Annotated in this window: 52 protein-coding genes and 1 pseudogene (2 of these 53 running past the window's edge); 38 read left to right on the forward strand and 15 right to left on the reverse strand. The window is 72.9% G+C overall.

The window, feature by feature from the left end:
* Positions 1-1,973, reverse strand: partial view of a transketolase gene (gene tkt, locus AC6I72_RS24160; RefSeq protein WP_498003283.1) — the 5' portion only. It extends 115 nt beyond the left edge of the window; 1,973 of the gene's 2,088 nt are visible here — the first part of the coding sequence; the start codon lies at positions 1,971-1,973; its stop codon lies off the left edge, out of view.
* A 432-nt stretch (positions 1,974-2,405) separates the two neighbouring features.
* Between tkt and AC6I72_RS24165 the strand changes: the two genes are divergently transcribed.
* The 3 genes from AC6I72_RS24165 (at position 2,406) to AC6I72_RS24175 (ending at position 5,010) form a co-directional block, all read left to right on the forward strand.
* A complete protein-coding gene (locus tag AC6I72_RS24165; RefSeq protein WP_498003284.1) occupies positions 2,406-3,392 on the forward strand; it encodes a heme o synthase in 987 nt (328 codons plus the stop codon).
* Positions 3,393-3,485: 93 nt separating this feature from the next.
* Positions 3,486-3,818: a hypothetical protein gene (locus AC6I72_RS24170; protein WP_498003285.1), complete on the forward strand. Its 333-nt coding sequence runs from the start codon at positions 3,486-3,488 to the stop codon at positions 3,816-3,818.
* A gap of 85 nt (positions 3,819-3,903) precedes the next feature.
* Complete coding sequence (locus tag AC6I72_RS24175; protein ID WP_498003286.1) at positions 3,904-5,010, forward strand: amidohydrolase family protein; 1,107 nt, start codon at positions 3,904-3,906, stop codon at positions 5,008-5,010.
* A 119-nt stretch (positions 5,011-5,129) separates the two neighbouring features.
* Here the strand turns inward: AC6I72_RS24175 and AC6I72_RS24180 are convergent, their stop codons facing one another.
* From AC6I72_RS24180 to AC6I72_RS24195, 4 genes are all read right to left on the reverse strand, one after another.
* Complete coding sequence (locus AC6I72_RS24180) at positions 5,130-6,143, reverse strand: COX15/CtaA family protein (protein WP_498003287.1); 1,014 nt, start codon at positions 6,141-6,143, stop codon at positions 5,130-5,132.
* A 69-nt stretch (positions 6,144-6,212) separates the two neighbouring features.
* Positions 6,213-6,929 carry an ABC transporter permease gene (locus tag AC6I72_RS24185; RefSeq protein ID WP_498004802.1) on the reverse strand — a complete coding sequence of 239 codons (717 nt, stop codon included), beginning with the start codon at positions 6,927-6,929 and terminating at the stop codon, positions 6,213-6,215.
* 157 nt (positions 6,930-7,086) lie between these two features.
* On the reverse strand, positions 7,087-8,010 hold the full coding sequence (locus AC6I72_RS24190) for an ABC transporter ATP-binding protein (protein ID WP_498003288.1): 924 nt from the start codon (positions 8,008-8,010) through the stop codon (positions 7,087-7,089).
* 31 nt (positions 8,011-8,041) lie between these two features.
* Complete coding sequence (locus AC6I72_RS24195) at positions 8,042-8,854, reverse strand: AAC(3) family N-acetyltransferase (protein ID WP_498003289.1); 813 nt, start codon at positions 8,852-8,854, stop codon at positions 8,042-8,044.
* Positions 8,855-9,014: 160 nt separating this feature from the next.
* On the opposite strand from AC6I72_RS24195, the gene AC6I72_RS24200 reads away from it, so the two are divergent.
* The 11 genes from AC6I72_RS24200 (at position 9,015) to dapD (ending at position 17,613) form a co-directional block, all read left to right on the forward strand.
* The gene (locus tag AC6I72_RS24200; protein WP_498003290.1) at positions 9,015-9,755 is read left to right on the forward strand and encodes a helix-turn-helix transcriptional regulator; all 741 of its coding nucleotides are present in this window, start codon (positions 9,015-9,017) and stop codon (positions 9,753-9,755) included.
* Complete coding sequence (gene sufB, locus AC6I72_RS24205; protein WP_498003291.1) at positions 9,752-11,173, forward strand: Fe-S cluster assembly protein SufB; 1,422 nt, start codon at positions 9,752-9,754, stop codon at positions 11,171-11,173. The genes AC6I72_RS24200 and sufB overlap by 4 nt, the downstream gene beginning before the upstream one ends.
* A gap of 59 nt (positions 11,174-11,232) precedes the next feature.
* Positions 11,233-12,456, forward strand: coding sequence for a Fe-S cluster assembly protein SufD (gene sufD / locus AC6I72_RS24210; RefSeq protein ID WP_498003292.1), 1,224 nt, complete (start codon positions 11,233-11,235; stop codon positions 12,454-12,456).
* Positions 12,453-12,776 (forward strand): non-heme iron oxygenase ferredoxin subunit, encoded by a 324-nt coding sequence (locus tag AC6I72_RS24215; protein WP_037860798.1) that lies wholly within the window; start codon positions 12,453-12,455, stop codon positions 12,774-12,776. The genes sufD and AC6I72_RS24215 overlap by 4 nt, the downstream gene beginning before the upstream one ends.
* 7 nt (positions 12,777-12,783) lie before the next feature.
* Positions 12,784-13,548 (forward strand): Fe-S cluster assembly ATPase SufC, encoded by a 765-nt coding sequence (sufC, locus tag AC6I72_RS24220; protein WP_498003293.1) that lies wholly within the window; start codon positions 12,784-12,786, stop codon positions 13,546-13,548.
* A complete protein-coding gene (locus tag AC6I72_RS24225) occupies positions 13,545-14,801 on the forward strand; it encodes a cysteine desulfurase (RefSeq protein ID WP_498003294.1) in 1,257 nt (418 codons plus the stop codon). Before sufC ends, AC6I72_RS24225 begins: the two co-directional genes overlap by 4 nt.
* A gap of 11 nt (positions 14,802-14,812) precedes the next feature.
* Positions 14,813-15,280, forward strand: a complete 468-nt coding sequence (gene sufU, locus AC6I72_RS24230) for a Fe-S cluster assembly sulfur transfer protein SufU (RefSeq protein ID WP_037860801.1) — start codon at positions 14,813-14,815, stop codon at positions 15,278-15,280.
* On the forward strand, positions 15,277-15,609 hold the full coding sequence (locus tag AC6I72_RS24235; protein ID WP_010039749.1) for a metal-sulfur cluster assembly factor: 333 nt from the start codon (positions 15,277-15,279) through the stop codon (positions 15,607-15,609). Before sufU ends, AC6I72_RS24235 begins: the two co-directional genes overlap by 4 nt.
* 98 nt (positions 15,610-15,707) lie before the next feature.
* Positions 15,708-16,028 (forward strand): DMT family transporter, encoded by a 321-nt coding sequence (locus AC6I72_RS24240; RefSeq protein WP_498003295.1) that lies wholly within the window; start codon positions 15,708-15,710, stop codon positions 16,026-16,028.
* Complete coding sequence (locus AC6I72_RS24245; protein WP_498003296.1) at positions 16,028-16,582, forward strand: TetR/AcrR family transcriptional regulator; 555 nt, start codon at positions 16,028-16,030, stop codon at positions 16,580-16,582. The genes AC6I72_RS24240 and AC6I72_RS24245 overlap by 1 nt, the downstream gene beginning before the upstream one ends.
* 44 nt (positions 16,583-16,626) lie before the next feature.
* Positions 16,627-17,613: a 2,3,4,5-tetrahydropyridine-2,6-dicarboxylate N-succinyltransferase gene (dapD, locus tag AC6I72_RS24250; protein ID WP_498003297.1), complete on the forward strand. Its 987-nt coding sequence runs from the start codon at positions 16,627-16,629 to the stop codon at positions 17,611-17,613.
* 280 nt (positions 17,614-17,893) lie between these two features.
* On the opposite strand, the gene dapA is transcribed toward dapD, so the two are convergent.
* Positions 17,894-18,823, reverse strand: a complete 930-nt coding sequence (dapA, locus tag AC6I72_RS24255; protein WP_498003298.1) for a 4-hydroxy-tetrahydrodipicolinate synthase — start codon at positions 18,821-18,823, stop codon at positions 17,894-17,896.
* 157 nt (positions 18,824-18,980) lie between these two features.
* Between dapA and AC6I72_RS24260 the strand changes: the two genes are divergently transcribed.
* The 5 genes from AC6I72_RS24260 (at position 18,981) to AC6I72_RS24280 (ending at position 21,938) form a co-directional block, all read left to right on the forward strand.
* The gene (locus AC6I72_RS24260; RefSeq protein ID WP_498003299.1) at positions 18,981-19,130 is read left to right on the forward strand and encodes a hypothetical protein; all 150 of its coding nucleotides are present in this window, start codon (positions 18,981-18,983) and stop codon (positions 19,128-19,130) included.
* Positions 19,127-19,861 (forward strand): hypothetical protein, encoded by a 735-nt coding sequence (locus AC6I72_RS24265; protein WP_498003300.1) that lies wholly within the window; start codon positions 19,127-19,129, stop codon positions 19,859-19,861. The genes AC6I72_RS24260 and AC6I72_RS24265 overlap by 4 nt, the downstream gene beginning before the upstream one ends.
* A gap of 53 nt (positions 19,862-19,914) precedes the next feature.
* Complete coding sequence (locus AC6I72_RS24270; protein ID WP_498003301.1) at positions 19,915-20,367, forward strand: phage holin family protein; 453 nt, start codon at positions 19,915-19,917, stop codon at positions 20,365-20,367.
* Positions 20,364-20,777 carry a DUF3618 domain-containing protein gene (locus tag AC6I72_RS24275; RefSeq protein WP_498003302.1) on the forward strand — a complete coding sequence of 138 codons (414 nt, stop codon included), beginning with the start codon at positions 20,364-20,366 and terminating at the stop codon, positions 20,775-20,777. Before AC6I72_RS24270 ends, AC6I72_RS24275 begins: the two co-directional genes overlap by 4 nt.
* A 444-nt stretch (positions 20,778-21,221) precedes the next feature.
* Positions 21,222-21,938: an antibiotic biosynthesis monooxygenase gene (locus AC6I72_RS24280; RefSeq protein WP_498003303.1), complete on the forward strand. Its 717-nt coding sequence runs from the start codon at positions 21,222-21,224 to the stop codon at positions 21,936-21,938.
* Positions 21,939-21,992: 54 nt separating this feature from the next.
* Here the strand turns inward: AC6I72_RS24280 and AC6I72_RS24285 are convergent, their stop codons facing one another.
* A complete protein-coding gene (locus AC6I72_RS24285; RefSeq protein ID WP_498003304.1) occupies positions 21,993-23,828 on the reverse strand; it encodes a DUF8508 domain-containing protein in 1,836 nt (611 codons plus the stop codon).
* Between the two features lie 305 nt (positions 23,829-24,133).
* Between AC6I72_RS24285 and AC6I72_RS24290 the strand changes: the two genes are divergently transcribed.
* The 3 genes from AC6I72_RS24290 (at position 24,134) to AC6I72_RS24300 (ending at position 28,498) form a co-directional block, all read left to right on the forward strand.
* Positions 24,134-25,603, forward strand: a complete 1,470-nt coding sequence (locus AC6I72_RS24290) for a hypothetical protein (RefSeq protein WP_498003305.1) — start codon at positions 24,134-24,136, stop codon at positions 25,601-25,603.
* A 614-nt stretch (positions 25,604-26,217) separates the two neighbouring features.
* On the forward strand, positions 26,218-27,801 hold the full coding sequence (locus tag AC6I72_RS24295; RefSeq protein WP_498003306.1) for a TROVE domain-containing protein: 1,584 nt from the start codon (positions 26,218-26,220) through the stop codon (positions 27,799-27,801).
* Between the two features lie 118 nt (positions 27,802-27,919).
* The gene (locus AC6I72_RS24300; protein ID WP_498003307.1) at positions 27,920-28,498 is read left to right on the forward strand and encodes a TetR/AcrR family transcriptional regulator; all 579 of its coding nucleotides are present in this window, start codon (positions 27,920-27,922) and stop codon (positions 28,496-28,498) included.
* A gap of 323 nt (positions 28,499-28,821) precedes the next feature.
* Here AC6I72_RS24300 and AC6I72_RS24305 read toward each other — a convergent pair whose 3' ends face one another.
* The 7 genes from AC6I72_RS24305 to AC6I72_RS24335 all read right to left on the reverse strand — a co-directional run bounded on the left by AC6I72_RS24305 (position 28,822) and on the right by AC6I72_RS24335 (position 36,530).
* Positions 28,822-30,051, reverse strand: coding sequence for a TerD family protein (locus tag AC6I72_RS24305; protein WP_498004803.1), 1,230 nt, complete (start codon positions 30,049-30,051; stop codon positions 28,822-28,824).
* Between the two features lie 205 nt (positions 30,052-30,256).
* Positions 30,257-31,246: a zinc-dependent alcohol dehydrogenase family protein gene (locus tag AC6I72_RS24310; RefSeq protein WP_498003308.1), complete on the reverse strand. Its 990-nt coding sequence runs from the start codon at positions 31,244-31,246 to the stop codon at positions 30,257-30,259.
* A complete protein-coding gene (locus AC6I72_RS24315) occupies positions 31,243-32,067 on the reverse strand; it encodes a carbohydrate ABC transporter permease (RefSeq protein WP_498003309.1) in 825 nt (274 codons plus the stop codon). The genes AC6I72_RS24310 and AC6I72_RS24315 overlap by 4 nt, the downstream gene beginning before the upstream one ends.
* Entirely contained in the window at positions 32,064-33,002 is a 939-nt protein-coding gene (locus AC6I72_RS24320; protein ID WP_037860823.1) for a carbohydrate ABC transporter permease, read from the reverse strand. Before AC6I72_RS24320 ends, AC6I72_RS24315 begins: the two co-directional genes overlap by 4 nt.
* Complete coding sequence (locus AC6I72_RS24325) at positions 32,999-34,372, reverse strand: ABC transporter substrate-binding protein (protein ID WP_498003310.1); 1,374 nt, start codon at positions 34,370-34,372, stop codon at positions 32,999-33,001. The genes AC6I72_RS24320 and AC6I72_RS24325 overlap by 4 nt, the downstream gene beginning before the upstream one ends.
* Positions 34,373-34,524: 152 nt before the next feature.
* Positions 34,525-35,295, reverse strand: coding sequence for a DeoR/GlpR family DNA-binding transcription regulator (locus AC6I72_RS24330; protein WP_498004804.1), 771 nt, complete (start codon positions 35,293-35,295; stop codon positions 34,525-34,527).
* Positions 35,296-35,720: 425 nt separating this feature from the next.
* A complete protein-coding gene (locus AC6I72_RS24335) occupies positions 35,721-36,530 on the reverse strand; it encodes an NAD-dependent epimerase/dehydratase family protein (RefSeq protein ID WP_498003311.1) in 810 nt (269 codons plus the stop codon).
* 295 nt (positions 36,531-36,825) lie between these two features.
* On the opposite strand from AC6I72_RS24335, the gene AC6I72_RS24340 reads away from it, so the two are divergent.
* Together AC6I72_RS24340 and AC6I72_RS24345 are read left to right on the forward strand one after the other, a co-directional pair.
* Positions 36,826-37,767, forward strand: coding sequence for a 5-dehydro-4-deoxyglucarate dehydratase (locus tag AC6I72_RS24340; RefSeq protein WP_498003312.1), 942 nt, complete (start codon positions 36,826-36,828; stop codon positions 37,765-37,767).
* Positions 37,764-38,927 carry a hypothetical protein gene (locus AC6I72_RS24345; RefSeq protein WP_498003313.1) on the forward strand — a complete coding sequence of 388 codons (1,164 nt, stop codon included), beginning with the start codon at positions 37,764-37,766 and terminating at the stop codon, positions 38,925-38,927. The genes AC6I72_RS24340 and AC6I72_RS24345 overlap by 4 nt, the downstream gene beginning before the upstream one ends.
* 49 nt (positions 38,928-38,976) lie before the next feature.
* Here AC6I72_RS24345 and AC6I72_RS24350 read toward each other — a convergent pair whose 3' ends face one another.
* Complete coding sequence (locus AC6I72_RS24350) at positions 38,977-40,257, reverse strand: MFS transporter (RefSeq protein WP_498003314.1); 1,281 nt, start codon at positions 40,255-40,257, stop codon at positions 38,977-38,979.
* Positions 40,258-40,627: 370 nt separating this feature from the next.
* Between AC6I72_RS24350 and AC6I72_RS24355 the strand changes: the two genes are divergently transcribed.
* From AC6I72_RS24355 to AC6I72_RS24420, 14 genes and pseudogenes are all read left to right on the forward strand, one after another.
* Positions 40,628-41,224 (forward strand): TIGR03086 family metal-binding protein, encoded by a 597-nt coding sequence (locus AC6I72_RS24355; protein WP_498003315.1) that lies wholly within the window; start codon positions 40,628-40,630, stop codon positions 41,222-41,224.
* A gap of 603 nt (positions 41,225-41,827) precedes the next feature.
* The gene (locus tag AC6I72_RS24360; protein ID WP_498003316.1) at positions 41,828-42,511 is read left to right on the forward strand and encodes a GntR family transcriptional regulator; all 684 of its coding nucleotides are present in this window, start codon (positions 41,828-41,830) and stop codon (positions 42,509-42,511) included.
* Complete coding sequence (locus AC6I72_RS24365; protein WP_498003317.1) at positions 42,508-43,419, forward strand: dihydrodipicolinate synthase family protein; 912 nt, start codon at positions 42,508-42,510, stop codon at positions 43,417-43,419. Before AC6I72_RS24360 ends, AC6I72_RS24365 begins: the two co-directional genes overlap by 4 nt.
* Positions 43,416-45,149 (forward strand): L-arabinonate dehydratase, encoded by a 1,734-nt coding sequence (gene araD / locus AC6I72_RS24370; protein WP_498003318.1) that lies wholly within the window; start codon positions 43,416-43,418, stop codon positions 45,147-45,149. Before AC6I72_RS24365 ends, araD begins: the two co-directional genes overlap by 4 nt.
* Positions 45,150-45,252: 103 nt before the next feature.
* A pseudogene (locus AC6I72_RS24375) lies at positions 45,253-46,189 on the forward strand (carbohydrate ABC transporter permease).
* The gene (locus AC6I72_RS24380) at positions 46,186-47,070 is read left to right on the forward strand and encodes a carbohydrate ABC transporter permease (protein ID WP_498003319.1); all 885 of its coding nucleotides are present in this window, start codon (positions 46,186-46,188) and stop codon (positions 47,068-47,070) included. The pseudogene AC6I72_RS24375 and the gene AC6I72_RS24380 overlap by 4 nt, the downstream one beginning before the upstream one ends.
* Positions 47,067-48,236 (forward strand): Gfo/Idh/MocA family protein, encoded by a 1,170-nt coding sequence (locus AC6I72_RS24385; RefSeq protein WP_498003320.1) that lies wholly within the window; start codon positions 47,067-47,069, stop codon positions 48,234-48,236. Before AC6I72_RS24380 ends, AC6I72_RS24385 begins: the two co-directional genes overlap by 4 nt.
* Entirely contained in the window at positions 48,233-49,078 is an 846-nt protein-coding gene (locus AC6I72_RS24390) for a DUF6807 domain-containing protein (RefSeq protein ID WP_498003321.1), read from the forward strand. The genes AC6I72_RS24385 and AC6I72_RS24390 overlap by 4 nt, the downstream gene beginning before the upstream one ends.
* On the forward strand, positions 49,075-50,607 hold the full coding sequence (locus AC6I72_RS24395; protein WP_498003322.1) for a glycoside hydrolase family 43 protein: 1,533 nt from the start codon (positions 49,075-49,077) through the stop codon (positions 50,605-50,607). Before AC6I72_RS24390 ends, AC6I72_RS24395 begins: the two co-directional genes overlap by 4 nt.
* A 140-nt stretch (positions 50,608-50,747) precedes the next feature.
* Positions 50,748-52,091, forward strand: coding sequence for an ABC transporter substrate-binding protein (locus tag AC6I72_RS24400; protein WP_498004805.1), 1,344 nt, complete (start codon positions 50,748-50,750; stop codon positions 52,089-52,091).
* A gap of 8 nt (positions 52,092-52,099) precedes the next feature.
* Positions 52,100-52,930: a rhamnogalacturonan acetylesterase gene (locus tag AC6I72_RS24405; RefSeq protein ID WP_498004806.1), complete on the forward strand. Its 831-nt coding sequence runs from the start codon at positions 52,100-52,102 to the stop codon at positions 52,928-52,930.
* A 101-nt stretch (positions 52,931-53,031) separates the two neighbouring features.
* Complete coding sequence (locus AC6I72_RS24410; RefSeq protein WP_498004807.1) at positions 53,032-54,327, forward strand: pectate lyase family protein; 1,296 nt, start codon at positions 53,032-53,034, stop codon at positions 54,325-54,327.
* An 87-nt stretch (positions 54,328-54,414) separates the two neighbouring features.
* Positions 54,415-55,548, forward strand: a complete 1,134-nt coding sequence (locus AC6I72_RS24415; protein ID WP_498003323.1) for a pectinesterase family protein — start codon at positions 54,415-54,417, stop codon at positions 55,546-55,548.
* Positions 55,549-55,659: 111 nt separating this feature from the next.
* Positions 55,660-56,211: the 5' portion of an HAD family acid phosphatase gene (locus AC6I72_RS24420; RefSeq protein ID WP_498003324.1), read on the forward strand. The gene runs 249 nt beyond the window's last position; the window shows 552 of its 801 coding nt (coding positions 1-552); its start codon is at positions 55,660-55,662; the stop codon falls past the right edge of the window.

Below are 56,211 nucleotides of genomic sequence, written 5' to 3' on the forward strand. Positions count from 1 at the left end.
GAAACAATGCGTCCGGCGTCCCCGACGTACTTGTGCCAGGTCAGGGCGACACCGGCCTCGACCGCGACGCGGGCGCGCACGGCCGGGGGCAGCACGCTGTCCCGGTACCCCTGGTCCTGCTCCTCGAACCACTCGACGCACGGCATGGACACCACGCGGGTGGGAACGCCGTCGGCCTGGAGCTGCTCACGCGCCTCCACGGCCACGTGCACCTCGGAGCCGGTGGCGATCAGGATGACCTGCGGCTCGCCGCCCTCGGCCTCGAACAGGACGTAGCCGCCGCGGACGGTGTCGTCGTTGGGCTCGTACGTCGGCACGCCCTGGCGGGTCAGCGCGAGGCCGTGCGGGGCGCCCTTGCCGAACTCCTTGGTCCAGCGGCGCTGGATCTCGGTCCAGGCGATGGCGGTCTCGTTGGCGTCGGCGGGGCGGACCACGTTCAGGCCGGGGATGGCGCGCAGCGAGGCCAGGTGCTCGACGGGCTGGTGGGTGGGGCCGTCCTCGCCCAGGCCGATGGAGTCGTGCGTCCACACGTACGTCACCGGCAGGTGCATCAGCGCGGACAGGCGCACCGCGTTGCGCATGTAGTCGGAGAAGACCAGGAAGGTGCCGCCGTACGCGCGGGTGTTGCCGTGCAGCGTGATGCCGTTCAGCTCGGCGCCCATCGAGTGCTCGCGGATGCCGAAGTGGATCGTGCGGCCGTAGGGGCTCGCCTCCGGCAGCGGGTTGCCCTCGGGCAGGAACGACGACGTCTTGTCGATCGTGGTGTTGTTCGAGCCGGCCAGGTCGGCGGAGCCGCCCCACAGCTCGGGCAGCACCTCGCCGAGCGCCTGGAGCACCTTGCCGGAGGCCGCGCGGGTGGCCACGCTCTTGCCCGCCTCGAAGACCGGGATCTTCTCGGCCCAGCCGGCCGGCAGCTCGGCGGCGGCGATGCGGTCGAACTCGGCGGCCCGCTCCGCGTTCGCCTCACGCCAGGCCTGGAAGGACTTCTCCCAGGTGGCCTTCGCCTGCCGGCCGCGCTCCAGCGCCTGGCGGGTGTGGCCGATGACCTCGTCGGAGACGTCGAAGTGCTTGTCGGGGTCGAAGCCGAGGACGCGCTTGGTGGCCGCGACCTCGTCCTCGCCCAGCGCCGAGCCGTGCGCGGCCTCGGTGTTCTGCGCGTGCGGGGCCGGCCAGGCGATGATCGAGCGCATCGCGATGAAGGACGGCCGGTCGGTGACCGCCTTGGCCTCCTGGATCGCCGCGTAGATGGCCTGCGGGTCCAGGTCGCCGTCGGCCTTGGGCTCCACGCGCTGCACGTGCCAGCCGTAGGCCTCGTACCGCTTGACGGTGTCCTCGGAGACGGCCGTCTCGGTGTCGCCCTCGATCGAGATGTGGTTGTCGTCCCACAGCAGGATCAGGTTGCCGAGCTTCTGGTGGCCGGCCATCGAGGACGCCTCGGCGGAGATGCCCTCCTGGAGGCAGCCGTCACCGGCGATGCAGTAGACGAAGTGGTCGAAGGGGGACTGGCCGGCGGGGGCCTCAGGGTCGAACAGGCCGCGCTCGTAGCGGGACGCCATCGCCATGCCCACGGCGTTGGCCACGCCCTGGCCCAGCGGACCGGTCGTCGTCTCCACACCGGCCGTGTGCCCGTACTCCGGGTGGCCCGGGGTCTTGGAGCCCCAGGTGCGGAAGGACTCCAGGTCCTCCAGCTCCAGGCCGAACCCGGCCAGGTACAGCTGGGTGTAGAGGGTCAGGGAGGAATGACCGGCGGACAGCACGAAGCGGTCGCGGCCCACCCACTGCGGGTCGGCGGGGTCGTGCCGCATCACCTTCTGGAACAGGGTGTAGGCGGCAGGAGCCAGGCTCATCGCCGTACCCGGATGGCCGTTTCCGACCTTCTGTACGGCATCGGCGGCCAGGACGCGCGCGGTGTCCACCGCACGCTGGTCCAACTCGGTCCACTCGAGGTCTGCGGTGGTCGGCTTGGTGCTCACCCTGGTTCAGGGCTCCTCTCCACATGTCGGATGCCGGTGCGCGTGTCCGGGCACCGGCTGCCGGCGTTCTGGCGCCGGCCGGCCGCTGTTGAGCCTACCCCCGTAAAGACGTGCGTTTTTTCGAGTCATTCAAGACTGCCGGGACTCCGGGAAATCCGCCTCCCGACGGCTCCTTCCCTTATTCGGCAAGTGAATACGGGGGCGCTCATCCGATCGCTCATTCGAGCCGTCGCGCGCCCGTCGGAAACCCATTCCGGATGCCCGCGCCGGCCGGCCCGCGCGAGCACCGCCCGGCGGCCGCCGGGCGGGCGGCGCCAACACGACCCACCCCCGCGAATGTCCGGGTCTGGGCAACGTCTACAGTGGCGTGGTACGCGCGAGTCTTTACCCCCTGTTCACAGGGACGGGGCTCGCTGGGAGTCTCTGTCAGGGGTGTGCGTGACGGCCGTCGAATCCCGTCCTGGGGGTCCCTCCCAGGCCCTTAAGGCCCTGGGGGAGGGAGTACTCGGTGCAGGTCAGAGCCCGAGCAACCGGTCGTTCGGGGCCCGTGCCAAGGCGTTCGTGGCACTGACCAAGCCGCGGATCATCGAGCTGCTGCTCATCACCACCGTTCCGGTGATGTTCCTGGCGCAGCAGGGTGTGCCCAACCTGAAACTGGTGCTGCTCACCTGCGTCGGCGGCTACCTCTCCGCGGGCGGCGCCAACGCGCTCAACATGTACATCGACCGTGACATCGACGCGCTCATGGACCGCACCTCGCAGCGCCCGCTGGTCACCGGGATGGTCAGCCCGCGCGAGTGCCTCGCCTTCGGCATCACCCTGGCGGTGGTCTCGACGCTGCTGTTCGGTCTCACCGTCAACTGGCTGTCGGCGTGGCTGTCGCTCGGAGCGCTCCTCTTCTACGTCGTCGTCTACACGATGCTCCTCAAACGGCGCACGTCGCAGAACATCGTGTGGGGCGGCATCGCCGGCTGCCTGCCGGTGCTCATCGGCTGGTCCTCCGTCACGAACTCCATGTCGTGGGCGCCGGTCATCCTCTTCCTCGTCATGTTCTTCTGGACGCCGCCGCACTACTGGCCGCTGTCCATGAAGGTCAAGGAGGACTACGCGCGCGTGGGCGTGCCGATGCTCCCGGTGATCGCCTCCAACAAGGTGGTCGCCCGGCAGATCGTCATCTACAGCTGGGTGATGGTCGTCGTCTCGCTGCTGCTGACCCCGCTCGGCTACACGGGCTGGTTCTACACGGTGGTCGCCCTCCTGGCCGGCGGCTTCTGGCTGTGGGAGGCGCACGGGCTGCAGAACCGCGCCAAGGCCGAGGTGACCGGCGCGAAGCTGAAGGAGATGCGCCTGTTCCACTGGTCGATCACCTACGTGTCGATCCTCTTCGTCGCGGTGGCGGTGGACCCCTTCCTGCGCTGACATCCCCTGACGTCCGCTACGGGCGGGGCGCGTGGTCAAGGCCACGTACCCCGCCCGTCGCCGTTCCCTCTACCCGTCGGTAGCATCCTGGCCATGGCAGACACGCAGCAGGTTGACCCCAAGGCCGAGCGCAAGGCGGCCCGCCTCGCCCAGCGGATCGGCTCCTTCGCCAAGGCGCACGGCGGGGCCGAGGGACAGGTCGCGTACATCGGGCAGCGCGGCGCCCGGATCGTCCTCGTCGGCGAGGACGGCGCCTGGGGCGACATCGTGGCCCCCACCTACGCCATCGCCGAGCAGGCCGTGCGCGAGTCCGGGATCACCGTCCACGAGACCTTCGACGGCGAGTTCGCCGCCAAGGTGCGCACGGGCCCGTACGAGTGGAAGCGGATGGCCGGCATCCAGCTCGGCGGCCCGGCCAACGGCTGAACAAAGCCGCGGGGCGGGCACCACCTGAGAGCCGGTTCACCCGTTAGGACCTTACGGAGGATGTGGTCCAGCCGGGGGAGACCGGATGATCGAAACGCCGTCCCTCGTGGACCAGTACTGCCACGGCGTCCTGCGAACGGAACTGGGCCTCGGCACCTTCGAGGCCCAGCTGGCCAGCACCGAGGGCCCGCCCGCCCCGGGCACCACCCTCTTCGACACCCAGACCGGTTTCGCCGTACGCCGCTGGTGCCCCCCGCTGCTCGGCCTGGAACCGCACTGCCCGCCCGCCCGCTACCTCGCCCGGCGCCGCGAGCTGGGCGTCCTGGAGGCCGGCCGCAGACTGCTGCGCGGCAGCGGCGTCACCGCCTACCTGGTGGACACCGGGGTCCCCGGCGACCTCACGGGGCCGGGCGAGATGGCCTCGGCGGGGGCCGCCGCCGCCCACGAGGTCGTCCGCCTGGAACTCCTCGCCGAGCAGGTCGCCGACACCTCGGGAACCGTCGGGTCCTTCCTGGCGAACCTCGCCGAGTCGGTGCACGGCGCGGCGGCCCAGGCGGTCGCCTTCACCTCTGTGGCGGGCCTGCGGCACGGTCTGGCGCTCGCGCCCGAGCCGCCGGGGCCCAGCCAGGTGCGCGGTGCCGCGGGACGCTGGCTGGCCCGGCGGGAGGTCGGCGGCGAGCTGCGCGATCCGGTGCTGCTGCGCCACCTGCTGTGGACCGCGGTGGCCTCCGGGCGGCCGCTCCAGCTGCACGCCGGGCCGGCCGGCCCGGGCGGACGTGCCGACCGCACGGACCCGGTGCTGCTGACGGACTTCGTCCGCGCGACCGCGGGCCTGGGCACCGACCTGGTCCTGCTGCACGGCTACCCGTACCACCGCAACGCCGCGCACCTCGCCGCGGTCTTCCCGCACGTGTACACCGACTCGGGCGCCGCGCCGGCGCGCACCGGCGCACGGGCCGCCACGGTGCTCGCCGAGGTCCTGGAGCTGGCCCCCTTCGGCAAGGTCCTCTTCTCCAGCGGCGCCGGCGCACTGCCCGAGCTGCACCTGGTGGGGGCCCGGCTGTTCCGTGAGGCGCTGGGGCGGGTGCTCGGCGCCTGGGTCGCGGAGGGCGCCTGGTCGGCGCAGGACGCGCGGCGGGTGGCACGGATGGTCGCCGCGGGCAACGCACGGCGGGTGTACGGGCTCGGGTGACCCGCCGGCTTCCGGAACCCGCGGGCGCCCCGGTGGGCGGACACCGCGCGGGCGTCCTGTCCGAGGCGCCTTGCCCGCAAGCGCCCCGGGGCGCGGGCCGCCGACGCGGCCCGGCGGCGTCACGCCTTCGTCAGCGAGGCCGTCTCCACGGGTGCCTCCGGCAGCCCGCCGCTCACGGTCTGCGGCCGCTCGCGCAGCGACAGCAGCACCCGCAGCACGCCGATCCACATCAGGCAGGACCCCAGCATGTGCAGGCCCACCAGGACCTCCGGCAGGTGCGTGAAGTACTGCACGTAACCGATGACGCCCTGGGCGAGCAGGATCAGGAACAGGTCCCGCGTGCGGTGCAGCGGTCCCTCGGGCGCGTCCACGGCCTTGAGGACGAACCACAGGGCGAACGTCAGCGTCACCACGATCCAGGCCAGCACCGCGTGCGCCTTGGCGACCGTCTCCCAGTCGAGCGGGATGCGCTCGACCTCGGCGGAGTCGCCCGCGTGCGGACCGGCGCCGGTCACCACCGTGCCCGCCGCGATCAGCAGCACGCTCGCGACGACCAGGAACCACACCAGCTGCTGCACCGCCTTGCCGACCAGCGGACGCGGCTGCCCGTCACCCTCACGGGTGCGCTGCCACGTCACCGTGGCGACCGCGATCAGCGCGGTGGTGAGCAGGAAGTGCGCCGCGACGGTGTAGGGGTTGAGCCCGACGAGGACGACGATGCCGCCGAGCACCGCGTTGCCCATGACGACCCAGAACTGAGCCCAGCCCAGCCGGGTCAGGCCGCGCCGCCAGGGCTTCTGCGCGCGGGCGGCGACGATGGCCCAGCCGACGGCGGCGCACAGCACGTACGTCAGCATGCGGTTGCCGAACTCGATGACGCCGTGGAAGCCCATCGCACGGGTCGTGGTCAGCGAGTCGTCGGTGCAGGTCGGCCAGGTGGGGCAGCCCAGGCCGGAGCCGGTCAGCCGCACGGCGCCGCCGGTGACGACGATGATCACCGCCATGACGAGCGCGGCCATGGCCGCCCGCTGGACGGTCCTGGGCTGCGGGGTCCAGCGTTCGGCGATGAAGGCGAGCGGGTTGCGCACGGCGGATACGGCGTCGTCGCGGGTCAGGTTCGGCACGCGTTCCATCGTAGGCCGCCGCTTGTGCACGCTTTCACGAGGGTCCGTCTCACGAGGGTCCACGGAGGTCTGCGGTCCCTACTCCCAGCGGAAGAACTTCCCGGCGGCGGCCAGGGCAACGACCGCCCACACGGCGAGGATCCCGGCGTCGCCCCACGGCATCGCGGCGCCGTGCTGGAGCACGTCCCGTAGCCCGTCGGACAGGGCCGAGATCGGCAGCAGACCCAGCACGTCCTGGGCCCCGGCGGGGAACTTGTCCAAGGGCACGATCACGCCGCCGCCGACGAGCAGCAGCAGGAAGACCAGGTTGGCTGCGGCCAGGGTCGCCTCGGCCTTGAGCGTGCCGGCCATCAGCAGGCCGAGCCCGGAGAAGGCGGCCGTGCCGAGCACCAGCAGCACCAGCACGGCGAGCGGGCCGCCGTGCGGGGACCAGCCGAGCGCGAAGGCGATCACGGTCAGCAGGATCACCTGGAGCACCTCGGTGACCAGCACGGACACCGTCTTGGCGGTCATCAGGGCCCAGCGCGGCAGCGGGGAGGAGGCCAGCCGCTTCAGGACGCCGTAGCGGCGCTCGAAGCCGGTGGCGATGGCCTGCCCGGTGAACGCCGTCGACATGACGGCGAGTGCCAGGACGCCGGGTGTGAGGAAGTCCACGGCCTTGCCCGCGCCGGTGTCCACGATGTCCACGGAGCTGAACAGCGCCAGCAGCAGGGTCGGGATGACGACGGTGAGCAGCAGCTGCTCGCCGTTGCGCAGCAGCATCTTCGTCTCCAGCACCGCCTGTGCCGCGATCATGCGGGTCAGCGGGGCGGCGCCGGGATCGGGCGTGTACGTGCCCGTCGGTGAGCCGGTGGCGGTGGTCACGAGCGCAGCTCCTTGCCGGTCGGCTCCAGGCTGTGTCCTCCCGGGGGGCGACCCCCGGACCCCCGGCCGGGCTCGGTGCGGGACGGATTCATGAACGCAGCTCCTTGCCGGTCAGCTCCAGAAAGACGTCCTCGAGTGTGTGCCGCTCCACGGAGATCCGGTCGGGCATCACCCCGTGCTGCGCGCACCAGGACGTCACCGTGGCGAGCAGTTGGGGGTCGATCTCGCCGACCACCCGGTACGCGCCGGGCGTCAGCTCGGCGGCGGAGGAATCGGGGGGCAGGGCCTTGAGCAGGGAGGCGACGTCGAGGCCGGGGCGGCCGCTGAAGCGCAGGGTGTTCTCCGCGCCGCCGCGGCACAGCTCCTCGGGGGAGCCCTGCGCGATGACCCGGCCGGCGTCGATGATCGCGACGTCGTCGGCGAGTTGTTCGGCCTCGTCCATGTGGTGGGTGGTGAGGATCACGGACACGCCGTCGGCGCGCAGGTCACGCACCAGGTCCCAGGTGGCCCGGCGGGCCTGCGGGTCGAGACCGGCGGTCGGCTCGTCGAGGAAGACCAGCTCGGGGCGGCCGACGACGGCCATGGCGAGCGCGAGGCGCTGCTGCTGGCCGCCGGAGAGGCGGCGGTAGCTCGTCCGCCCGCAGCCGCCCAGCCCCAGCCGTTCGATCAGGGCGTCCACGTCCAGGGGGTGGGCGTGCAGCCTGGCGACATGCCGGAGCATCTCGTCGGCCCTGGCCCCGGAGTAGACGCCGCCGGACTGGAGCATCACGCCGATACGGGGGCGCAGCGCGGCGGACTGCCCGACCGGGTCGAGGCCCAGGACGCGCACCGTGCCGGAGTCCGGCTTCCGGTACCCCTCGCAGGTCTCGACCGTGGTCGTCTTGCCGGCGCCGTTGGGGCCGAGGACGGCGGTCACACCCGCCCGGGCCACCAGGTCGAGGCCGTCCACCGCGGTCTTGGTGCCGTACCGCTTCACCAGGGACTGCACCTGGACCACTGGCTCACTTCGCATGGGTCCAGAGTCTAGGGACGCGCCGGGCGCTTCAGGCGGGCGGGTGCGTGATGTCCTCCTCACGGGGACGGTGCAGGGCGAGCCAGCGTTCGGCGTAGGCGACCGCGTCGGCCACGGGGAAGAGCCGGGCGTCGGCCGCGCCGACCTTTCCGGTGGCGACGGGCCGGTCCCGTTCGAAGTCGTGCCCGAGTTCGCCGAACCGTTCGGAGGTGACCGACACCTCGGTCACGGTCTCCCAGCCGTGCGGTCCGGGCCTGCCCTCCCGCACGAGGGGCGCGGGTATGCGGTACTCGGCGAGGTGGAAGCAGGTGCAGGTGTCGTATCCGGCGCCGAGCAGCAGCACGCGGGCGCCGGCGGCCTCCAGCCGGGCCAGGGGACTTCGCTCGCCCAGCCGGCAGTCGGTGGCGTGGCCGTCGGTGATCTCCCGCGCGCGGGGGCCGATCGCGGCGAACGACGTCTGGGGGTGGGCGCTGCGCAGGGCGCCCGGCCAGGTCCGCACGGTCTCGGGGACGACGCCGACGCCGCAGGTGGGCGTCGTGGCGGGGTCGTAGGCGGGCAGGGTGGCCCGGATGGTGTCCCACCACTCCTCGGGCACCGGCGGGTCGCTCCACAGGGCCGGGTCGGAGAGGTCGCCGCTGTGGGCGGGGACGACGAGGGTGCCATCCGGGCCGAGGGCGTCGAGGAGTCCCCGGACGAGGGCGACGGGGCCTCCGCAGACCCAGCCGAGTGACTTCAGGGAGGAGTGGGCCAGCAGGATCTCGCCGGGCCTCACCCCGAGTGCGCGCAGGGCGGCGGCGACCATGTCGCGGGTCACAAGAGGGCCGGTCGGCGGGGGTGTGGGCATGGCGGGGAGTCTGGCGCGCCGGGCGGGAAGCCGCCACCCGTTTGATCGATCACAGATCGTTTCCGCAGGTCGGATTAGGTTTGCCTAAGTGACGCAGGGCACCGTGCGCCCTGACCGGCGGCGCTTGTCAGGGTCCGAGGAATTACGCAACAATGGCGTTGTGAAAAACGTCGGCGAGGCTCGGGAGACCCCCGCGGGGGCCCCGCAGGAGGAGTTCGCGACCGGGGAGCGTTCCACGCGCAACCGGGTCGCGCGGTCCATCCTGGACCACGGTCCCTCGACCGTCGCCGAGCTGGCCGGCAGGCTGGGGCTCACCCAGGCGGCCGTGCGGCGTCACCTGGACGCGCTGGTCGCCGACGACGTCGTGGAGGCACGCGAGCGGCGGGTGTACGGCGCGCGGACGCGCGGCCGGCCCGCCAAGGTCTTCGCGCTCACCGACTGCGGCCGGGACGCCTTCGACCAGTCGTACGACAAGCTCGCAGCGGACGCCATGCGCTGGATCGCCGAGCGCGAGGGCGGCCAGGAGGCGGTCACCGCCTTCGCCCGGGCCCGCATCGCCGCCCAGGCGCGCGCCTACCGCCGGGCGATCGAGGCGGCGGGCCCCGGTGAACGCGCCGAAGCGCTCGCCAAGGCCCTGAGCCAGGACGGGTACGCTGCTACGGCGCGCAGCGCACCGGTCGGCGAGCAGCTCTGCCAGCACCACTGCCCGGTCGCCCACGTCGCGGAACAGTTCCCCCAGCTGTGCGAGGCGGAGACGGAGATCTTCGCCGAGCTGCTGGGTACCCACGTCCAGCGACTGGCGACCATCGCCCACGGCGACGGCGTCTGCACGACGTTCATCCCCAGGATTTCCCAGACAGACAACGCATCCGCAAGCACGGCCGGGAGGAACCCCGCATGACTCTCCCCACGGAGACTGCCCACCCCGAACTCGAGGGCCTGGGCAAGTACGAATACGGCTGGGCCGACTCCGACGAGGCCGGCGCCTCCGCACGGCGCGGTCTGAACGAGGACGTGGTCAAGGACATCTCCGGGAAGAAGTCCGAGCCGGAGTGGATGACCAAGCTCCGCCTCAAGGGCCTGAAGCTCTTCGAGAAGAAGCCCATGCCGAACTGGGGCTCGGACCTGTCGGGGATCGACTTCGACAACATCAAGTACTTCGTGCGCTCCACGGAGAAGCAGGCGGAGTCCTGGGAGGACCTGCCCGAGGACATCAAGAACACCTACGACAAGCTGGGCATCCCCGAGGCCGAGAAGCAGCGCCTGGTCGCCGGCGTGGCCGCCCAGTACGAGTCGGAGGTCGTCTACCACCAGATCCGCGAGGACCTGGAGGAGCAGGGCGTCATCTTCCTGGACACCGACACCGCCCTGAAGGAGCACCCGGAGCTCTTCAAGGAGTACTTCGGCACGGTCATCCCGGCCGGTGACAACAAGTTCGCCGCGCTGAACACCGCCGTGTGGTCCGGCGGCTCCTTCATCTACGTGCCGAAGGGCGTGCACGTCGAGATCCCGCTCCAGGCCTACTTCCGCATCAACACGGAGAACATGGGCCAGTTCGAGCGGACCCTGATCATCGTCGACGAGGGTGCCTACGTGCACTACGTCGAGGGCTGCACGGCCCCGATCTACAAGTCGGACTCCCTGCACTCCGCGGTCGTCGAGATCATCGTCAAGAAGAACGCCCGCTGCCGCTACACGACCATCCAGAACTGGTCGAACAACGTCTACAACCTGGTCACCAAGCGCGCCGTCGCCTACGAGGGCGCGACCATGGAGTGGATCGACGGCAACATCGGCTCCAAGGTGACGATGAAGTACCCGGCCGTCTACCTGATGGGCGAGCACGCCAAGGGCGAGACCCTCTCCATCGCCTTCGCGGGCGAGGGCCAGCACCAGGACGCCGGTTCCAAGATGGTGCACATGGCGCCGAACACCTCCTCCAACATCGTCTCCAAGTCGGTGGCGCGCGGCGGCGGCCGCACCTCGTACCGCGGCCTGGTCGAGATCGGTGAGGGCGCCGCGGGCTCCAAGTCCAACGTGCTGTGCGACGCGCTGCTCGTCGACACCATCTCCCGCTCCGACACCTACCCCTACGTGGACGTCCGCGAGGACGACGTGTCCATGGGCCACGAGGCGACCGTCTCCAAGGTCTCCGAGGACCAGCTCTTCTACCTGATGAGCCGCGGTCTGTCCGAGTTCGAGGCGATGGCGATGATCGTGCGCGGCTTCGTCGAGCCGATCGCCAAGGAACTCCCCATGGAGTACGCGCTGGAGCTGAACCGGCTGATCGAGCTGCAGATGGAAGGCGCGGTCGGCTGACGACCGCCCGCCGAGACAGCCAGCGAACACTGACGTAGGAAGAGAGCAGACCGACAGCCATGGCTGAGGCCCAGAACTCCCCCCAGTCCCCGACTCCGCTCGGACAGGGGGCGCCCCCACCGGTGGGTTCCACCACCGCCGGCCAGATCGCGGTGGCCGCGGAGTCGACCGTCGCCACCCGCATGAGCGCGCCCCCGTCCTTCGACGTGGCGGACTTCCCGGTCCCGCACGGCCGGGAGGAGGAATGGCGCTTCACCCCGCTGGAGCGGCTGCGCGGCCTGCACGACGGCACCGCGACCGCCACCGGCACCGGCGTGAAGGTGGACATCCAGGCCCCCGAGGGCGTGAGCGTGGAGAGCGTCGGCCGTGACGACGCGCGGCTCGGCAAGGCGGGCACCCCGGTCGACCGCGTCGCCGCCCAGGCCTACTCCTCCTTCGAGCAGGCCTCGGTCGTGACCGTCCCCAAGGAGACCGTCCTGACCGAGCCGATCCGCATCGCGGTGCACGGCGAGGGCGGGGTCGCCTACGGCCACCAGGTCGTGGAGCTGGGCGCCTTCGCCGAGGCCGTCGTCGTCATCGACCACACAGGTGACGCGGTGCTCGCCGCCAACGTCGACTACCTCCTGGGCGACGGTGCCAAGCTCACCGTCGTCTCCGTCCAGGACTGGGACGACAAGGCCGTCCACGTCGGCCAGCACAACGCGCTGGTCGGCCGGGACGCCTCCTTCAAGTCGGTCGTCGTCACCTTCGGCGGCGACGTCGTCCGGCTGCACCCGCGCGTGACGTACGCCGGGGCCGGCGGCGAGGTCGAGATGCTCGGCCTGTACTTCACCGACTCGGGCCAGCACCAGGAGCACCGCCTCTTCGTCGACCACGACGCCCCGCACTGCAAGTCGAACGTCGTGTACAAGGGCGCCCTCCAGGGCGAGCAGGCGCACGCGGTGTGGATCGGTGACGTGCTCATCGAGGCCCGGGCCGAGGGCACCGACACCTACGAGATGAACCGCAACCTGGTGCTGACCGACGGCGCCCGTGTCGACTCCGTGCCGAACCTGGAGATCGAGACCGGCGAGATCGTCGGCGCCGGCCACGCCAGCGCCACCGGCCGCTTCGACGACGAGCAGCTCTTCTACCTGATGGCCCGCGGCATCCCGGAGCACGAGGCCCGCCGCCTCGTCGTCCGTGGCTTCTTCGCCGAACTGGTCCAGCAGATCGGTGTCAAGGACATCGAGGAGCGCCTGCTCGCCAAGATCGAGGAGGAGCTGGAGGCGTCCGTCGCATGAGCGGTGCCTTTGTACGTGTGTGCGCGCTGAGCGAGCTGGAGGCGGACACCCCGAAGCGGGTGGAACTCGACGGCACGCCCATCTCCGTGGTGCACACCGAGGGCGAGGTGTTCGCCATCCACGACATCTGCTCGCACGCGAACGTCTCGCTCGCCGAGGGCGAGGTCGACGACTGCCACATCGAGTGCTGGCTGCACGGCTCGCGCTTCGACCTCCGTTCCGGCAAGCCCGACAGTCTTCCGGCGACGCGTCCCGTCCCCGTATACCCCGTAAAGATCGAAGGGGACGACGTGCTCGTCTCCCTCTCCCAGGAGTCCTGAGGCATCCATGGCAACGCTTGAAATCCGAGACCTGCACGTCACCGTCGAGGCCGACAACGCCACGAAGGAGATCCTCAAGGGCGTCGACCTCACCGTGAAGCAGGGCGAGACGCACGCCATCATGGGCCCCAACGGCTCCGGCAAGTCGACCCTCGCCTACTCGCTCGCGGGTCACCCGAAGTACACGATCACCGGGGGCACCGTCACCCTCGACGGCGAGGACGTCCTGGAGATGTCCGTCGACGAGCGCGCCCGCGCCGGCCTGTTCCTGGCGATGCAGTACCCGGTCGAGGTCCCCGGCGTCTCGGTCTCCAACTTCCTGCGCACCTCCGCCACCGCCATCCGCGGCGAGGCCCCCAAGCTGCGCACCTGGGTGAAGGAGGTCAAGGAGACCATGGAGCGGCTCCACATGGACCCCTCCTTCGCCGAGCGCAACGTGAACGAGGGCTTCTCCGGCGGTGAGAAGAAGCGCCACGAGATCCTCCAGCTGGAGCTGCTCAAGCCGAAGGTCGCGATCCTCGACGAGACCGACTCCGGCCTGGACGTCGACGCGCTGCGGATCGTCTCCGAGGGCGTGAACCGCGTCCGCGAGACCGGTGAGGTCGGCACCCTGCTGATCACGCACTACACGCGCATCCTGCGCTACATCAAGCCCGACTTCGTCCACGTGTTCGCCGACGGCCGCATCGCCGAGTCCGGCGGTCCCGAGCTGGCGGACAAGCTGGAGAACGAGGGCTACGAGGCATACGTGAAGGGTGGCGCATCCGCGTGACACAGCTGCCGGGCCTCCTCGACACCGAGGCGATCCGCAAGGACTTCCCCGTCCTGGACCGACTGGTCCACGACGGCAGGAAGCTCGTGTACCTGGACAACGCGGCGACCTCCCAGACCCCGCGCCAGGTGCTCGACGTGCTGTCCGAGTACTACGAACAGCACAACGCCAACGTGCACCGCGGTGTGCACGTGCTCGCCGAGGAGGCCACGGCGCTGTACGAGGGCGCCCGCGACAAGGTCGCGGCGTTCATCAACGCGCCGAGCCGCGACGAGGTGATCTTCACGAAGAACGCCTCCGAGTCGCTCAACCTCGTGGCGAACATGCTGGGCTGGGCCGACGAGCCCTACCGGGTGGACCACGACACCGAGATCGTCATCACGGAGATGGAGCACCACTCCAACATCGTGCCGTGGCAGCTGCTGGCGCAGCGCACGGGCGCGAAGCTGAAGTGGTTCGGCCTGACCGACGACGGCCGCCTGGACCTGTCGAACATCGAGGAGGTCATCACCGAGAAGACGAAGATCGTCTCCTTCGTGCTGGTCTCCAACATCCTCGGCACCCTCAACCCGGTCGAGGCGATAGTGCGCCGCGCCCAGGAGGTCGGCGCCCTGGTCTGCGTCGACGCCTCGCAGGCCGCCCCCCACATGCCGCTGGACGTGCAGGCACTCCAGGCCGACTTCGTGGCCTTCACCGGCCACAAGATGTGCGGCCCGACCGGCATCGGCGTGCTCTGGGGCCGCCAGGAGCTCCTCGAGGACCTGCCTCCGTTCCTCGGCGGCGGCGAGATGATCGAGACGGTGTCGATGCACTCCTCGACCTACGCCCCCGCCCCGCACAAGTTCGAGGCAGGCACCCCGCCGATCTCCCAGGCCATCGGCCTGGGCGCGGCGATCGACTACCTGAACGCGATCGGCATGGACAAGGTCCTCGCGCACGAGCACGCGCTCACCGAGTACGCGGTGAAGCGGCTCGCGGACGTCCCCGACCTGCGCATCATCGGCCCGACCACGGCCGAGGACCGCGGCGCGGCGATCTCCTTCACGCTCGGCGACATCCACCCGCACGACGTGGGCCAGGTCCTCGACGAGCAGGGCATCGCCGTCCGGGTCGGTCACCACTGCGCCCGCCCGGTCTGCCTGCGCTACGGAATTCCTGCGACCACGCGAGCGTCGTTCTATCTGTACTCCACGCCGGCCGAGATCGACGCCCTGGTCGACGGCCTGGAGCACGTACGGAACTTCTTCGGATGAGGGGCTGAGGCGTGAAGCTGGACTCCATGTACCAGGACGTCATCCTGGACCACTACAAGCACCCGCACGGGCGGGGCTTGCGGGACGGTGACGCCGAGGTGCACCACGTCAACCCGACGTGCGGCGACGAGATCACCCTCCGTGTGAAGTACGACGGTACGACGATCGAGGACGTCAGCTACGAGGGGCAGGGCTGCTCCATCAGCCAGGCCTCGGCCTCGGTGCTGAACGACCTCCTGGTCGGCAAGGATCTGGCCGAGGCGCAGAGGATCCAGGAGACCTTCCTGGAGCTGATGCAGTCCAAGGGGAAGATCGAGCCCGACGACGCGATGGAGGAGGTCCTGGAGGACGCGGTCGCGTTCGCCGGGGTGTCCAAGTATCCGGCCCGGGTCAAGTGCGCCCTGCTGAGCTGGATGGCCTGGAAGGACGCGACGGCCCAGGCGCTGGACGGCGCCGACGCCGAAAGGAAGACGGCATGAGCGAGACCGTGGAGATGAAGCCGGCCTCGGAGGAGGAGCTCCGCGAGGCCCTGATGGACGTCGTCGACCCCGAACTGGGCATCGACGTCGTCAACCTCGGCCTGATCTACGGCATCCACGTCGACGAGTCGAACATCGCGACCGTCGACATGACCCTGACGTCGGCGGCCTGCCCGCTCACCGACGTCATCGAGGACCAGGCCAAGTCCGCCACGGACGGTCTCGTCAACGAGCTGCGCATCAACTGGGTCTGGATGCCGCCGTGGGGTCCGGACAAGATCACGGACGACGGCCGCGAGCAGCTGAGGGCGCTCGGGTTCAACGTCTGACGGACGCGGCGACGGGAACGGCGGCACCCCTCGGGTGCCGCCGTTTCGCTGTCCGCGCCTCTGTTCCCGGCCTTCCGCCGTTATGTACGCTCGTACACATGGGATACCTCTTCCTGGCCGGAGCCATAGCCGCCGAGGTCGCCGGCACCACCGCCATGAAGTACAGCGAGGGGTTCAGCAGGGTGGGCCCCTCGGTGCTGACCGTGCTCGGCTACCTGATCTCCTTCGCGCTGCTCGCCCAGACCCTCAAGACCCTCGAAGTCGGCACCGCCTACGCCATCTGGTCCGGCATCGGCACCGCGGCCATCGCCACCATCGGCGTGGCCTTCCTGGGGGAGGGGATGACCCTCGTCAAGATCGCCGGGATCGCGCTGATCATCCTCGGCGTGGTGGTGCTCAACCTGGGCGGCGCCCACTGATGCCCCGGCGCTACGACCCCGGCCGACGGCAGCGGATCATCGACGCGGCGATCCGGGTCGTGGGAACTCAGGGCATCGCCGGGCTCAGCCACCGCACCGTCGCCGCCGAGGCCGATGTGCCGCTGGGCTCCACGACGTACCACTTCGCCACCCTCGACGACCTGCTGGTCGCTGCCCTGCGGCAGGCCAACGAGGGCTTCGCCGAGGCGGTCGCCGCGCGCGGCGCGCTGGACGCCCCGCACCCCGACCTGGCGGGCGAACTCGCCGCCGCGACGGGGGAGTGGCTGGCCGGCGACCGTACCGGTGTCGAGCTGGAGTACGAGCTGTACCTGGCCGCGCTGCGCCGCCCCGCCCTGCGTCCGGTCGCCGCCGAGTGGGCCGACGGCCTCGCCGCCCTCCTGTCCCGGCACACCGACCCGGTCACCGCCCGGGCCCTGGTCGCCCTGGTGGACGGCATCTGCCTCCAGGTGCTGCTGACGGGCGGTTCGTACGACGAGGAGTACGCCCGCGAGGTGCTGGCTCGGGTGATCCCACCGAGGCCGCCCGGCACGTGAGACACGGTTCGCTCCCGCACCCGCCCCCACGTTAGGTTTTCCCCATGACCGACACTGCTCCCCGCACCACCGGCGCCGTCGCCGCCGGACTCGCCACGATCGCCGCCGACGGCACCGTCCTCGACACGTGGTTCCCCGCCCCCGAACTGACGGACGAGCCCGGCCCGGCCGGGACCGAACGGCTGTCCGCCGAGCGCGCCGCCGGACTGCTCGGCGGCGGCGCGACCGCGGCGACCGGTCCGGACGCCCGCCGGGGCGTCGAGGTGGTCGCGGTCCGCACGGTCATCGCCTCGCTCGACGAGAAGCCGATCGACGCGCACGACGTCTACCTGCGCCTGCACCTGCTCTCCCACCGCCTGGTCAAGCCGCACGGCCTGAGCCTGGACGGCATGTTCGGCTTCCTCGCCAACGTCGCCTGGACGTCGCTGGGTCCGGTCGCCGTCGACGACGTCGAGAAGGTGCGGCTCAACGCCCGCGCCGAGGGCCTGCACCTCCAGGTGACCTCCATCGACAAGTTCCCGCGCATGACGGACTACGTGGCCCCCAAGGGCGTCCGTATCGCCGACGCCGACCGGGTCCGCCTCGGCGCCCACCTCGCCGAGGGCACCACGGTCATGCACGAGGGCTTCGTGAACTTCAACGCGGGCACCCTCGGCACCTCCATGGTCGAGGGCCGCATCTCCGCGGGTGTCGTGGTCGGTGACGGCTCGGACATCGGCGGCGGCGCCTCCACCATGGGCACGCTCTCCGGCGGCGGCAACGTGATCATCTCCATCGGCGAGCGGTGCCTGATCGGCGCCGAGGCGGGCGTGGGCATCGCGCTCGGCGACGAGTGCGTCGTGGAGGCCGGCCTGTACGTCACCGCGGGCACCCGCATCACCATGCCCGACGGACAGATCGTCAAGGCCCGTGAACTCTCCGGCGCCTCCAACATCCTCTTCCGCCGCAACTCGGTCACCGGCGCCGTCGAGGCCCGCCCGAACAACGCGGTCTGGGGCGGGCTGAACGAGATCCTGCACAGCCACAACTGACGTCGCGACGAGCGGCCGTCACGGTGCGGCGCCCTTTCCGTCAGGAGGGGCGCCGCATCCTTTTCCAGCGGTGACGCGGGCGGGCCCCACAGGGTGACGAAGGCGGCCGGCGGCCGCGAGGTCCGGGGTGTGCGGGCCTCTGCGCGGGTCCACGTGGCGCAGCGGGGCGGCCCCGGGGTGCCCTGCCGTCAGGTGTGCGGGGCCCCCGGGCTCTGCCCGTCGCCCCGGCGGCTGGGCGGCCCGCCGCGTACGCCGTGATCGCCCCGGTCGTCCGGCAGGGTCAGGGCGCGGACGCCATGAGCCGTTCGCAGGCCGCGAGGAGGCCGCCGACCGCCTCCCGGTCCGCGGGGCGCAGGGGCGCGCGGACCGGGCCCGCCGGCAGTCCGAGCGCGTTGAGCAGGCCCTTGACGGTGACCGTGCCGGGCAGCCCCGCGGACATCGTCAACTCGATGAGTTCCGTGGCCTGTTGCTGCAACCGGGCGGCCCGCGCCGTGTCGCCCGCGTCGAACGCGTCCAGGACGGCGCGCAGTCGGCCGGGGACGACGTTCGCGACCGTGCTCACGTATCCCGCGCCGCCGACCGCGTAGAGGGCGAGGTTGTGCTCGTCGCAGCCCGCGTAGAACGCCAGGTCCGTGCGCGCCAGCAGCTTCTGGACGCCGAGGAGGTCGTAGGAGCAGTCCTTGACGGCGACGATGCGCGGGTGCGCGGCCAGGCGCAGCAGCGTCGGGACCTCGATGCGGGTGCCGGTGCGGGCCGGGATGTCGTAGAGCACGACGGGCAGCCCCGAGGCGTCCGCGACCGTGCGGAAGTGCGCCTCGACCGCGTCCTGCGGGGGTCTGCTGTAGTACGGCGTCACCACCAGCACCGCGTCGGCACCGGCCTTCTCGGCGGCCAGGGCGAGTTCGACGGTGTGCCGGGTGTCGGCCGTGCCCACGCCCGCGACGAGCGTGGCCCGGTCCCCGACTGCCTCCCGGACGGCGCGGACCAGGTCCGCCTTCTCGGCGTCCGTGGTGGTCGGTGACTCGCCGGTCGTGCCGCTCAGGACGAGCCCGTCGCACCCCTCGCTCACCAGGCGGTCGGCCAGGCGCCCGGCGCCGTCCAGGTCGAGGGCGCCCGACGGGGTGAAGGGCGTGACCATGGCGCACAGGGTGCGGCCGACGGGGCGGGCGGGGCCACCGGCACCCGGCGGGCTCTTCGCGATCGTCGTCATGGAGGTAGTCTCGGCGGACCTTCCATGAAGCTCCACTTAATTCTTCTACGGGGAATTGATAAGCAATACTGGAACGAAGGTGTGCTGTGTCCAAAGTCGGCCGTTTGGGTCACCATGGAGGGTGAAGGTCACTGACCGGCAGCTCATGGGAGGCGTCATGAAGCTCGGCAAGGCACTGGCCACCGGAGTCGCGCAGGAGGAGGAGCAGCCGCGGCCGGCTGAGGAGGAGACTCCCGCAGAGGCCGTCCGGGTCCCGCAGGAGACACCGGCCGCCACCGCGCCCGAAGAGGTCCCGGCCGCCCGATGAGGCTGCGGCTGCCGACGGAACACCCGACGGAGCCGCCGACCGGTTACAAGATCGCCCACCCGGTGCTGTCGCGGGACGGCGCCCGGGCCGGGTTCACCGGAGTGTCGCTCGGCGGTGCGCTGCCGTACGGCGTCGTCGCGGACGCCGGCTGCGTCTACGGCCGCCGGCACCGGCCGCCCGCCCGGTTCTGCGACTGCGGCTTCCACTGCGTGCACGAACGCGCCGCCGCGCAGGAGCTGTTGTGCACAGCCGAGCACCGGTCCGCGGTGCTCCTGGAGGTGTCCGTCCTCGGCTCCTACATCCGCTTCGAACGCGGGTACCGCTATGCCCGCCAGCGGGTGCGGACGATGACGGTCGGCCCGTGCGCGTGCGGCGCGCCCGCCGACTCGCTGGCCGACGCGGGCTGGGGCCGGCCCGGCCGGCCGGCCCTGGCCGCCGCCTGCGCGGGCTGCGTGCGGGGGCGTACGGCCCTGACCCTCACCGGGTTCGCCCGGCTGGCCGGGGACGGCCTGCGGGTCCTCGCGGAACCCGGCCCGGCGGTTGCGGCCGGCCAGGCCGCTCCGACCGCTGCGGGCAGTCCGGCGGACCTCACGGACGCGGCCGGTCCGGACGGCCGCGGCGGCCCGGGCCTGCCCGAACTCGTCGCGGAGGCCTCCCTGTTGCAGGCCCGGCTCGACTGGTTCCAGACCCAGCTGGCCCTGCTCGGCGAGCGCGGCCCGGGCCAGGGGTAGCGGAGGCGTCCACGGGTACCCGGCCGTCCCGGACCGAGAGGAGGCGGGACACAGTGACCGGGACCATCGATGCCAGACCTGTCCGCGCGCAGCAGCCCGTGGCGGGCGACCGCCCGGCGCACGACCGGTCGGTGGGCGAACTCGTCCACGACGCCACCGAACAGCTCTCCCTGCTCGCACGGCAGGAAGTCGCCCTCGCCAAGGAGGAGCTGACCGTCAAGGGGCGGCGCATGGGGCGCGGCGGCGGACTGCTGGGCGCCGCGGGCGCACTCGCGTACGTGGGGGTGTTCGCGCTCGCCGGGACGGGCGTGGCCGCGCTCGCGCTGGTGCTGCCCGTGTGGGCCGCCGCGCTCATCGTGACCGGCGTGCTGTTCGCGCTCGCGGGCCTGCTGGCCCTGACCGGACGTGCCCAGTTGCGGCGCGCCGGACCGCCCACACCGCAGCAGGCGCTCGGCAGCGTCAAGGCGGACGTCGAGGAACTCAAGGAAAGGGCACACCACCGATGACCGACGGCAGGCAGGGGGCGGCCGGCGGGGCCGCGCGGGCCCTGGGAGCGAAGGGGCCGGACGAACTGCGCCGGCAGATCGAGCAGACCAGGACCCGGCTCGGCGACACCGTCGAGGAACTGGCGGCGAAGGCCGACGTCAAGGGCCGCACCAGGGCCCGCGCGGCCGACCTGCGGGACCGCGCCGGGGCCATGAGCGTCCAGATGCGCAGCGGTGCCGTACAGGCCGGGCACCGCGCCGAGGAACGGGCCGCCGACGCGCTGCGGCGCACGCGGCAGTCCGCCGGCCGGCCGGTGAGCGACGCGGCCCGCGCCTGCCGCCGCCATCCGCGCCCGCTGCTGATCCTGGGAGCGGCGGGAATGCTCGCGCTGACGGCGGGACTGCTGAGGCGGCGGCGCGCGCACCTGTGAGAGAACACCGCGTACGGCCGAGGTGCGGCGCGCCACGAGCGAGTGGCGCGCCGCACACGTGCGCCGGGGAGCGAGTGGGCGCGGGCGCGTGGGCGGGCGCAGGGGGTGCGGCGGCGTGCCGTACCGGATGCCGCTCGCGGATGCGGCCGCCCCCGGATGCGGTCCGCACGCCGACACTGCCCGCGCTCCGGGCGCCGGGGGGTTCCGGTTCCGCCGGGGCCCGGTGTCGGGCGGGCGGCGTACGTATCGCGTGCGTTCGTGCTCCGGTGCCGCGCTGCCCTTCGGCCCGGGCTCGCGGGACGGTGCCGTGCGCACAGGGGTCGTGCTCCGGGGCCACCCAAGCAGGGGGTTGACCTCGACTTTGGTTGAGGTCCGAGAGTGGGGGACGTCCCGGTCGGACGCCGTTGCGTCCGTCGTGTCCCGCGAGCACGGAGGCCCGCTCAGATGATGTCCGTACCCCGTACGACCCGCCGTACCACCGCGCATCCCGACCTCACCGACCCGCGCGTGGACGCGCCCCTCTTCAGCACCTGGCGGGTGGGGACCCCCGAGCGGCAGCGGCAGACCGTCGAGGCCATCGCCGAGACCTGGACCCGTCGGCCCTGGCCCGCCCGCGACCTGCTCTCGTACCACGTCTACACCGGCGAGGACGGCTCCACGCTGCTCCACCACTCGCAGTGGGCGAGCGAGCAGGCGTTCGAGGCGTTCGTGAAGGCCCACCGGCAGGAGCGGGTCGACGAGATCGACACCGCCGTCCCCGGCATCGAGCGGGTGCGGCTCGGCCGCTACCGGTACCACCGCGGCTCCGCCGGCCGTCCCGGTCGGGTCCCCGGGAGCATCGTGATCGTCGACGTCGAGTTCGACGGCCCCGACCCCGGCCGGCAGCGCGCCTGGGCCGACGCGGTCCTCGAAGCCCTGGACGGGGAGCCGGACCCGCACCCCGGCGGGATCGCCGCCCACTTCCACCTGAGCACCGACGGCACGCGGGTCCTGAACTACGCCGAGTGGGAGAGCGCCCGGGCGCACCGGGAAGCGCTCGCGGCCCCGGGCGACGGCGTCGGGTCACCGACCGGGCCGTGGAAGCGCGTCCAGACCTGGCCCGGGCTCAAGAGCAGCACCGTCAGCCGCTACGAGCACGCGCTCGGGCTCGTACCCGCCTGAAGACGGCCGGCGGGGCCGCGGCCGGGCGCGCCACCGCCCGGCCGCCGCCGCCCGCTACGGGCGCAGCCGCAGCACCTGCGGGTCGTGGTCGCTGATCTGGTCGTGGAACTCGGAGTTGATGTGCACGCTGTCGTAGTCGAAGCGGTGGCCGTGCCGGATCGAGGGGCTGATCAGGATCTGGTCCAGGACCTGCGCGTTGCCCTGGTAGTCGTACGTGTACCGCTCGCTCCTGGGCAGCGACTTGATCGCCGACCACAGCTCGCCGCCGCCCTCCAGGATCTGCGCGGTGCCGGAGAACTCGAAGTCGTTGATGTCACCGAGGGCGATCACGTCCGCGTTCCGCTGGACCTTCAGGATGTCCTTGACGAAGGAGTTCACCTCGGCCGCCTGGAGGTGGCGCTGCGTCTCCGAGCTGCGCACCGGCGGCTGGTACTGCGAGGTCAGCCCCTGGTCGCCGCCCTTGGACGCGAAGTGGTTGGCGATCACGAAGACCGTGCGGCCGTGGAAGACGAACTCGCCCGCCAGCGGCTTGCGGCTGGACTTCCAGGCCCCGCTCGCCGGGTCGACGCGGCCCGGCGAGGCGGTCAGGGCGGCCTTGCCGTGCACCCGGGTGACGCCGACGGCGGTGGTGGAGTCCCCGCCGGGGCGGTCGGTGAAGGAGACCCGGGCCGGGTTGAACAGGAAGGCCTGGCGGATGTTGCCGCCGGGCTGGCCGCCGTCCTGGCCGTCGACCGGGTCGATGGAGCGCCACTCGTAGCGCGGGCCGCCCGCCGCGACGATCGCGTCGATCAGCTTGGCCATGGTCACGCCCGCGGTGACCGTGCCGTCGTCGGTGGCGCCGTTGTCGTCCTGGATCTCCTCCAGGGACACGATGTCGGGCGAGCGCAGGTTGTGCACGATCGCGGAGGCGTGCGCCGCGAAGGTGGTGTCGGACGGGTCCAGGTTCTCCACGTTGTAGGTGGCCACCGCCAGCTCGCCGCGGGACTGCGCGCGGGTCGTCTCGCGCCGCAGGCCGCCGCTCTCCAGCGTGCCGAGCCGGTTCGCGACCAGCGTGTAGCCGCCGAACTGGTTGTAGTCCAGCGGTCCGGTGGTGGCGCCCGCGAGGGTGTCCCCGACGTCCGCCACCGGGAAGTCCGCGGTGGCCCCGAGCGACTGGATCTGGAGCCGGCCGGTGTTCTGGGAGTCGTAGGAGCCGTACACCGTGCCGCCGCGCGGGGCGGCGTGCTCGTGCGGCTTCACCGTCACCCACAGCTCGGTGTACGGGTCGGTGGCGGTGACCACGCGGGCGTCCTCCACCTGGACGTTCATGCCCTCCAGCGACTCGTAGCGGTCCAGGGCGTAGCGCTCGGGGCGCAGCGGCAGGGCGTTGACCGAGCCGTTCGCCGCGCTGTCGCCGGCCGGGGCGTAGGCCGCGGGCACCGACTCGGCGTCGAGGACGACCGGGGCCGGGACGGCGTTGCCGGCGGAGAGCACGGTGACGGCGGGCTTGGTGATCTCGGTGATCGACTGGTTGCCCGACGAGGTGCCCCCGGGGACGTACTCGGAGACCGTGCCGGTGACCGTCACCGAGTCGCCCACGGCCGCCTTCGGGGCGGAGCTGGTGAAGACGAAGACGCCCTCGCTCGTGGCCGGGTCCGCGTCCGGGTCGGGGTCCTGCATCCAGAAGCCCTTCGAGGAGCCGTAGGTACGGACCCCGGTGACGATTCCGGCCACGTCCGAGACCTTCTGGCCGGCGTACGGGGAGATCCGGGTCGTGCCCTGGATGTCATGGATGCGCACGGAGTCCGCGTGCGCGGGCGCGGGGAGCACGATCATCTGGGTGACCGCCGCCGCGGAGCAGACGGCGGCGACGGTCAGCGCGGCCAGCCGCGCGGAAGACTTGCTGGGCAACGGAATCCCTCCGGGGACGTACAGGAGCGCCGGGACGAGGGTGGGGCGTGGAACCGGACGCCGCGACCGGTGGGCGGCGCGGCGCGCAGAGCAGTCGGTGAACAGCTGTCCCCCGAATTTCTACGCGCGTCAATCTCCTGCGCGGCCAGGGTGGTTGTCAAGGTTTCGGCCATGTACGCAGGGGGTCCGGCAGATGAACCGGTCGGCATGGGTGGAAATCCGTCTAGGCTGAGCGGTTGAGTCGTCAGGCTTTTTCGGCCCGGGGGTGCGCACCCCCGGCCACCAGGTCCTAGGAGAACCAGTCGATGTCAGACACGTCCCCGCTGCCGCCGGTGCGGCTGGCTTCCGAACCGGAACTGGCCCGGGACGCCCTCGCCACCCCGCTCCTGTCCCGGGCCGCCCGGCTCGCGCGGTGGGCCGGACCCGCGACCCGGGTCGACGCCGGCGGCGCGCTGGTGCCGGAGCAACTGCCCGCCGCCGCCCGGGAACTGGGGCTCGACGGCGACGACGCGGCGGCCTGGGCGAGCGAGGCCTGGCGGCTGGCCGTCGACACCGGGCTCGTCGAGATCACCGACGAGGAGGAGGGCACCGTCACGGCGGGCGCGGAACTGCGGCTGCTCACCGGCGGCTCCCCGCACGACGTGCTCACCGTCTGGCTGGCCGCGCTGGACGCGGTCCTCGCCGACGCGAGCGTGCCCGACCTGGACGGCCTGATCGACGCGATGGACGAGGGCGGCGCCGTCGACCTGTCCACGCTGGACTGGGACCCGCAGGCCGAGGCGGAGTTCCTGGACGGGGTGCTCGCCAACCTGTACCTGCTCACCGTCGGCGAGGAGGGCCCCGCCGGCGCACCCGTGCCGCTGCCCGCGCTCGCCGCCTCCATGATCGTGCCCAGCGACATGGGGGAGCCCACCGACGACATACTGGAACAGGTCTCCGACGCGATGATGCGGCTGGACGACCAGTTCCGGCTGCTGGAGCCGGTCGGGCTCGTCGACTACCGGCCGGTGGACGAGGCCCTTCTGGAGGACACCGGGGAGGCCGCGGACGGCGACGGCGCCGGGCGGACGGGGGAGGCCGCCGGGACGCCGGTGACCGACGACGAGGTGGAGGTCGCCCGGTACGGCATGGTGCGGCTCACCCCGCTCGGGCTGTACGGCATGCGCGCCCGGCTCCTGGAGGCCGGCCACGACGCCCCGGCCGTCGGCGACCTCGCGGACAAGGGAGCGGACGCGCTGCTCGACGGCACCGCCGCCTTCCCGCCCGCCGCCACGCACGCCGAGACCGAGCAGTGGCTGGCGCGCCGCGAACCCCTGGCCGCCGCCCGCGAACTGCTCGCCGCGGCGCGCGGCACGGACGCCGGGGCGCCGCTGCGCCGGCTCCGCTGCCAGCAGGCGCTGTCCCTGGTGGGCGCGGTGGCCGAACCGGCGCTGCGCGAGGTGCTCGACGACGCCGAACTGGGCGGCCTCGCCCGGGTCTGGCTGACCGAGCGCGGCCTGCCCGACGTGCCCCCGCCGACCCAGGACATGGTCTTCTGGCTCACCATCGACACCGTGGCCGCGCAACTGGCCGCCGAGGGCGAGTCCGACGAACTGCACGCACTGGTGCAGGGCCTCGCCGAGCAGCACAGCGGGTTCTTCGCCGCGGCCTGGCGGGTGGACCACCCGCGGACGGCGGACGTCCTGGAGGCCATGGGACGGCTCCACCCCGACAAGAAGATCGCGAAGGAGGCCCGCAAGGCGGCCTTCAAGGCGCGCTCCGCGCAGGGCGGTTGAGCGAACCGGGGTGAACGCGGGCCGGCCGGAGCGGGGAGCAGCGAGCCGGAGGGAACACCGAAGCGATCCCGGAGCGAGCCGGTGTGGACCGAAGCGGTCCCGGGCGAGCGGGAGAAGAATAAATTCGTTCGCCCGGCCCGCGGTCTGCCTCCTAGAGTGATGCACGTCCAGGTGCGACAGGCAGGACCTACTTCCACTCATAATGGGGAGGCCGCGGGTTCGAATCCCGCCACCGGCACCACGCGCCGGTGTAGCTCAGAGGCAGAGCACCACACGTCGGTTCAGCCGCCTTCGATCTCTGGACACCGAAAGCTTCACGCACCTCCCGGTGCGCGGGCCGCGGCTACTTCTTCGCACAGAATCCACGCCGCTGCCGAACTGATCTCGGGAGGCGCGGCTGATGGTGGGTGCCCGGTGCGCAGGCAACGGTTACTTCTTTCGGATCGGACGGTTGCGGGTTCGAGTCCCGTCATCGGCTCAGGGCCGGTGTAGCTCAATCGGCAGAGCATCTGACACAGTCCGTCGCCGACCCCTGATCTCGGGCACCCTCCTTCTGCCGCGCCTCCCTCCGGAACACCGCGAGAACACGGTGAACGAATTCGGGGGAATTCACGATGGCGCGATTCAACACCAGGACGGCCCGTCCGCAGCCCGTTTCCCGGGTGACGTCCACGGGGCGCGTGCTGCGCACCCACGAGGGCGGCCGGGGCCGGGAGCGGGACGCGCGCTCGGAACTCTTCCTGCTCGCGGTCTCCCACATGGTGTCGCAGCAGACCTTCTACGAGGACGGCGCCGACCGCGACGACCGGTTCGTGCGGCTCGTGCGCGAACTCGCCGTCGCCGACCCGGCCTGGACGGCCGGCCTGCTCGGCTGGCTGCGCGGCGAGGGCAACCTGCGCACCGCCGCGGTCGTGGGCGCCGCCGAGTACGTGCACGCCCGGCTGGCGGTTGGCGCGGCCGGCGGCCCCGCCAACCGGCAGGTCGTGGACTCGGTGCTGCGGCGGCCGGACGAGCCCGGTGAACTGCTGGCGTACTGGACGGCGACGTACGGGCGCGCCGTGCCCAAGCCGGTCAAGCGCGGGATCGCCGACGCCGTACGCCGGCTGTACCACGCCCGGTCGCTGCTGAAGTACGACACCGCCTCCAAGGGCTACCGCTTCGGCGACATCCTCAACCTCGTGCACGCGGTGCCCGACCCGGACAAGCCGGGGCAGGGCGAACTGTTCCGGTACGCGCTGGACCGCCGCCACCACCCCGAGACGGCGGTGCCGCCGGCGTCCGACCCGGTGCTCACCGCGCACCGGGAGCTGATGGCGCTGCCGGTGGCCGAGCGGCGCGCGGTGGTCACCTCCGCCGGCGGCGCCGAGCGTCTGGCCGCGGCGGGCCTGACCTGGGAGGCGCTGGCCGGCTGGCTGCAGGGCCCGATGGACCGGGCGGCGTGGGAGGCCGTCATCCCGTCCATGGGCGTGATGGCGCTCGTGCGCAACCTGCGCAACTTCGACCAGGCCGGCGTCTCGGACGAGGTCGCCGCACGGGTCGCGGCGAAGATCAGCGACCCGGAGCAGGTGGCCCGCTCACGGCAGTTCCCCTTCCGGTACCTGGCCGCCTACCAGCACGCCCCGTCGCTGCGCTGGGCGTACCCGCTGGAGCAGGCGCTCGGCCACTCGCTGGCCAACGTGCCCGCGCTGACGGGCCGCACGCTGGTGCTCGTGGACCGCTCGGGGTCGATGTTCTGGTCGCGGATGTCGGAGCGCTCCGAACTGAACCGGGCGGACGCGGCGGCCGTCTTCGGCACGGCGCTGGCGCTGCGCGCGGCGCACGCGGACCTCGTCCAGTGCGGGTCGTCGAGCGACCCGGTGCCCTTCCGGCGGGGCGAGTCGGTGCTGAAGATCCTGGACCGCTTCGGCGACCTCGGCGGCACCGACACCACCGAGGCGGTACGGCGCCACTACCGGGGGCACGACCGGGTGCTGATCGTCACCGACGAGCAGTACGCCCCCAGCCGGCACGGCGACCCGACCGAGCAGATCCCGCCGCACGTGCCGGTCTACACCTGGAACCTCGCCGGGTACCGTGCGGGCCACGGGCCGTCCGGCCGGGACGGGCGGCACACCTTCGGCGGCCTGTCGGACGCGGCCTTCCGGATGGTGCAGCTGCTCGAAGCCGGGCGGGACGCCGACTGGCCGTGGGCCGGCTGAGGACGGGACCGCCGCTCGCCGGTCCCGGGCGAGTCCGTCGTCCGGGACCGGGCCCGGCCCCGCGTCCAGGGCTCCGGTAAATTACGGAGATGGTCCCCGGTTCGCGAGGAGGGTCTGGATGACGCAGGTCAGGCCGATGCGCGCGGACGCCCGGCGCAACTACGAGCGGTTGCTCGAGGTGGCGGCACGGGCCTTCGCCGAGCACGGGGAGAACGCGTCCCTCGACGACATCGCCAAGCGCGCCGGCGTCGGCTCCGGCACGCTCTACCGGCACTTCCCGAACCGGCAGGCGCTGCTGGAGGCGGCCTACGTCGACCGGATCGAGGCGATCGCCGCCCGCGCGGGCGAGCTGGCGCGGGACCTGCCGCCGGGCGAGGCGCTGACGGCCTGGCTGGAGGAGCTGTGCGTCTGGACGATCCAGGCGCGCGGTCTGAAGGCGCTGCTCGGGTCGGCCGTCACGGACGGCAGCGCGGCGGCGGTCACGGTGTGCGGCACGTCGCTCAAGGGCGCCGCGGCCCGGCTGGTGGAGGCCGCGCAGCGGGAGGGGACCCTGCGGGCGGACCTGGAACCGCTCGAACTGCTGCGGCTGGCGCACGGTGTGGCGACAGCGTCCGAACTGGCCGACGGACAGCAGGCGGGGCAGGGGGCGCACATCCGGCGCTATCTGTCCCTGCTGCTGGAGGGCCTGCGGGCCTGAGCGCACCCGTGCCCGGCGGCGGGCGCGGCCGGGCACGGCAGACGGGGGGCACGGCAGACGGCGGGCACAGCAGACGGCAGGCGCGGCCGGCCGACGGGACCGGGGCGGCCCGGACCCCGGTACCGGCCGCGGTGGCCGGCTACCGGGCGGGGCCGTGGGGCCCGGGTACGGCGTCTGGTCCCTTGCGAGAGGTGCCCGGGTCCGGGTCCGGGGAAGCGCCGGGGCTCCGGGTACCGGAAAGTGCCGGGCTCCGGGTGGCGCGAGGTACCGGGGCGGCCCGGGGCCAGGAGGGTGTGCCGGGCCTCGCGCCGCCGCCGTGGTGCCTACAGTGCCTGGGCGGCGGGCTTCACCATGTTCCGTACGGTGCGCGCCTTGACGAAGTCGCCGATGGCCGTCATCTCCCACTCGCCGGAGTACTGCCGGATCAGCTTGGCCATCATCACGCCGGTCTGGGCCTCGGCGCCGGTGAGGTCGAAGCGGACCAGTTCCTCGCCGGTTCCGGCGTCCAGGAGCCGGCAGTACGCCTTGGCGACCTCCGTGAACTTCTGGCCGGAGAAGGAGTTGACCGTGAAGACGAGGCCGGTGACCTCCTGCGGGAGGCGTCCGAGGTCGACCACGATGACCTCGTCGTCGCCCGCGCCCTCGCCCGTGAGGTTGTCGCCGGAGTGCTTGACCGCGCCGCCCAGGATGGACAGCTTGCCGAAGTAGCAGCTGTCGATGTGGTTGCGCTGCGGGCCGTAGGCGATGACCGAGGCGTCCAGGTCGATGTCCGCGCCGCGGAAGGCGGGCTCCCAGCCGAGGCCCATCTTCACCTGGGACAGCAGGGGGCGGCCGCCCTTGACGAGGGACACCGTCTGGTTCTTCTGGAGACTGACCCGGCCCTTGTCGAGGTTGACCTTCCCGGTGCCGGCGGCGGGCGGGGCCGACGGCGCGGGCGGGGGCGGCGCGACCGGCCCGGTGACCTGGGTGTGGGGGGCGGGCGGCGGGGCCATCGGCTGCGGCGGGGTGCCCGGGTGCGGCGGGGCGACCGGCTGCTGCGGGGCGGCGGGGGCGGCCGGCGGTTCCTCGACGCTCACGCCGAAGTCGGTCGCGATGCCGGCGAGCCCGTCGGCGTACCCCTGGCCGACGGCCCGCGCCTTCCACTGCCCGCCGCGCAGGTAGATCTCCACGATCACCAGCGCCGTCTCGGTGCCGAGCCGGGGCGGGGTGAACGTGGCCAGCGGGGAGCCGTCGTCCGCGTCGCGGATGGTGGCCGTGGGCTCGATGCCCTGGAAGGTCTGCCCGGCGGCGTCCGGGCTGGCGGTGACCACGATCTTCTCGATGCCCGGCGGCACCGCGGCCGTGTCGACGGTGATCGCGTCCGGCGCGGTGCCGCCGCCCGAGCGGTACGTCACGCCCGGGCCGGAGGGCTGGTTGTAGAAGATGAAGTCGTCGTCCGAGCGCACCTTGCCGTCGCCGGTGAGCAGCAGGCCCGAAACGTCCAGCCGCACGGGCGCGGTCACGTCGACCGTGACACGGGCGGCGGAGAGGGGAATGTTCGAGCCGGGGGTCATAGCTGTCATGCCGGGTGAACGAGCGAGGGTACTTTGCCGTTCCCTTACCCGGCGGGAAGAGGCCGTCCGGGTGGCGGCGGGCGCGGCCCGACGGGATCCGCCGCCCCTTGCCCGCCCGCTCTTCCCGTCCTTGGGGGCTTCCCCAGGCCCGCCGGTCGGCCTCCGGCGTCCTCCTCGGACGCCGGACGGGCCCGGACACGGTGTCCTACGGCACCACGACGATCTTGCGGCCCACCCCCGCCGCGAACTGCTCCAGCGCCTGCGGGTAGCTCTCCAGCGGGAGGCGGTCGCTGATGAAGACGTCCGGGTCCAGCACGCCGTTGGCGAAGAGTTCGGCCGCGCGTTCGTAGCTGTGCAGGACCGCCATCGAGCCCGTGATGGTGATCTCCTGGTTGTAGATGCGGTACGGGTCGATCTCCACCCGGGTGGCGTAGTCGGCCACGCCGAACTGGAGGAACGTGCCCGCCTTGGCGACCCGGCCCAGGCCGTCCTGGATGGCCGCCGCGTTGCCGGTGGCGTCGATGACCAGGTCCCAGCCCTGCGGCCGGTCCAGCTCGTCCGGGTTCGCGGCCGACGCCGAGACCCCCAGACCGCGGGCGGTCTCCAGCCGGGCGGGGTTCACGTCGACCACGTCGACGCTCGCCGCGCCGGTCCGCTTGGCCAGCTCCAGCATCATCAGGCCCATCGTCCCGGAGCCGTAGATCAGGACGTGGGCGCCGAGCCGGGACCGCAGGACGTCGTAGCCGCGCACCGCGCAGGACAGCGGCTCGATCAGGGCCGCGTCCTCGGTGCGGACGTGCTCGGGGAGCTTGACGCAGTTGGCGACCGGAGCCAGCGCGTACTGCGCGGCGCCGCCCGCCGTCGTCACGCCGATCGCGGCCCAGCGTTCGCACAGGTTGTTGTGGCCGGTGCGGCACTGGCGGCACTCGTAGCAGTACAGGGACGGGTCCACCGCCACCCGGTCGCCCGCCGCGACCTCGGTGACCTGGGTGCCGACGGCGACGACGCGGCCGGCGAACTCGTGGCCCGGCACGATCGGCAGCTTGGGCGCGAACTCGCCCTGCAGGATGTGCAGGTCCGTCCCGCACAGGCCGCAGGCGGCGACCTCCACGACGACCTCGCGCGGCCCGGGCGTCGGGTCGGGGACCTCGGTGACGACGGCACGGCCCACGGACTCGATGACGGCGGCCTTCATTTCACGGCTCCCAACGACAGGCCCTGGACCAGTTTGTCCTGGGCGGCGAACCCCGCGGCGAGCACCGGCAGGGAGATGACGAGCGACGCGGCGCACACCTTGGCCAGGAACAGGCCCTGGCTGGTGATGAAACCGGTCAGGAAGACGGGGGCGGTCTCGGCGACCACGCCGGTGAGCACCCGCGCGAAGAGCAGTTCGTTCCAGCTGAAGATGAAGCAGATCAGCGCCGTCGCCGCTATTCCGGGGACGGCGATGGGGGCGACCACGCGGGCCAGGATCGTGGGCAGGCGCGCGCCGTCGACGCGGGCCGCCTCGATCACCGCGACCGGCACCTCGGCGAGGAAGGACTGCATCATCCACACCGCGATCGGCAGGTTCATGGAGGTGTAGAGGATGACGAGCAGCCAGATGTTGTCCAGCATCCCGGTGTTCTTGGCGAACAGGTAGATCGGCAGCAGGCCGGCCACCGCCGGCAGCATCTTGGTGGAGAGGAAGAAGAACAGCACGTCCGTCCACTTCCTCACCGGCCGGATCGACAGCGCGTACGCCGCCGGAAGGGCCAGGACCAGGACGAACAGCGTCGACACCACCGAGGCGACCGCCGAGTTGACCAGCGCGGGCCAGGGGCTGGGGCCGCCGCCGCTGCCGAAGAAGTCGCGGTAGCCGTCCAGGGTGAGGGAGGCGGCGAAGGAGGGCGGGTTGGTCGCCGCGTCCGCCTCCGAGTGGAAGGAGGTCAGCGCCATCCAGGCGATGGGCAGGAAGAAGACGATGCCGGCCAGCCAGGCGACCAGGCCGAGACCGTTGCGCTTGAGGACGTTCATGCGCGGGACGCCTCCTCGCGGAACAGGGACGAGACCACGCGCAGGGCGAAGGTCGCGATGACGATCGAGCCGATGACGACCAGGACACCGGCGGCCGAGGCCAGTCCGTTCTCGTGGGCCTGGTAGAAGCTCTGGTAGACGGTGTAGGGGAGGTTGGCGGTGCCCAGGCCCCCGGAGGTGAGGGTGAACACCGCGTCGAAGTTCTGCACGATGTAGATCGAGCCGAGCAGCGCCCCCAGTTCGAGGTAGCGGCGCAGGTGCGGCAGCGTGAGGTGGACGAAGATCTGCCAGTCGCCGGCGCCGTCCACCCGGGCGGCCTCGATCTGCTGCTGGTCGCGGCTCTGCAGGCCGGCCAGCAGGATCAGCATCATGAACGGCGTCCACTGCCACACCAGCGAGGCCTCGACCGCCAGCAGCGGGGTGTTCGAGATCCAGTCCGGCTGGGGCCCGCCGACGTAGTGCAGCAGGCCGTTGAGCAGACCGTACTCGGGGTTGTAGAGCACGTGTTTCCACAGCAGGGCGGCGGCGACCGGCACGACGAGGAACGGGGCGATCAGCAGGGTGCGCACGGCCCCCCGGCCGGGGAAGCGGCGGTCCAGGAGGAGGGCGAGGGCCAGGCCCAGGACCAGGCTGGCCAGCACCACCGCCACGGTCAGCAGGACCGTCGTCCACACCGAGTGGCGCAGGTCCGCGTCGGTGAGCACCTGCTGGTAGTTGTCCAGGCCGGTGAAGCGGCGGGCCTTGGGGTAGAGCGCGTTCCAGTCGAAGAAGGAGATCACCAGCGTGGCCACGAACGGGAGCTGGGTCACGGCGATCATGAAGACGAGGGCGGGCAGCAGCGGGGCGCGGGTGGCCCAGGCGCGCAGCCGGGGGGAGGGCCGCCGGGGCGCGAGCGGCTCGGTGGCGGCCACGGGGGCCGTGGTCGTGGCGGTCATCGTCCCTCGTACTCCTTGGCGATCTTCTCGGCGAGCTGCTGGGACTTCTTCAGGGCCGACTCGACGGACTGGCGTCCGGCGACGGCCGCGCTGATCTCCTGGGAGACCTTGGTGCCGAGGTCGGTGAACTCGGGGATGTCGACGAACTGGATGCCGGGCGCGGGCCGCGGCTGGACGCCCGGATCGTTGGGGCGGGCGTTCTCGATGGCGTTCTTCGTCATCTCCTGGAAGGCGGCCGCCTGAGCGCGGTAGGCGGGGTTCCCGTAGGTGGAGGCGCGCTTGCCGGCCGGGACGTTCGACCAGCCGTACGTCCTGCCCACCAGCTGCTCGTACTCCTTGCCGGACGCCCAGGAGACGAACTTCCAGGCCTTGTCCGGGTTGCGGGAGGCCTGCTGGATGCCCCAGGCCCACGTGTAGAGCCAGCCGGAGGACCGGGTCTTCTCCACCGGTGCGGGGACGTAGCCGACCTTGCCCTTGACGGGCGAGCCCTTGGCCTCCAGGGATCCGGCCGCGCTGGTGGCGTCATACCACATGGCGACCTTGCCCTGGGTCATGTTGTTCAGGCACTCGGCGAACCCGGACTGGGCGGCGCCCGACTCGCCGTGCTGCCGGACGAGGTCGACGTAGAACTTCGTCGCCCTGGTGAACTCGGGGGAGTCCAGGTGCGCCTTCCAGTCCTTGTCGAACCAGGTGCCGCCGAAGGTGTTCACGACCGTCGTGAGGGGTGCCATCAGCTCGCCCCAGCCGGGCAGGCCGCGCAGGCAGATGCCCTTCATCCCGGGGCGGGCGCCGTCGGCCTTCGCGGCGAGGCCGGCGATCTGCTGCCAGGTGGGGTGGGCGGGCATGGTCAGGCCCTTGGCCGCGAACACGTCCTTGCGGTACATGAGGAAGGACGACTCGCCGTAGAAGGGCTCGCCGTAGAGCTTGCCGTCGTCGGCGGTGAGGGACTGGCGCATCGGCGCGAGGACGTCCTGCTGGTCGAAGCCCCGGTCGCGGGCGACGTAGGAGTCCATCGCGTGCAGCCAGCCGTTGCGGGCGTAGATGGGGATCTCGTAGTTGGAGAGGGTGGCCACGTCGTACTGGCCCGCCTGGTTGGCGAAGTCCTGGCTGATCTTGTCGCGGACGTCGTTCTCCGGCAGCACGGTGAAGTTCACCTTGATGCCGGTCTCCTTGGTGAAGTGCGCGGCGGTGAGCTTCTGCAACTCCGTCATCTGCGGGTTGTTGACCATCAGCACGTTGATGGAGTCGCCGCCGGAACCGGCTCCGCCCGCCCCGACCCAGCAGCCGGAGAGCAGCGGGGCGAGCAGCGTCCCTGCGGCGGCCAGGGCGAGTGTCGCTCGCGGTGGCCGCCGTCGGCTCTGGGTTCGCATGGATCGCTCCTGGACGTAGGGGAGTGGGATGGAGGGGGAGACAAGGGGTGCGGCAGGGTGTGCCGCCACGGCGTGCGGGGGTCTTCCGCGGCAGCGGCGGCCGGGACCGGGTGCCCGGACGGGCGCGGCCGGGCGGCGGGGCGGGCCGGGTCTCAGACCCGGACGACCTGCGGGCCGAGCAGGGCGTAGCGGTGGGCCTCGGCCGCCGGGAGCAGGGTGCTGGTCACGATCGCCTCCACCGCGCCGACCTCGGCGAACCGGCAGAAACTGACCGCGCCGAACTTGGTGTGCGTTCCGGCGAAGACGGTGCGCCGGGCCGCCCGCATCGCCTGTGCCTTGACCTCGCTGACGGCCGGGTCGGGGGTGGTCAGACCGTGCTCGCGGGAGATGCCGTTGGCGCCGATGTAGGCGAGGTCGAGGACGAAACCGGCGAGCATCTTCGTCGTCCAGTGGTCGACGGTGGCCAGCGTGCCCGCCCGGACCCGGCCGCCGAGCAGCAGCACCGACACGTTCGCGGCCCCGGCGAGGGTGCCCGCGACCGGCAGGGACGCGGTGACCACGGTCAGCGGCCGGTCCCTCGGCAGGGCCTCGGCGATCAGCTGCGGGGTGAACCCCTCGTCCACGAAGACCGTCTCGGCGTCCCCGAGCAGATCGGCCGCCGCCGCGGCGATCCGGCGTTTCTCGGGGACGTGGCTGGTGGCCCGGAAGGCGAGGGTCGTCTCGAAGCCGGCGCTCTCCACCGGATAGGCGCCGCCGTGGGTGCGGCGGACGAGACCGTGGTCCTCCAGGGCGCGCAGGTCCCTGCGGATGGTCTCCTTGGCCACGCCGAGTTCGCCGGCCAGCGCGGTGACGTCGACCTGGCCGGTGGCCCGCGCGGTCCGCACGATCTCCCGCTGCCGTTCCTCCGCGGTCCGCGCGCCCATGGTCTGCACCTGCCCTCCTGGCGTTGCCCGTTCGGGCCCGGTGGGGCCCTCGGGGCACAGTTGTACAGCGGGTGCGCGGCGCCGACCAGGTCTGTTGCGGGCTCGATGCTGCCCGGGTGTGCCCGTTTCCGGGGGTGCGTGTCCGTCTCGGACCTGCGGGGCTGCCCGGCCGGAGGTGGGATCGGGCACGGCGGATGCCCGTACGCGGAGGCGGGCGGGCCCGTTCGGTGCCCGCGCGCCTTGGGACCGGTGAGGGCAGGGGTGGTTCCCGGCCGTGCGGAGCGGCCCTCGACCGGCCGGCGGGGCGGCCGGCGTGACCGGATCGGCGCGGGCGTCGGCGGCGCCGGATCGGCGCGGGCGTCAGGGGAACCGGAGGCCGTGAGCGGAGCGGGGCCTGGGGCGTCAGGGGAGCCCGGTGGGGGGCGTCAGTAGGGCCAGATCGGCGGGTCGGTCACGAAGTGGCCGCCCAGGTAGGCGTGCGCCTTGTCGTCCGGGTCGAGTTCGCCCTGCTCGGCGATGAGCTTCGCGGCGTACGGCTCGGAGTCGTCCCGCGGTTCGTAACCGAGCGCCCGCGCGGTGGACAGGTCCCACCACAGGCGGGTGTTGGCGGAGGAGCCGTGGACGACGGTGTGGCCGACGTGCTCGGCGGTGAGGGCGGCGTGGAAGAGGCGGGCGCCGTCGGCGGGGCTCATCCACACCGAGAGCATGCGCACGCTGGTCGGCTCGGGGAAGCAGGAGCCGATGCGCACGGAGACGGTCTCCAGGCCGTGCTTGTCCCAGTAGAGCTGGGCGAGGTCCTCGCCGAACGACTTCGACAGGCCGTAGAAGGTGTCGGGGCGGCGCGGGGTGTCGACCGGGATCAGCGGGTCGTCGCCGCGCGGGCGGGGGGTGTGGCCGATCGCGTGGTTGGAGGAGGCGAAGACGATGCGTCCGACGCCCTCCTCGCGGGCCGCCTCGTACAGGTTGTACGTGCCCTCGATGTTGGCCTTGAGAATCTTCTCGAACGGGGCTTCCAGCGAGATCCCGGCGAGGTGGACGATCGCGTCGACGCCCCGGACCGCGGCGCGCAGGGCCTCCTTGTCGCCGAGGTCGGCGGTGACGGCGTCCGGCTCGCCCTCGATCGGCCGGATGTCGAGGAGGCGGAGCGTGTAGCCGTACTCGGGCAGCAGGTCCCGCATCAGGGTGCCGAGCCCGCCGGCGGCGCCGGTGAGCAGAACGGTGCGGGGAGCGGGCATCTACGGTCTCCTTGCGTCAACCAGCCGTGTGCGGGGACGTGAACCGGGCGTACGGGGCGGCGGGAGCCACGCGTACGGGAGTACAGGGAAAGCCGTATGCGTGGACGCGATTCACATGCATGGACACGCTAGGGATCGCGGGCGCGCGCCGTCAAGTGTGCCGCGTACGGGGGAAATCCGCTGCCGCTCGCCGGATCGCCCGCTTGACCGGCCAGGTGAGGGCCGCTTAGCGTGGGCTTGTTCATGAATATGGACATCGATCAGAAGCGTGAGTGACTGCCCCTAGGGAGAGCCCGTGCCGTCAGCCCCCCTCGCCGAACGCCTCAGCATCCCCAGCGGGCCGCTGTTCTTCCCCGTCACCGCCTACGGCCACGACGGCGCCCTCGACCTGGACGCCTACCGCGCCCATGTGCGCCAAGGGGTCGAGGCCGGTGCCGCCGCCGTCTTCGCGTGCTGCGGCACCGGCGAGTTCCACGCGCTGACGCCCGAGGAGTTCGAGACCTGCGTCCGCGCCGCCGTCGAGGCGGCCGAGGGCCGTGTCCCGGTCGTGGCGGGCGCCGGGTACGGCACCGCGCTCGCCGTGCGCTACGCGCGCCTCGCCGAGGCCGCCGGGGCGGACGGCCTGCTCGCCATGCCGCCCTACCTCGTCGCCGCCGCACAGGAAGGACTGCTGCGGCACTACCGCGAAGTGGCCGCCGCGACCGCGCTGCCCGTCATCGTCTACCAGCGCGACAATGCGGTGTTCACCCCGGACACCGCCGTCGCCCTGGCCCGCACCGACGGCGTCATCGGCCTCAAGGACGGCCTCGGCGACCTGGACCTCATGCAGCGCGTCGTCAGCGCGGTGCGCACCGAAGTCCCCGGCGACTTCCTGTACTTCAACGGCCTGCCCACCGCCGAACAGACCCAGCTCGCCTACCGTGGCCTCGGCATCACCCTCTACTCCTCGGCCGTCTTCTGCTTCGTCCCCGAGATCGCCCTCGCCTTCCACCGGGCGCTGCGCGACGGCGACGACACCACCGCGCACCGGCTCCTGGACGGCTTCTACCGTCCCTTCGTCGAACTGCGCGCCCAGGGCAGGGGGTACGCCGTCTCCCTGGTCAAGGCGGGCGTACGGCTGCGGGGGCTGGACGTGGGCGAGGTGCGGCCGCCGCTGCACGAACCGGCCGAGGACCACGTCGAGCAGCTCGCCCGGCTCATCGAACGCGGATACGCGCTGCTCGGGGGTGACGCGTGAGGGCGTCGGCGTTCGTCTACCCCTGGGACGTCAACGGCGATCCGGCGGCGGCGGAGCGCATCGCCGGGCTCGGCGTGACAGCGGTGACCCTGGCCGCCGCCTACCACTCCACACGGGCGCTGACCCCCCGTCACCCGCGCCACCGCGTGGTCACCGCCGAGTACGCGGCCGTCCTCTACCCGCCCGGCGACCGCTGGCAGGGGCGGGCGCTGCGCCCCCGGCCCGCCGGTGACTGGGCGCCGGGGGACGCGTACGGCGAGGCGGCGCGGGCACTGGCCGCGGCCGGGCTCGAGGTGCACACCTGGGTCGTCCTCGCGCACAACTCGCGGCTCGGCGCCGAACACCCCGGGACCTCCGTCGTCAACGCCTACGGCGACCGCTACCCGTGGGCGCCCTGCATCGCCCAGCCCGCCACCCGCGCGTACCTCGTCGACCTGGCCGCCGAGGCCGCCGTACGGCCCGGCGCGCGCGGCACCGAACTGGAGTCCCTCGGCTGGTACGGGCTCGCCCACCTGCACGCCCACGACAAGACCGCCGGGGTCGGCCTGGGCGACGCCGGGCAGTACCTGATGTCCCTGTGCTTCTGCCCGGCCTGCCGCGCCGGCTACGGCGGACAGGGCCTGGACGCGGACGCCCTGGCGGATGCCGTGCGCACCGCGCTGGAGCCGGTGTGGCGGGGGGCGCCCTCCGGGGACGGCTGGCCCGCGGTCGAGAAGCTGCTCGGCGCGCGCGAGGCGGCGGGCACGCGCGCGTGGCGCGACGAGAGGGCGCGCACCCTCCAGGAGGAGGCCGTCGCGGCGGTCCGCGCGGCGGCGCCCGAGGGCTTCCGGGTGCTGCTGCACGCCGACCCGGTCTCCTACCACTGCGGCGCCAACGCGGGCGTCGACCCCGCGCACGTCCTGTCCGTCGCGGACGGGGTCGTGGTGCCCTGCACGGGCGGTGCGGGCCTGCTCGCACCCTTCGCCGGGCAGGGGCGCGCGGACGCCGTCCTGGCAGCCAACCTGACGATCGTCTCCGGCATGGGCGGCAACCCGGCCGGCCTCGCCGCCGACGCCGCCCGCGCCCGGGACCTCGGCGCGAGCGAACTGCGGCTCTACCACGCCGGGTTGGCCTCGGACGCCGACCTGGCGGCGACGCGGGCCGCACTCGCGCGGGTGTGAGGCCGGGGGCTGGGACGGGGCGACGGGCCGGCCGCGGGCGGGCGCCCGGTCACGTGCTGCCGGTGCCGGTGCCGGTGCCGGTGCCGGTGCCGGTGCCGGGGGTGTCGGTGGCCGCCGCCGGGGGGTCCTGCGGCCCGTGGGCCGGGGCCGCCAGGGCGGCCGACACGGTCAGCAGGGCCGCGCCCAGCACGCCCAGCAGGAGCCGGTGGCCGACGCTCCCGGCCAGCCACGCGCCCACCGCCAGGCCCACGACGTTCGGCACCAGGACGAGGGTGTGCGCCGTCGCCGTCACCCGGCCGACCAGCGCACCCGGTGTCCCGTGCTGCACGGCCGTGAACGCGGCGATCAGCACGCAGGGCAGCCCCGCCCCGATCGCCGCGCAGCAGCCCAGCACCAACGGGTCGGACGGAACGGCCCGCAGGGCCACCGCGACGGCCGTCAGGGCGATCCCGTACGCCGCGAACCGGCGCCCGCCCAGACGGCGCAGCCCGGCGCCCGAGGCGAGCCCGGTCACCACCGAACCGGCGCCCTGGACGGCGTACAGCACGCCCGCGTACGCGGGTGCGTGACCGAGGGAGTCCACGACCGTGTAGACCAGTGCGCCGTTCACGCCCGCGCACAGCATCGTGGCCGCGCCGGCCAGCACCAGCGGGCGCAGACGCGGATCGGACCAGAGGCGGCGCACGCCCTCGGCGGTGTGCGCCCGCCAGGAGCCGGCCGGTCGCCGCGGCGGCTGCTCGCGGACGCGCAGCAGGGCGTACAGGGCCGCCGCCAGCACGAACGTGACCGCGTCGAGCAGGGCCACCCAGGCGCCGCCGTACGCGGCGTACAGGCCCGCCCCGGCCAGCGGGGCCAGCAGTTTCATGCCCTCCGTCGCGGTCGTCCGCAGTCCGTTGAAGTCGCCGAGCAGCGCCGGGTCGACGGCCTCGGCGACCAGCGCGGACTGCGCGGCGTCGACCACCACGCCCAGGGCGCCGTAGAGGAACAGCACCGCGTACAGGAGCCAGAGCCGGCCGGGGGAAGCCAGCGCGAGGAGGGGCAGGAGGAGGGCCGCGAGCAGCAGGTTCGTGGTGACCAGCAGGGGTTTGCGGCGGGCGCGGTCGGCGAGTGCGCCCAGCGGCGGCCCGGCCAGGGTGGGCGCCCACATCGCGACCAGGCACAGCGCGGCCGGCCCGGTGGAACCGGTGAGGTCCTTGGCCCACACGCCGGACGCCAGCCACAGCGCGGACGTCCCGAAGCCGGAGACCACCACGGCCGCCAGGCACAGCCCCGCCCGCCGGTCGCGCAGCACGCGCAGCAGGGGCGGCAACGTCACGTCGGTCGTCGTCATGCCTCCTGAGAGTGCGGCTGAGGTCCCGCCGTGCGGATCGGGCAGGTGCCCCGGTGCGCGCACCGCGCGGGCGGGGGACCGCGGTGCGGCATCCGTCATGTTCCGGGGGCGGCCGGTCCCGGCCTGCGGTGACGCCGGACGCACCCGCCTGGCGGCCTGAGCGGGGGCCTGCGCGGGGCCGGGGGCCGCCCGGTGCTGAGGCGGGGAGCGGACGGTCCGGGCCACGGGGTCCGGCGCGCGGCCGAGCCCACCGACCCCGGCGTCCGGAACCCCGCACGTACCGCCGGGCCGGCGGCCGATGAGATCCGGTGCCGGGGGCGGTCTGCCCCTGTGGTGAGGGAAGACCTCCCGCGATCTCAAGGAGCAGGCGATGACCGAACCGATCTTCGATCTGGGACCACAGGCTGCTGTCGTGGCCCGGCTGGCGCGGGGAGTGCGCGAGGAGCACCTCTCGGCCCCGACGCCCTGCCCGGACCTGGCGGCCCGCCATCTCCTGGGTCACCTGCTGGGCCTGTCCGTCGCCTTCCGTGACGCCGCCCGCAAGAACCTGGGCGCCACGACCGACACCCGCCCGGACACGACCGTGCCGGACGTCGGGCCGGGCTGGCGCGAGGAACTGCCGCGCGTGCTCGACGACCTCGCCGGGGCATGGCGTGATCCGGCCGCCTGGACCGGCATGACCCGCGCGGGCGGCGTCGACCTGCCGGGGGAGGTCGCCGGCGCCGTCGTCGCGGACGAACTGGTGATCCACGGCTGGGACCTGGCCCGCGCCACCGGCCAGGCCTACGAGCCGGATCCGGCCGCGCTCCAGGCGGCGTACGGCTTCCTGCGCGCCGCGGCCGGCCAGGACCCGGGGCGGGGCGCCGGCATCTTCGGGCCCGTCGTCCCCGTCCCCGAGCACGCCCCGCTCCTGGACCGGGCGGTGGGTCTGAGCGGCCGGAACCCGAACTGGCAGCCCTACCCCTGACCCCCCGGGCCCCGGCCCGCAGCCGCCCCCTTCACCCCGGCCGCCGCCGGAGCCGGCACTCCGGCTGTCCCCGCCGCGCACCGAAGCGGACGCCGTGTCCGGCTCCGGGCGGTCCCGGTGGCGCCCGCCCGGGATCGGTGCGGACAACCGCGCCCCTGCGGGGCCTCTCCCCTTGCCCCGCCCCCGTCCCCGCCGGCCCTCCGCCTCCGTCCTGCGGGCTTCTGCCTCTGCCGGGCCCCCGCCGGGCCGCCCTGCCGCCGCCGGACCAGGCCTCCCGGGCCGGCGGCGGCGGTCACCCCCGGGCAGCGTCCGAGCCGCGTGCGGCCTTCACCGGGTTGACGCGCCCCCGACCCTCCATGCCTCCGCCCGGCAGGGCTCCCGCCCCGCCCGGCAGGGCACCGCCCAAGTCCGGCAGGGTCCTCGCCCCCGCCCGGCAGGCCCCCGCCCCGGGCCGTCCACGTCGGCTCCCTCGCTCCGCGTCGGCTCCCTCAACCCCTTTTTCTGTCAGAAGCGTTGACGAAGTCCCGCGCCCCTCTTACCTTCATCGCGTCGTACTTCGTACGTCATATATGAGACGCGATACGCGAGATCCGAGAGGCGCGCATGACCTCTGTGCCCACGCCCATCCCCTCCCGCACGCAGTTCGTGCAGGAGGGGATCAAACACCGCATCCTCACCGGGCAGCTGACCCCCGGGCAGGCGCTGGTCGAGACCGAACTCGCCGCACAGTTCGGGGTGTCGAAGACCCCCGTGCGCGAGGCGCTCAAGACCCTGGCCGGTACCGGACTGGTGGTGATGAACCAGTACAAGGGCGTCACCGTGCGCATGGTGGACGCGGACATGGCGCGCGAGGTCTACGACGTACGCCTGCTGCTGGAGCCGGAGGCGCTGCGGCGCTCGGTCCGGCGCGCCGCCTCCCTCGACGCCGCCCAGGACGCCCTGCGGCGCGCCGACGAGGCCACGGACACCGCCGAACGCTCGCTGGCCAACCGCGAGTTCCACCGCGCCCTGTACCTGCCCTGCGGCAACCCGCTGCTCGGCCGGATGCTCGACGAGGTCCGCGACCAGGCCGCGCTGGTCTCCGCCGTCGCCTGGTCCGCCGACCCCTCCTGGGAGCAGGAGGCCGCCGAGCACCGGGAGATCCTGCGGCTCGCCCTGGACGGCGACGCCGACGGCGCGGCCCGCGCCCTGCACTCCCACATCGCCTCCTTCGTGCACCGGGCCTTCCCCGGGGTCCTCGACACCCCGGACGCCCTCGACAACCCCGCCGAGGAGGGCCGGACATGAGCGGCGCGACCTTCGAGACCCAGCGGGCGGCCCTGGCCGAGGTGGTGGCGATCCCGGTGACCCCGTTCGCCGAGGACGGCTCCGTCGACCGCCACGCCCACCGGGCGCTGCTGCACCGCCTGCTCGACGGCGGCATCACCACCCTCACCCCGTGCGGCAACACCGGCGAGTTCTACGCCCTCACGCCCGAGGAGCGCCGACTGGTCACCGAACTGACCGTCGAGGAGAGCCGGGACCGGGCGAGCGTCCTCGTCGGCGTCGGCCACGACATCCCCACCGCCGTCGCCTCCGCCCGGCACGCCCGCGAACTGGGCGCGCAGATGGTCATGGTCCACCAGCCCGTCCACCCCTACGTCTCCCAGGGCGGCTGGGTCGACTACCACCGTGCCATCGCGGAGGCGGTGCCCGACCTGGGCGTCGTGCCCTACCTGCGCAACGCCCAGCTGCCGGGCGCCCGCCTCGCCGAACTCGCCGACGCCTGCCCCAACGTCGTCGGCGTCAAGTACGCCGTCCCCGACGCGGCCCGCTTCGCCGCGTTCGCCCGGGACGCGGGCCTGGACCGCTTCGTCTGGGTGGCCGGTCTCGCCGAGCCGTACGCGCCCTCGTACTTCTCCGCCGGGGCCACCGGCTTCACCTCCGGCCTGGTCAACGTCGCCCCCGCCGTCTCCCGGAACATGCTGGAGGCGCTGCGGGCCGGCGACTACCCGGCCGCGATGAAGGTGTGGGAGCAGATCCGCCGCTTCGAGGAACTGCGCGCGGCGGGCGGCTCCGCCGACAACGTCACCGTGGTCAAGGAGGCCCTCGCCTCGCTCGGCCTGTGCCGCCGGGACGTGCGCCCGCCCAGCAAGCCGCTGCCCGAGAGCGGACGTGCCGAGGTCGCCGCCATCGCCGCCGGGTGGTCGATATGAGCGCGCCCCGCAAGCGTCCCGAGGACCTCCGCAGCCACCAGTGGTACGGCACCGACGGCCTGCGCTCCTTCAGCCACCGCGCCCGCACCCGCCAGCTCGGCTACCTGCCCGAGGAGCACCTGGGCAAGCCGGTCATAGCGATCCTCAACACCTGGTCCGACATCAACCCCTGCCACGTCCACCTGCGCGAGCGCGCCCAGGCCGTCAAGCGCGGGGTGTGGCAGGCGGGCGGCTTCCCGCTGGAGTTCCCGGTCTCCACCCTCAGCGAGACCTTCCAGAAGCCGACGCCGATGCTCTACCGCAACCTGCTCGCCATGGAGACCGAGGAGCTGCTGCGCTCCTACCCGGTCGACGGCGCCGTGCTGATGGGCGGCTGCGACAAGTCCACGCCCGCCCTGCTCATGGGCGCGGCCAGCGTCGACCTGCCCGCCGTGTTCGTGCCCGCCGGGCCGATGCTGCCGGGCCACTGGCGGGGCGAGGTCCTCGGCTCGGGCACCGACATGTGGAAGTACTGGGACGACAGGCGGGCCGGACTCATCGGCGACTGCGAGATGGCCGAACTGGAGAGCGGCCTGGCCCGTTCGCCCGGCCACTGCATGACCATGGGCACCGCCTCCACCCTCACGGCCGCCGCCGAGGCGCTCGGCGTGACCGTGCCCGGCGCCTCCAGCATCCCGGCGGTGGACTCCGGTCACGACCGGATGGCGGCCAGGGCCGGGATGACGATCGTCGAACTCGTCCACAAGGACCGCCGGCTGAGCGACATCCTCACCGGCGAGGCCTTCGAGGACGCCGTCACCACCGTCCTCGGGCTCGGCGGCTCCACCAACGCGGTCATCCACCTGATCGCGATGGCCGGCCGGGCCGGGGTGAAGCTCACCCTCGACGACTTCGACCGCATCGCCCGCACGGTCCCGGTCCTCGCCGACGTCCGTCCCGGCGGCCGGAAGTACCTCATGGAGGACTTCCACTTCGCGGGCGGGCTGCCCGGCTTCCTCTCCCGCATCCCCGATCTGCTCCACCTGGACCGGCCGACCGCGGCCCACGACAGCCTGCGCGAACAGCTCGCCGGCGCCCTGGTGCACGACGACGACGTGATCCGGCCCCGCGACAACCCGGTCGCGCCCGAGGGCGGGGTGGCCGTCCTGCGCGGCAACCTCTGCCCCGACGGCGCCGTCATCAAGCACATCGCCGCCGAACCGCACCTGCTGCGGCACACCGGCCCGGCCGTCGTCTTCGACGACTACCGGACCATGCAGCGCACCATCGACGACCCGTCGCTGCACATCACCGCCGACAGCGTGCTGGTGCTGCGCAACGCGGGCCCGCAGGGCGGCCCCGGCATGCCCGAGTACGGCATGCTCCCGATCCCCGGCCACCTCCTCAAGCAGGGCGTGCGGGACATGGTCCGCATCTCCGACGCCCGGATGAGCGGCACCAGTTACGGCGCGTGCGTGCTGCACGTGGCGCCCGAGTCGTACGTCGGCGGGCCGCTCGCCCTGGTCCGCACCGGCGACGCGATCACCCTCGACGTCGAGGCGCGCACCCTCCGGCTGGAGGTCGACGACGAGGAGCTGGCGCGCCGCCGGGCCGAGTGGACCCCGCCGCCCGCGCGTTACGAACGCGGCTACGGCGCCCTCTACGCCGACCAGATCACCCAGGCCGACACCGGCTGCGACTTCGAGTTCCTGGCCCGGCCGGGCAACGTTCCGGACCCGTACGCGGGCTGACTCCCCGCCGGACCGGGCAAGCCCCCGGATCCCTCGATCACGTGTACACAGCAAGCGCTTCCCGCACGCGCTGTATCCGCCCCACTGCGAACGGAGAACAGTCATGGCCCAAGCCGCAGCCGTGGCGAAACCGCCCGCGCCACCCCGGCGGCGCCGGGCCTCCGCCACGCCGCGCAGGCTGCCCTACCTGCTGATCGCCCCCGCCGCCCTGCTCATGCTGGGCTTCATCGCCTACCCGGTGCTCAGCGTCTTCTACTACAGCCTGCGCAACTACAACCCCACCAAACCGTGGCGCAACGGCTGGGCCGGCCTCGACAACTTCACCCAGGCCTTCCGCCACGACCCCCAGTTCTGGGACACGCTGACCTTCAGCGCCAAGTGGGTCGTCGTCGAGGTCGGCCTCCAGCTCCTGTTCGGACTCGCCCTCGCCCTGATCGTCAACCAGACCTTCGTGGGCCGCTCGCTCGGCCGGGCGCTGGTGTTCTCCCCGTGGGCCGTCTCCGGGGTGCTCACCTCCGCGATCTGGGTGCTGCTCTACAACTCCCAGACCGGCATCAGCCGTTACCCTCGCCGACCTGGGCCTCGGCTCCTACGGCACCAGCTGGCTGTCGGACACCTCCACCGTCTTCCCGGCGGCGGTCGTCGCCGACCTGTGGCGGGGCGTGCCCTTCTTCGCCATCCTCATCCTCGCCGACCTCCAGTCCGTCTCCAAGGACCTGTACGAGGCCGCCGAGGTCGACGGGGCGAGCCGCCTCAAGCAGTTCTGGCACATCACCCTGCCCCATCTGAAGGACGCCATCGTCCTGTCCACGCTGCTGCGCGCGGTGTGGGAGTTCAACAACGTCGACCTGCTCTACACCCTCACCGGCGGCGGCCCGGCCGGCGAGACCACCACCCTCCCGCTCTACATCGCCAACACCAGCGTCGACGCCCACAACTTCGGCTACGCCTCCGCCCTGACCACGGTGGCGTTCGTGATCCTGCTCTTCTGCTCGATCGTCTATCTGCGGCTGAGCAAGTTCGGAGGTGACGAGAAGTGATCACCGAGATCGCCCCCGCGCCCGAACGGGCGGCCCCCGCGCCCGAGCGCCCGCGCGGCAGGCGCCGCGCCTGGGACGAGGTACCGCGCCGGCACATCTACCTGCCGCTCTCGGCCTACCTGGTCTTCACCCTGATCCCGTTCTACTGGATCCTGCTGTTCGCGCTGCGCCCGGCGGGCTCCACCTCACTGGTGCCCTGGCCGGTCACCTTCGACCACTTCGAGAAGGTGTGGACCGAGCGCAGCTTCGGCACCTACTTCCAGAACAGCGTCCTGGTCGGCCTGGCGACGCTGGTGCTCACCACGGTGGTCGCGCTGGCCGGCGGCTACGCGCTCGCCCGGTTCGACTTCCGGATGAAGCGGGCGTTCATGCTGGGGCTGCTGTGCTCGCAGTTCGTCCCCGGCGCGCTGCTGCTGGTCCCGCTCTTCCAGATCTTCGCCAAGCTGTCCATGATCAACTCGCTGGGCAGTGTCATCGTCGCCGAGACCGTCTTCCAGCTGCCGCTGTCGATGATCCTGATCAGCGGCTTCATCCGGAACGTGCCGCCCTCCCTGGAGGAGGCCGCCTGGGTGGACGGCTGCAACCGGTTCGCCGCCTTCCGGATCGTCGTCCTGCCGCTGCTGCGGCCCGGACTGATCGCCGTCGGCTCCTTCGCGTTCGTGCACGCCTGGAACCACTTCCTGTTCGCCCTGATGTTCCTGTCCGACCAGGGCAAGCAGACCATCCCCGTCGGCCTCAGCACCCTGATGAGCGCGGACAGCGTCGACCTCGGCGCCCTGGCCGCGGGCGGCATCATCGCCGCCGTCCCGGTGGTCGTCGTCTTCGCCTTCATCCAGAAGTGGCTGATCACCGGCTTCAGCGCGGGGGCGGTGAAGGGATGACGACCGCACCCGCACCCCTGTCCCTGCCCGTCCCGGTCGTGCTCGCCGGGGCCCGCGGCCACGGCCGCACCCACCTCGACAACCTCCGCCGCCTCCAGGGGAAGGGCCTCGTCCGGCTGGTGGGCATCTGCGAACCGGCCCCGCTCACCGCCGGCGAGATCCCCGCCGGACTGGGCAGCCCCGCGCAGTCCGCCGACCTCGGCGCCCTGCTGGACACCACCGGCGCGCGCGTCGCCGTCCTGTGCACCCCCATCCCCACCCACACCGGCCTGGCGCTCACCGCCGCCGAGCGGGGCGTGCACATCCTCCTGGAGAAGCCGCCCACGCCGTCGATGGCCGAGTTCCGGCGCCTGTCCGACGAGATCGCACGGGCCGGCGTGGCCTGCCAGATCGGCTTCCAGTCACTGGGCTCGCACGCCGTGCCCGCCGTCCGGGAACTGATCGCCCAGGGCGCGATCGGAGAGGTCACCGGAGCGGGCGGCGCCGGAGCCTGGGCACGCGACGAGGCGTACTACCGGCGCGCCCCCTGGGCCGGCAGGCGCCGCCTGAACGGCACCGACGTGGTCGACGGCGTCCTCACCAACCCGCTCGCCCACATCACCGCCACCGCCCTCGCCCTGCTCGGCACCACCCGCGCACAGGACGTCACCCGCATCGAGACCGAGCTGTGGCGGGCCAACGCCATCGAGTCCGACGACACCTCCTGCGCCCGCCTCACCACCACCCGCGCACCGCTCACCGTCGCCGCGACCCTGTGCGCCGAACACCCCGGCGAGCCCTACGTCCTGGTGCACGGCACCAGCGGCCGGATCACCTTCTGGTACAAGCAGGACCGGGTGCTGCTGCAACGCGCCGGCCACGGCCCGCAGGAGTTCCACCACGGCCGCACCGACCTGCTGGAGAACCTGCTCGCGCACCTCACCGCCGGGGCGGACCTGCTGGCCCCGCCCGACGCCACCGGCGCCTTCATGCGGCTCGTCGAAGCCGTCCGCACCGCGCCGGACCCCGCGCCGCTGCCCGCCGCGGCCTGGCGGACGCCTCCCGGCGAGCACCGGCGGACCGTGCCCGGCGTCGACGGGCTCGTCGCGGCCGCGGCCGACACCCTCTCCCTGTACTCCGAACTCGGCGCCGCCTGGAGCCGGCCGAAGGAGATGACCCGCGGATGACAGCGAACGACTCCCCGGTGCTGCGGGTCGCGGGCCGCCCGGTCGCCCGCTGCGTCACCCGGCCCGAACTGCCCGACCGGCTCGCCCCCCGCCCCTACCTGCACCCCGTCACCACCCTGGCCGGCACCGCCGTCACCGAACTGAGCCCCGCCGACCACCTCCACCACCTCGGCGTCGGTGTCGCCGTCCCCGACGTCGAGGGGCACAACTTCTGGGGCGGCCGGACCTTCGTCCGCGACCGGGGCCCGGTCGAACTGGACAACCACGGCGCCCAGCGGCACACCGGGTTCGCGCTCCGCGGGAGCGACCGCTTCGAGGAGGAGCTGCGCTGGGTGGCCGCCGGCCGCGAACTGCTCAGGGAACACCGCACCGTCACCGCCGCCCCGCTCACCGGCACCGCCTGGTCACTGGACCTCGCCTTCTCCCTCACCAACGTCACCGGCGCCCCGCTCTCCCTCGGCAGCCCCGCCACCAACGGGCGCCCCGGCGCGGCCTACGGCGGCTTCTTCTGGCGCGCCCGCAAGGAGGACGAGCCCGCGCACGCCTTCACCGGCGCGGCCGAGGGCGAGGCGGCGGTGCACGGCACCCGCGCCGACTGGCTGGCCCTGGCGGGGCGCACCTGGACCCTGGTGTTCGCCGGGGCCACCGACGCCACCCGCCGCGACCCCTGGTTCGTACGGGCCGCCGACTACCCGGGCGTCGGCTCCTCGCTGGCCTGCGCCGAACGGCTGGCCGTCGCGCCCGGCGAGAGCGTCGTACGCCGCGTCGTCACCGTCGTCGCCGACGGCCGGCTCGGCCGCGACGAGGCGGCGGCCCTGGCCCGCGAGGCGGTGACCCGATGAGCCTGCCCGGCGCCGACCTCGGCGACGGCACCTACGCGAACCCCGTCCTGGACGCCGACTGGTCCGACCCCGACGTGCTGCGCGTCGGCGACGACTACCACCTCACCGCCTCCAGCTTCGGCCGTGCCCCCGGACTGCCGCTGCTGCACTCCCGCGACCTGGTCAACTGGACCCTGGTCGGGCACGCCCTCGAACGCCTCGAACCGGACGCCGGGTTCCGCCTGCCCCGCCACGACCGGGGGGTGTGGGCGCCCTCCCTGCGCCACCACGACGACCGCTTCTGGATCTTCTGGGGCGACCCCGACCACGGCATCTTCCAGATCAACGCCCCCGCCTTCCGCGGCCCCTGGACCCGCCCCCACCTCGTCAAGGCCGGCAAGGGACTCATCGACCCGTGCCCGCTGTGGGACGAGGAGACCGGCGAGGCCTACCTCGTGCACGCCTGGGCCCGCTCCCGCTCCGGCGTCAAGAACCGGCTCACCGGCCACCGCATGCACCCCGACGGCACCGAACTCCTCGACGAGGGCAAGGTGATCGTCGACGCCGACCGGATCCCCGGCTGGTTCACCCTCGAAGGGCCCAAGCTGTACCGGCACGACGGCCGGTTCTGGATCCTGGCCCCCGCCGGGGGAGTGGAGACCGGCTGGCAGGGCGCCTTCCGCGCGCGCGACTTCTTCGGGCCCTACGAGCACCGGGTCGTCCTGGAGCAGAAGGACACCGGCGTCAACGGCCCCCACCAGGGCGGCTGGGTGCGCACCCGGCAGGGCGAGGACTGGTTCCTGCACTTCCAGCAGCGCGGCGCGTACGGCAGGGTCGTCCACCTCCAGCCGATGCGCTGGGAGGGCGGGGACGGCTGGCCGGTCATCGGTGACGACGGCGCCCCCGTCGCCGTCCACCGCAAACCCGCCCTGCCGCCGCAGCCGCCCGCCGCGCCCGCCACCGACGACGACTTCCCCGGCGGCCGGTACGGCCGGCAGTGGCAGTGGACCGCCAACCCCCGCGACGGCTGGGCCACCCACCACTCGGGCGACGGCCTGCGGCTGACCTGCGTCCGCTCGCAGGGCGCGGACGACCTGCGCACGCTGCCCCATGTCCTCACCCAGCGGCTGCCGGGCCGGCCCTGCACGGTCGAGACGGAACTGCGACTGGACGGCACCGGCCCGGGGGCGCGGGCGGGACTTGCCGTCCTCGGGGACGCGTACTGCTGGATCGGGCTGCGGCGCGAGGGCGACGGCACCGTCCGCCTGGTGCACCGGTTCGCCGAGCGGGACGGCGGCGGCGAACGCGACGCCGATTCCCCGCGAGCCGCACCCGGCGGGCGGGCCGGGCTGCGCGTCGAGATCGGCGCCGGGGCGCGCTGCCGCTTCTTCTACAACCTCGGCGACGGCCTGCGGCCCTCCGGCCAGGTCTTCGCCGCCACCCCCTGGCGCTGGGTCGGCGCCCTGCTCGGCCTGTTCGCGTGCGCGCCCGCCGGGCCGGGGCACGCCGGGACGGCCGGCTTCACCCGGTTCCGCGTCACCGCTCCGTAGGACACCCCGCGACCTCGACGAACGCCCCGACCTCACCGACCTCACCGATCTCCCGGTCTCAACGACTGCCCCGCTCCGCACCGCTTCACGATTTCTCGTCGCATCCGGAAGAAGAGAGCCGATCCATGAAGAGCCGATCAGTGAAGACCACCATCCACAGAAGCAGGCGCCGCGCCGCCCTCGCCGTCGCGCTGGGCTCCGCGCTCGCGCTCACCGCCACCGCCTGCGGCGACGACGGCAGCGGGTCGGGCGGCGCCGAGGGGGCCGAGGGGTCCGGCAAGGGCGAGATCACCTTCTGGGACAACAACGGCGGTGTGCGCACCGACATCTGGAAGCAGGTCATCGCCGACTTCGAGAAGAAGTACCCGGACATCAAGGTCCACTACGTCGGCATCCCCGCGGCGAGCGCCCAGTCCAAGTACGACACCGCGATCCAGGGCGGCGGACTGCCCGACGTCGGCGGCGTGGGCACCGCCATGCTCGCCGAGCTGGCGGCCCAGGGCGCGCTGGAGCCGCTGGACGGGCGGCTGGCGAAGAGCACGCTGAACGGGAAGCTCAGCCGGAACCTGCTCGGCGTCAGCAAGGCGGCGGGCGGCGGCGAGACCCTCTACCAGGTGCCGACCTCCGTGAACAACGGCACGCTGTGGTACCGCACGGACCTGTTCCGGAAGGCCGGTCTGGACGCCCCGACCAGCTGGCCGAAGTTCTACCAGGCCGCGGACAAGCTCACCGACAAGGGCAAGAACGCCTTCGGCTTCACCATCCGCGGCGGCGAGGGCGCCATCGCCCCGGCCCTGGACGCGGTCTACGGACAGAGCGGCATCACCTCGTTCTGGAACGGCGACAAGACCACCGTCGACGACCCGAAGAACGTGGCCGCCCTGGAGAAGTACGTCGCGCTCTACAAGAAGGACACCCCCTCCGCCGACGTCAACAACGACTTCACCAAGATGGTCGCCCAGTGGGACAGCGGCACCATCGGCATGCTGAGCCACAACCTCGGCTCCTACCAGGACCACCTCAAGGCGCTGGGCAAGGACAAGTTCCGCGGCATCCCCAACCCGACGCTGGCCGACGGCAGCCGGGTCCAGGTGTCCAACCCGGTGGACGGACTCAGCCTGTTCAAGGCCGGCAAGAACAAGACGGCGGCCTGGAAGTTCATCGAGTTCGCCGTCTCGGCCGGGGAGAACTCCAAGTTCAACGAGGCCGCCGGCCAGGTGCCCGCCAACACGGAGGCCGCCCAGGACGCCTGGATCCAGCGGTCCGAGCCGACGAAGCTGGCGGCCGAGGCGCTCAACGGCGGCAACACGAAGATCGTGCAGCTGCCGTACTACCTGCCCGACTGGAACACCATCTCCAAGGCGGACAACGAGCCGAACTTCCAGAAGCTGCTGCTCGGCAAGATGACCGCGAAGCAGTTCCTGGAGACGCTGGCCGGGCAGCTGAACAAGGCGCAGGCCGAGTGGAAGCAGCAGAGGGACTGACCGGCGGCATGTCCCTCACCGGCCCCGCCGGCCTCCCCGGCCCCTCCCGCAGACAGCTCACCGCCGCGGCCCTCGCCGCCGTGCCGGCCGCCCTCGCGGCGCCCGGCACGGCGCGGGCCGCGGGCCGCCGCTCCCCGGCCCGCACCCTGCACATCGCCGGTGACTCCACCGCCGCCCGGAAGTACGCCGACGAGGCCCCCGAGACCGGCTGGGGCATGGCCCTGCCGTTCTTCCTGGCCCACCGGGTCACCGTCGCCGACCACGCCGTGAACGGGCGCAGTTCGAAGAGCTTCGTCGACGAGGGTCGGCTCGCGGCCGTCCTCTCCGTGATCCGCCCGCACGACGTCCTGCTCGTCCAGTTCGCCCACAACGACGAGAAGACCGCCGACCCCGCCCGGTACACCGAGCCCTGGACGACGTACCAGGACCACCTGCGTCTGTACGTCGAGGGGGCCCGCGCCCGCGGCGCCCGCCCGGTCCTCGCCACGCCGGTGGAGCGGCGCAGGTTCGACGCGGCCGGCGACGCCGTGCCCACCCACGGCGACTACCCGGCGGCGATGCGCGCGCTGGCCGCGGCGGAGGGCGTGCCGCTGCTCGACGTCGAGGCGCTGTCGCTCGCGCTGTGGCAGCGGCTCGGCGCCGAGCGGACCAGGACGTACTTCAACTGGACCGCCACCGAGCAGGACAACACGCATTTCAACCCGCCGGGCGCCATCGCCGTGGCACGGCTGGTCGCGCGGGAGCTGCTGCGCACCCGTGTGCTCGCGCCGCACGACGTCGTCCGGCTGCACGACGAGATCCCCCCGTCCTGGATCACCTGGCCGGCTTCGGCCCCGTAAGCGAGGAGAACCGCACAGTGCGTACCCTGAGATGTCATGATCACGTCAGCGAGGGCGCCGTGGGGCGCGGCAGCGGGAGGTCCGCGGCCCGCGTCCGCCGGATGGCCGCGGTGGCCGCGGGCTGCACGGCCGTGGTGCTGGCGGCCGCCACCGCCACCGCCGCCGCCCAGCCCTGCCCGCAGCACACCGACCCCGCCCGCCAGGTGCTGGCCGCCAAGGACGGCTGGGGCGCCTACGGGACCGGCACGACCGGCGGCGCGCGGGCCGACGCCGCGCACGTCTACACCGTCACCACGTGGGACGCCTTCAAGGCCGCCCTCGCCGCCGGCGGGGACGCCCCGAAGATCATCAAGGTCAGGGGGACCATCGACGCGGACGGCCCGGGCTGCGACTCCTTCGCCGTCCCCGGCTACGACTTCGACACCTACCTGAAGACGTACGCCCCCGAGACCTGGGGCCGCGACAAGGACCTCTCCGCCGAGCCCGACGACAGCCCCGAGGGCCTGCGCCGCGCCTCCCAGGCACGCCAGGACGCCTTCATCAAGGCCTACGTCCCCGCCGACACCACGATCATCGGCGTCGGCGAGGGGGCCGGTTTCAGGGGCGCGAGTCTGCAGATCAAGTCGGTGGACAACGTCATCGTCCGCAACCTCACCTTCGAGAGCCCGCTGGACTGCTTCCCGCAGTGGGACCCGACCGACACCGCCGACGGCAACTGGAACTCCGAGTACGACAGCGCCGTCGTCCACGGCTCCACCCACGTGTGGATGGACCACGACACCTTCACCGACGGCGACCACCCCGACAGCACGCTGCCGCACTACTACGGCCGGATCTACGAACAGCACGACGGCGAGCTGGACATCGTCAAGGGCGCGGACTACGTCACCGCGTCCTGGAACGTCTTCGCCGACCACGACAAGACCATCCTGATCGGCAACAGCGACAGCGCCGCCACCGCCGCCGTCGACCGCGGCCACCTGAAGGTCACCTTCCACCACAACCTGTTCGCGAACCTCGTCGAGCGCGCCCCGCGGATCCGCTTCGGCCAGGTCGACTCCTACGACAACCACTTCGTGGCGGGCCCCGGTTACGGCTACAGCTACGGCATCGGCATGGAGTCGCAGCTCGTCGCCGAGCACAACGCGTTCACCCTGCCGAGCGGAGCCGGCGCGGGCCTGATCCTGAAGAAGTGGAAGGAGGCCCCGGTGACGGCCGCCGACAACTACGTCAACGGCAGGCGCACCGATCTGATCGCCGTCCACAACGCCGAGGTCCCCTCCGAGATCCTCCGGGCGGGCGCGGGCTGGACGCCCGTCCTGCGCACGCACGTGGACCCCCCGAGGTCCGTCCCGGCCCTCGTCGGCCGCGGCGCGGGCGCGGGCCGCCTGCGCTGACGCGACACGACCCAGGGGGCCGGGGCGGCACCCGCCGCCCCGGCCCGCCCCTCCCCCGGACATCCCGTGACGTGAAGGAGCACCCGCATGCCCTCCAGAAGGAACCTGCTGCGCGGCTCGGCCGCCGCGGCCGCCGCGCTCGGCCTGCCCGCGCTGCCCGCACCGCCCGCCCCCGGCCTGCCCGTGCGGGCCGCCGCCGGACGCCCCCGCCCGTTCGGTCGCCACGGCTCACCGGCCGCCCGCCGCACGCCCCGCACCCTGTACGTCGACCCGCACGGCCGCGGCGACGTCACCACCGTCCAGGCGGCGGTGGACGCGGCGACCGGGACGGGCTGGACACTCGTCCTGGCCGCGGGCACCTACCGTGAGACGGTCACCGTCCCCGCCGCCCTCACCGACATGACCTGGCTCGGCGCCACGGACGACGCCCGCGACGTGACGATCGTGTACGACAACGCGGCCGGCACCCCGAAACCCGACGGTTCCGGCCCCTACGGCACCTCCGGTTCGGCTACCACCACCCTGAAGGCCGACGGCTTCACCGCACACGGCATCACCTTCGCCAACGACTGGCTGCGCGCCGCTCACCCGGGTGTCACCGGCACCCAGGCGGTGGCCGCGAAGGTCCTGGGCGACCGCTCGGCCTTCCTCCGCTGCCGCTTCCTCGGCCACCAGGACACCCTGTACGCGGACACGGCCTCCCTGACGGCCTTCGCCCGCCAGTACTACGCCCGCTGCTACGTCGAGGGCGACGTCGACTTCGTCTTCGGCCGCGCGACGGCGGTGTTCGAAGGGTGCGAGTTCCGCACCCTGAACCGCACCGACCTGACGACGCCCCCCTACGGTTTCGTCTTCGCCCCTTCCACCGCCGTCGCCAATCCGCGCGGCTACCTGGTCACGGCCGGCCGGGTCACCGGCGAGGCCCCGGCCGCGTCCTACAAACTGGCCCGCCCCTGGGTCCCCAGCTCCGACCCCACGGCCCGCCCCATGCTGACGGTCCGCGACACCTGGCTGGGCCGGACCGTCGACGCGGCGGCGCCCTACACCGACATGTCCGCCGCCCACCCGTGGCAGTCCCAGCGCTTCGCCGAACACCACGACAAGGGCCCGGGCGCGGCCATCCCCTTCCCCGCCAACCGCCCCCAACTCACGCGCCTGCAGGCGAGAACGGCGACCCGGGAGACGTACCTGGGGGACTGGGCGCCGTGGCGGGACCGATGAGGACGGCCGCAGGCGCACGGGGGCGCGGGCGGACGACGGCACGCGCACCGGTAGATATCGATCGGGCAACGAGGCTCGCGCCCACGGGGGTGACGCGCGTAGAAACCTGTCATGAATAGGCCACTGCGTCTCGCGGCGATCGCCGCCACCTGCGCCCTCGCCGGCGGTGTCCTCTACGGTGCCGGTGCCGCCACCGCCGGGCAGGCCACCGTCAACTCCACCCATGAGCCGTACAACATCGGCCTGCTCACCAAGGACATCGACACCTACTACGGCACCGCGCTCGACGCCGACGGTGTCTACCAGGCGTCGGCGGACAGCCCGTACGCGAAGGACCTGGCGCGGATCGACGCGGAGGCCCGGCGGCAGATCGACAAGGCGGCGCGGGCGGCGCAGCACGGGCACCGGGGGAAGAAGCCGGCCGTCGTGTTCGACATCGACGACACGCTGCTGCTCAGCCTGGACTACGAGAAGAAGAACAACTACGGCTACAACGGCACCACCTGGGCCGCGTACGTCGACAAGGCCGACCGGCCGGAGGTCTTCGGCAGCCCCGCGCTCGTGCGGTACGCCGCGGAGAAGGGCGTCGCCGTCTTCTACAACTCCGGCCTGAGCGAGGCCCAGCGCTCCGCCGCCGTGGAGAACCTGAAGAAGGTCGGCGCC

Source organism: Streptomyces sp. Xyl84 (assembly GCF_059731885.1).

Coding starts and splice junctions, on each gene's coding strand:
- AC6I72_RS24170 (WP_498003285.1), top strand. CDS start 3,486: ATGGCAGACACGCAGCAGGTTGACCCCAAGGCCGAGCGCAAGGCGGCC.
- AC6I72_RS24175 (WP_498003286.1), top strand. CDS start 3,904: ATGATCGAAACGCCGTCCCTCGTGGACCAGTACTGCCACGGCGTCCTG.
- AC6I72_RS24180 (WP_498003287.1), bottom strand. CDS start 6,143: ATGGAACGCGTGCCGAACCTGACCCGCGACGACGCCGTATCCGCCGTG.
- AC6I72_RS24185 (WP_498004802.1), bottom strand. CDS start 6,929: ATGATCGCGGCACAGGCGGTGCTGGAGACGAAGATGCTGCTGCGCAAC.
- AC6I72_RS24190 (WP_498003288.1), bottom strand. CDS start 8,010: ATGCGAAGTGAGCCAGTGGTCCAGGTGCAGTCCCTGGTGAAGCGGTAC.
- AC6I72_RS24195 (WP_498003289.1), bottom strand. CDS start 8,854: ATGCCCACACCCCCGCCGACCGGCCCTCTTGTGACCCGCGACATGGTC.
- sufB (WP_498003291.1), top strand. CDS start 9,752: ATGACTCTCCCCACGGAGACTGCCCACCCCGAACTCGAGGGCCTGGGC.
- sufD (WP_498003292.1), top strand. CDS start 11,233: ATGGCTGAGGCCCAGAACTCCCCCCAGTCCCCGACTCCGCTCGGACAG.
- AC6I72_RS24215 (WP_037860798.1), top strand. CDS start 12,453: ATGAGCGGTGCCTTTGTACGTGTGTGCGCGCTGAGCGAGCTGGAGGCG.
- sufC (WP_498003293.1), top strand. CDS start 12,784: ATGGCAACGCTTGAAATCCGAGACCTGCACGTCACCGTCGAGGCCGAC.
- AC6I72_RS24235 (WP_010039749.1), top strand. CDS start 15,277: ATGAGCGAGACCGTGGAGATGAAGCCGGCCTCGGAGGAGGAGCTCCGC.
- AC6I72_RS24240 (WP_498003295.1), top strand. CDS start 15,708: ATGGGATACCTCTTCCTGGCCGGAGCCATAGCCGCCGAGGTCGCCGGC.
- AC6I72_RS24245 (WP_498003296.1), top strand. CDS start 16,028: ATGCCCCGGCGCTACGACCCCGGCCGACGGCAGCGGATCATCGACGCG.
- dapD (WP_498003297.1), top strand. CDS start 16,627: ATGACCGACACTGCTCCCCGCACCACCGGCGCCGTCGCCGCCGGACTC.
- dapA (WP_498003298.1), bottom strand. CDS start 18,823: ATGACGACGATCGCGAAGAGCCCGCCGGGTGCCGGTGGCCCCGCCCGC.
- AC6I72_RS24260 (WP_498003299.1), top strand. CDS start 18,981: ATGAAGCTCGGCAAGGCACTGGCCACCGGAGTCGCGCAGGAGGAGGAG.
- AC6I72_RS24265 (WP_498003300.1), top strand. CDS start 19,127: ATGAGGCTGCGGCTGCCGACGGAACACCCGACGGAGCCGCCGACCGGT.
- AC6I72_RS24275 (WP_498003302.1), top strand. CDS start 20,364: ATGACCGACGGCAGGCAGGGGGCGGCCGGCGGGGCCGCGCGGGCCCTG.
- AC6I72_RS24280 (WP_498003303.1), top strand. CDS start 21,222: ATGATGTCCGTACCCCGTACGACCCGCCGTACCACCGCGCATCCCGAC.
- AC6I72_RS24290 (WP_498003305.1), top strand. CDS start 24,134: ATGTCAGACACGTCCCCGCTGCCGCCGGTGCGGCTGGCTTCCGAACCG.
- AC6I72_RS24295 (WP_498003306.1), top strand. CDS start 26,218: ATGGCGCGATTCAACACCAGGACGGCCCGTCCGCAGCCCGTTTCCCGG.
- AC6I72_RS24300 (WP_498003307.1), top strand. CDS start 27,920: ATGACGCAGGTCAGGCCGATGCGCGCGGACGCCCGGCGCAACTACGAG.
- AC6I72_RS24305 (WP_498004803.1), bottom strand. CDS start 30,051: ATGACCCCCGGCTCGAACATTCCCCTCTCCGCCGCCCGTGTCACGGTC.
- AC6I72_RS24310 (WP_498003308.1), bottom strand. CDS start 31,246: ATGAAGGCCGCCGTCATCGAGTCCGTGGGCCGTGCCGTCGTCACCGAG.
- AC6I72_RS24315 (WP_498003309.1), bottom strand. CDS start 32,067: ATGAACGTCCTCAAGCGCAACGGTCTCGGCCTGGTCGCCTGGCTGGCC.
- AC6I72_RS24320 (WP_037860823.1), bottom strand. CDS start 33,002: ATGACCGCCACGACCACGGCCCCCGTGGCCGCCACCGAGCCGCTCGCG.
- AC6I72_RS24325 (WP_498003310.1), bottom strand. CDS start 34,372: ATGCGAACCCAGAGCCGACGGCGGCCACCGCGAGCGACACTCGCCCTG.
- AC6I72_RS24330 (WP_498004804.1), bottom strand. CDS start 35,295: ATGGGCGCGCGGACCGCGGAGGAACGGCAGCGGGAGATCGTGCGGACC.
- AC6I72_RS24335 (WP_498003311.1), bottom strand. CDS start 36,530: ATGCCCGCTCCCCGCACCGTTCTGCTCACCGGCGCCGCCGGCGGGCTC.
- AC6I72_RS24350 (WP_498003314.1), bottom strand. CDS start 40,257: ATGACGACGACCGACGTGACGTTGCCGCCCCTGCTGCGCGTGCTGCGC.
- AC6I72_RS24355 (WP_498003315.1), top strand. CDS start 40,628: ATGACCGAACCGATCTTCGATCTGGGACCACAGGCTGCTGTCGTGGCC.
- AC6I72_RS24360 (WP_498003316.1), top strand. CDS start 41,828: ATGACCTCTGTGCCCACGCCCATCCCCTCCCGCACGCAGTTCGTGCAG.
- AC6I72_RS24365 (WP_498003317.1), top strand. CDS start 42,508: ATGAGCGGCGCGACCTTCGAGACCCAGCGGGCGGCCCTGGCCGAGGTG.
- araD (WP_498003318.1), top strand. CDS start 43,416: ATGAGCGCGCCCCGCAAGCGTCCCGAGGACCTCCGCAGCCACCAGTGG.
- AC6I72_RS24385 (WP_498003320.1), top strand. CDS start 47,067: ATGACGACCGCACCCGCACCCCTGTCCCTGCCCGTCCCGGTCGTGCTC.
- AC6I72_RS24390 (WP_498003321.1), top strand. CDS start 48,233: ATGACAGCGAACGACTCCCCGGTGCTGCGGGTCGCGGGCCGCCCGGTC.
- AC6I72_RS24395 (WP_498003322.1), top strand. CDS start 49,075: ATGAGCCTGCCCGGCGCCGACCTCGGCGACGGCACCTACGCGAACCCC.
- AC6I72_RS24405 (WP_498004806.1), top strand. CDS start 52,100: ATGTCCCTCACCGGCCCCGCCGGCCTCCCCGGCCCCTCCCGCAGACAG.
- AC6I72_RS24410 (WP_498004807.1), top strand. CDS start 53,032: ATGGCCGCGGTGGCCGCGGGCTGCACGGCCGTGGTGCTGGCGGCCGCC.
- AC6I72_RS24415 (WP_498003323.1), top strand. CDS start 54,415: ATGCCCTCCAGAAGGAACCTGCTGCGCGGCTCGGCCGCCGCGGCCGCC.